The sequence below is a fragment of the Clostridium sp. UBA7791 genome, assembly GCF_002480755.1.
In the GTDB taxonomy this organism is placed as follows: Bacteria; Bacillota; Clostridia; order Clostridiales; family Clostridiaceae; genus Clostridium_J; species Clostridium_J sulfidigenes.
Map to the genome: position 1 here is coordinate 326855 of NZ_DLCT01000005.1, position 40403 is coordinate 367257.

The 40403-nt window shown below is 29.5% G+C and carries 42 protein-coding genes and 1 riboswitch; of the genes, 34 read left to right on the forward strand and 8 right to left on the reverse strand.

What is annotated here, in order from left to right; translation table 11 throughout:
- Positions 1–42: 42 nt before the first annotated feature.
- Positions 43–414, reverse strand: a complete 372-nt coding sequence (locus B3Z56_RS07010; RefSeq protein ID WP_035130245.1) for a hypothetical protein — start codon at positions 412–414, stop codon at positions 43–45.
- A 423-nt stretch (positions 415–837) separates the two neighbouring features.
- Here B3Z56_RS07010 and B3Z56_RS07015 point away from each other — a divergent pair, with 423 nt between their 5' ends.
- Genes B3Z56_RS07015 through B3Z56_RS07025 form a run of 3 tightly spaced genes read left to right on the forward strand, consistent with a single transcriptional unit; the run spans position 838 to position 1906 of the window.
- Complete coding sequence (locus B3Z56_RS07015) at positions 838–1200, forward strand: DUF2089 domain-containing protein (RefSeq protein ID WP_035130549.1); 363 nt, start codon at positions 838–840, stop codon at positions 1198–1200.
- A 16-nt stretch (positions 1201–1216) separates the two neighbouring features.
- Positions 1217–1609, forward strand: a complete 393-nt coding sequence (locus B3Z56_RS07020; protein ID WP_035130552.1) for an SHOCT-like domain-containing protein — start codon at positions 1217–1219, stop codon at positions 1607–1609.
- A 27-nt stretch (positions 1610–1636) separates the two neighbouring features.
- Positions 1637–1906 carry a hypothetical protein gene (locus tag B3Z56_RS07025; RefSeq protein WP_346847395.1) on the forward strand — a complete coding sequence of 90 codons (270 nt, stop codon included), beginning with the start codon at positions 1637–1639 and terminating at the stop codon, positions 1904–1906.
- A gap of 58 nt (positions 1907–1964) precedes the next feature.
- Here B3Z56_RS07025 and B3Z56_RS07030 read toward each other — a convergent pair whose 3' ends face one another.
- On the reverse strand, positions 1965–3083 hold the full coding sequence (locus tag B3Z56_RS07030; protein WP_346878517.1) for a hypothetical protein: 1119 nt from the start codon (positions 3081–3083) through the stop codon (positions 1965–1967).
- 491 nt (positions 3084–3574) lie between these two features.
- Here B3Z56_RS07030 and B3Z56_RS07035 point away from each other — a divergent pair, with 491 nt between their 5' ends.
- From B3Z56_RS07035 to B3Z56_RS07125, 19 genes are all read left to right on the forward strand, one after another.
- The gene (locus B3Z56_RS07035) at positions 3575–4708 is read left to right on the forward strand and encodes a 1-propanol dehydrogenase PduQ (RefSeq protein WP_346847397.1); all 1134 of its coding nucleotides are present in this window, start codon (positions 3575–3577) and stop codon (positions 4706–4708) included.
- Positions 4709–4953: 245 nt separating this feature from the next.
- Positions 4954–5301 (forward strand): ethanolamine utilization microcompartment protein EutS, encoded by a 348-nt coding sequence (gene eutS / locus B3Z56_RS07040; protein ID WP_035130564.1) that lies wholly within the window; start codon positions 4954–4956, stop codon positions 5299–5301.
- An 8-nt stretch (positions 5302–5309) separates the two neighbouring features.
- Positions 5310–5741: a EutP/PduV family microcompartment system protein gene (locus tag B3Z56_RS07045; RefSeq protein WP_035130567.1), complete on the forward strand. Its 432-nt coding sequence runs from the start codon at positions 5310–5312 to the stop codon at positions 5739–5741.
- Positions 5742–5762: 21 nt separating this feature from the next.
- Positions 5763–6335 (forward strand): ANTAR domain-containing response regulator, encoded by a 573-nt coding sequence (locus tag B3Z56_RS07050; protein WP_035130570.1) that lies wholly within the window; start codon positions 5763–5765, stop codon positions 6333–6335.
- Positions 6328–7752 carry a sensor histidine kinase gene (locus B3Z56_RS07055; protein ID WP_346878518.1) on the forward strand — a complete coding sequence of 475 codons (1425 nt, stop codon included), beginning with the start codon at positions 6328–6330 and terminating at the stop codon, positions 7750–7752. The genes B3Z56_RS07050 and B3Z56_RS07055 overlap by 8 nt, the downstream gene beginning before the upstream one ends.
- Before the next feature lie 131 nt (positions 7753–7883).
- Entirely contained in the window at positions 7884–9317 is a 1434-nt protein-coding gene (gene eutA / locus B3Z56_RS07060) for an ethanolamine ammonia-lyase reactivating factor EutA (RefSeq protein WP_346847398.1), read from the forward strand.
- Positions 9318–9334: 17 nt separating this feature from the next.
- Positions 9335–10699: an ethanolamine ammonia-lyase subunit EutB gene (locus tag B3Z56_RS07065; RefSeq protein WP_346847399.1), complete on the forward strand. Its 1365-nt coding sequence runs from the start codon at positions 9335–9337 to the stop codon at positions 10697–10699.
- Between the two features lie 13 nt (positions 10700–10712).
- Positions 10713–11603, forward strand: coding sequence for an ethanolamine ammonia-lyase subunit EutC (gene eutC / locus B3Z56_RS07070; RefSeq protein ID WP_346877288.1), 891 nt, complete (start codon positions 10713–10715; stop codon positions 11601–11603).
- Positions 11604–11620: 17 nt separating this feature from the next.
- Positions 11621–12274, forward strand: coding sequence for an ethanolamine utilization microcompartment protein EutL (gene eutL / locus B3Z56_RS07075; RefSeq protein ID WP_035130583.1), 654 nt, complete (start codon positions 11621–11623; stop codon positions 12272–12274).
- A 15-nt stretch (positions 12275–12289) separates the two neighbouring features.
- Positions 12290–12970, forward strand: coding sequence for a BMC domain-containing protein (locus B3Z56_RS07080; protein ID WP_346878519.1), 681 nt, complete (start codon positions 12290–12292; stop codon positions 12968–12970).
- Complete coding sequence (locus B3Z56_RS07085; protein WP_346847402.1) at positions 12970–14448, forward strand: acetaldehyde dehydrogenase (acetylating); 1479 nt, start codon at positions 12970–12972, stop codon at positions 14446–14448. The genes B3Z56_RS07080 and B3Z56_RS07085 overlap by 1 nt, the downstream gene beginning before the upstream one ends.
- A 49-nt stretch (positions 14449–14497) precedes the next feature.
- Positions 14498–14788 carry an ethanolamine utilization microcompartment protein EutM gene (gene eutM, locus B3Z56_RS07090; protein ID WP_035130585.1) on the forward strand — a complete coding sequence of 97 codons (291 nt, stop codon included), beginning with the start codon at positions 14498–14500 and terminating at the stop codon, positions 14786–14788.
- A gap of 72 nt (positions 14789–14860) precedes the next feature.
- Positions 14861–15640, forward strand: coding sequence for an ethanolamine utilization cobalamin adenosyltransferase (locus B3Z56_RS07095; RefSeq protein ID WP_035130586.1), 780 nt, complete (start codon positions 14861–14863; stop codon positions 15638–15640).
- A gap of 16 nt (positions 15641–15656) precedes the next feature.
- A complete protein-coding gene (eutD, locus tag B3Z56_RS07100) occupies positions 15657–16283 on the forward strand; it encodes an ethanolamine utilization phosphate acetyltransferase EutD (RefSeq protein WP_150846124.1) in 627 nt (208 codons plus the stop codon).
- 22 nt (positions 16284–16305) lie between these two features.
- Positions 16306–16992: a TIGR02536 family ethanolamine utilization protein gene (locus tag B3Z56_RS07105; protein WP_035130591.1), complete on the forward strand. Its 687-nt coding sequence runs from the start codon at positions 16306–16308 to the stop codon at positions 16990–16992.
- 11 nt (positions 16993–17003) lie between these two features.
- Positions 17004–17276: a EutN/CcmL family microcompartment protein gene (locus B3Z56_RS07110; protein WP_035130595.1), complete on the forward strand. Its 273-nt coding sequence runs from the start codon at positions 17004–17006 to the stop codon at positions 17274–17276.
- Positions 17269–17814, forward strand: coding sequence for a BMC domain-containing protein (locus B3Z56_RS07115; RefSeq protein ID WP_346847404.1), 546 nt, complete (start codon positions 17269–17271; stop codon positions 17812–17814). The genes B3Z56_RS07110 and B3Z56_RS07115 overlap by 8 nt, the downstream gene beginning before the upstream one ends.
- A gap of 81 nt (positions 17815–17895) precedes the next feature.
- Positions 17896–18990: an ethanolamine utilization protein EutH gene (gene eutH, locus B3Z56_RS07120; RefSeq protein WP_035130598.1), complete on the forward strand. Its 1095-nt coding sequence runs from the start codon at positions 17896–17898 to the stop codon at positions 18988–18990.
- Positions 18991–18992: 2 nt separating this feature from the next.
- A complete protein-coding gene (locus B3Z56_RS07125; protein ID WP_346847434.1) occupies positions 18993–19463 on the forward strand; it encodes a cupin domain-containing protein in 471 nt (156 codons plus the stop codon).
- A 129-nt stretch (positions 19464–19592) separates the two neighbouring features.
- On the opposite strand, the gene B3Z56_RS07130 is transcribed toward B3Z56_RS07125, so the two are convergent.
- From B3Z56_RS07130 to B3Z56_RS07145, 4 genes are all read right to left on the reverse strand, one after another.
- The gene (locus tag B3Z56_RS07130; RefSeq protein ID WP_346878520.1) at positions 19593–20657 is read right to left on the reverse strand and encodes a lysylphosphatidylglycerol synthase transmembrane domain-containing protein; all 1065 of its coding nucleotides are present in this window, start codon (positions 20655–20657) and stop codon (positions 19593–19595) included.
- Between the two features lie 2 nt (positions 20658–20659).
- A complete protein-coding gene (locus B3Z56_RS07135) occupies positions 20660–21364 on the reverse strand; it encodes a polysaccharide deacetylase family protein (protein ID WP_346847406.1) in 705 nt (234 codons plus the stop codon).
- On the reverse strand, positions 21364–22458 hold the full coding sequence (locus B3Z56_RS07140; RefSeq protein WP_346847407.1) for an MGDG synthase family glycosyltransferase: 1095 nt from the start codon (positions 22456–22458) through the stop codon (positions 21364–21366). Before B3Z56_RS07140 ends, B3Z56_RS07135 begins: the two co-directional genes overlap by 1 nt.
- A gap of 236 nt (positions 22459–22694) precedes the next feature.
- Positions 22695–23555, reverse strand: coding sequence for a DMT family transporter (locus tag B3Z56_RS07145; protein WP_346878521.1), 861 nt, complete (start codon positions 23553–23555; stop codon positions 22695–22697).
- Positions 23556–23828: 273 nt separating this feature from the next.
- Positions 23829–24001, forward strand: a riboswitch (cobalamin riboswitch).
- A 159-nt stretch (positions 24002–24160) separates the two neighbouring features.
- On the opposite strand from B3Z56_RS07145, the gene cobT reads away from it, so the two are divergent.
- The 9 genes from cobT (at position 24161) to B3Z56_RS07190 (ending at position 35875) form a co-directional block, all read left to right on the forward strand.
- Positions 24161–25234, forward strand: coding sequence for a nicotinate-nucleotide--dimethylbenzimidazole phosphoribosyltransferase (cobT, locus tag B3Z56_RS07150; protein WP_346847409.1), 1074 nt, complete (start codon positions 24161–24163; stop codon positions 25232–25234).
- A gap of 59 nt (positions 25235–25293) precedes the next feature.
- Positions 25294–25881 (forward strand): alpha-ribazole phosphatase, encoded by a 588-nt coding sequence (gene cobC, locus B3Z56_RS07155; RefSeq protein ID WP_346847410.1) that lies wholly within the window; start codon positions 25294–25296, stop codon positions 25879–25881.
- A 45-nt stretch (positions 25882–25926) separates the two neighbouring features.
- The gene (gene cobU / locus B3Z56_RS07160) at positions 25927–26478 is read left to right on the forward strand and encodes a bifunctional adenosylcobinamide kinase/adenosylcobinamide-phosphate guanylyltransferase (RefSeq protein WP_346847411.1); all 552 of its coding nucleotides are present in this window, start codon (positions 25927–25929) and stop codon (positions 26476–26478) included.
- A gap of 15 nt (positions 26479–26493) precedes the next feature.
- Positions 26494–27309: an adenosylcobinamide-GDP ribazoletransferase gene (cobS, locus tag B3Z56_RS07165; protein ID WP_051823907.1), complete on the forward strand. Its 816-nt coding sequence runs from the start codon at positions 26494–26496 to the stop codon at positions 27307–27309.
- A gap of 285 nt (positions 27310–27594) precedes the next feature.
- Positions 27595–28449: a DegV family protein gene (locus B3Z56_RS07170; protein WP_346878522.1), complete on the forward strand. Its 855-nt coding sequence runs from the start codon at positions 27595–27597 to the stop codon at positions 28447–28449.
- Between the two features lie 49 nt (positions 28450–28498).
- Positions 28499–30271 carry an aminopeptidase P family protein gene (locus B3Z56_RS07175; protein WP_346878523.1) on the forward strand — a complete coding sequence of 591 codons (1773 nt, stop codon included), beginning with the start codon at positions 28499–28501 and terminating at the stop codon, positions 30269–30271.
- 155 nt (positions 30272–30426) lie between these two features.
- Positions 30427–31944: a glutamate/gamma-aminobutyrate family transporter YjeM gene (yjeM, locus tag B3Z56_RS07180; protein WP_346847415.1), complete on the forward strand. Its 1518-nt coding sequence runs from the start codon at positions 30427–30429 to the stop codon at positions 31942–31944.
- Positions 31945–32350: 406 nt separating this feature from the next.
- Complete coding sequence (locus B3Z56_RS07185) at positions 32351–32932, forward strand: XRE family transcriptional regulator (RefSeq protein WP_346847416.1); 582 nt, start codon at positions 32351–32353, stop codon at positions 32930–32932.
- A gap of 51 nt (positions 32933–32983) precedes the next feature.
- On the forward strand, positions 32984–35875 hold the full coding sequence (locus tag B3Z56_RS07190) for a hypothetical protein (RefSeq protein ID WP_346878524.1): 2892 nt from the start codon (positions 32984–32986) through the stop codon (positions 35873–35875).
- A gap of 32 nt (positions 35876–35907) precedes the next feature.
- Here B3Z56_RS07190 and B3Z56_RS07195 read toward each other — a convergent pair whose 3' ends face one another.
- Together B3Z56_RS07195 and B3Z56_RS07200 are read right to left on the reverse strand one after the other, a co-directional pair.
- Positions 35908–36948, reverse strand: coding sequence for an FAD:protein FMN transferase (locus B3Z56_RS07195; RefSeq protein WP_346847418.1), 1041 nt, complete (start codon positions 36946–36948; stop codon positions 35908–35910).
- A 254-nt stretch (positions 36949–37202) separates the two neighbouring features.
- Complete coding sequence (locus B3Z56_RS07200; protein ID WP_198028602.1) at positions 37203–37598, reverse strand: FMN-binding protein; 396 nt, start codon at positions 37596–37598, stop codon at positions 37203–37205.
- A gap of 362 nt (positions 37599–37960) precedes the next feature.
- On the opposite strand from B3Z56_RS07200, the gene B3Z56_RS07205 reads away from it, so the two are divergent.
- The 3 genes from B3Z56_RS07205 (at position 37961) to B3Z56_RS07215 (ending at position 40374) form a co-directional block, all read left to right on the forward strand.
- Complete coding sequence (locus tag B3Z56_RS07205) at positions 37961–38353, forward strand: NusG domain II-containing protein (protein ID WP_346847419.1); 393 nt, start codon at positions 37961–37963, stop codon at positions 38351–38353.
- Positions 38354–38363: 10 nt separating this feature from the next.
- Positions 38364–38903 carry a Gx transporter family protein gene (locus B3Z56_RS07210; RefSeq protein ID WP_035135090.1) on the forward strand — a complete coding sequence of 180 codons (540 nt, stop codon included), beginning with the start codon at positions 38364–38366 and terminating at the stop codon, positions 38901–38903.
- A 112-nt stretch (positions 38904–39015) separates the two neighbouring features.
- Entirely contained in the window at positions 39016–40374 is a 1359-nt protein-coding gene (locus tag B3Z56_RS07215; RefSeq protein WP_346878525.1) for a sigma-54 interaction domain-containing protein, read from the forward strand.
- Positions 40375–40403: the final 29 nt, after the last annotated feature.

The window sequence follows — 40403 nt, forward strand, 5'->3', positions numbered from 1 at the left end:
AATTTAACTGGGGATTTTTCTTATTTTAGTATCATTTATAGACTAAAGTGGTATTCTTGCAAGAACCATATGTTTATTTTTCATATTATATAACTGTTCCTTAGTGATTTCTTGAATAGTTGTAATCTTAGTTACATTGTGGATCATACCAACTCTAATTTTTGCATCTTCTAAGTCTCTTGCTAATAATGTTCCACAGTATCTAGCATCTTCAGTATCCACATTAAATAAGAATACATTTAATTTCTCTATTGGTACAACATCTTTCTTTAAAAATTCATCATCAAATTCAACTTCACTATCAAGAGAGATTAAACCTTCTCTAACTATAAGTTTATCCCACCCTTTATATTCACAAAGTCTACCCCATAGTCCTAAATTCATAATGCTTCTTACAGTAAGTTTTACCATCATAAAAATTCACTCCCTCTCAATTTTAACTCTCATATATTTTAATTATTATTGTACCATTATTTTGAAGATTATTCAATCAATTTACTGAATATTTAAATTATTTATAGTTTGTATACAATATTTATTGATTATACATTAATAAATATATTAAATTTATCAATAATTATGATTACCAATTTAAAAAGATTTATGTTATTAGATCTTTGTATATTTATTCTAAGGTTTGTAATGAATATTTTATAATAAGATTTTTATATATTATCAATAAACGAGTAAAATTAATTATATTAATATTAAAATTAATTATATTAATATAATACTTATTCAAAATTAATTTTTTGAATAATAATATTAATTATTTTCAATGTATATATTTACAATTAAAAGAATATGCCGTATAATTTTATTTAGGAGGTGGCAAGAATGTATAAGGCATTAACAAGATGTCCTGTTTGTTCAGGAAAATTGAATATAAAAAGGCTACAGTGTGATGAATGTAATACTGTAATTGAAAATAATTTTACTTTTTCAAAGTTTGAGAAGTTAAATCATGATCAATTAAGGTTTGTAGAAACCTTTTTACAATATAGAGGAAATATAAAAGATGTAGAGAAGGCATTAGGAATTTCTTATCCAACAGTAAGGGGTAAGTTAGATGAAATAAATGAAGTATTAGGGCTATCTAGTAAAAAACAGCATGAAATTGATAGAAAACATGTAATTACAAAGTTAGAAAATGGTGAGATAACTTCAGATGAAGCTATCGAACTTTTAAATAAAATATAAATTAGGGGGAGTAATCATGGAAGATAAGTTAAGAATTTTAAAAATGGTAGAGGAAGGAAAGCTTACAGGGGAGCAAGCAAGTAAACTTCTAGAAACCTTAGAAAAGAACGATGGAGATAAAGTAAAAGGCGAAGATGATGATGAATTCTTTAAAATACCAAAATCAACTAACGGGACTAGAATGCTTTATATAAGGATTAAATCTCACGATGGAGAAAATGTTAAAGTTACAATACCACTAGAGGTTATAAAAATAATGGCTTCTGCTGGTAGTAATGTAATTGAAAGTATGGACAAATATGATATCAAAATTGATATGATATTAGAAGCTATTGATAAAGGTGTTGTAGGACCAATTGTACAAGTAGATACAGATGAGGGAGATAAAATATTGATAGAAATAGCTTAAAATAATATATTAAGGGGATTTGAGTAAATGATTATCAATATAAAAGAACCAGGGGAAAATAAGAGTAAAAATATATGTATACCAAGGGTTTGTATTTCGCTAGGAATATTTGTACTACCTTTAGCATTAAAATCTATGTATAGGAAAAAAAATAATAGTAAAACCAAGGTAGCAATTAACAATAAAGAAATGAAGAACTTAAAAAAAGCAATTAAGTATCTTAATAAAAAATATAAAGGCTTAGTTCTTGTAGATATAAAAACCAATGAAGGAGAAAGTGTAAAAATAGTTATATAGATAATATATGTATGTATTTTAAAGAGATGATCAGTTTGATTAAAGTCATTATGTAAAACTACATAATGACTTTAATACCTTTAGATTCAGCCTGTTTTATGAAATCCTCTAAATTTACAATATAACAATTTTTTAAACTAATAGTTTTCAGTGTAGGTATATCAAAAAGTTTAGAATAATCTGATATGTAAGCGTAGGATAGATTCAAGGTTTTTAGATTATTTATAACTTCTATTCCATCTACAATTAAAGGACCTTCTAAACATAGAGAGAATTCCTCTACATTAGGAAAGTTTTTCAAAGTTGAAAGCTGAAAATCACTGCTAAAGCTAATGGTTAAGTTTTTTACCTTTGGGAATAATGGCAGACTATTTATAGAATCAGTTTTAGGATATATAAGTTTAAAAGTATCTATTTTATCAAATAAGGCTACTTCACTTAAGACATTTAAGTTGCATCTGTGTATACTTAAAGTCTTTAAATTATACAACTTAGTAATAGGTAAATAATCTAAAATTAATCCATCATCATTAATATCCAAGGTGTTTAAATTTTCAATGTATTCTAAGCCTTTTAGATTAGATACATTTTTTATTTTAAGTATATTTACATTTGAAAGTTCAGTTTTATTCAAAGAATTTAAAGAATATGAATTCATACCTATGGCTTTTTTTACAGTAGTATTAAGGTTAGAATCTTTTATAATTCTCTTAGAATATATGTAATAATTAATTGAAAAGAAAGTACATATAGATAAAATCACCATAATAATTTTTAGATATTTTTTACTATGGAATTCTTTTGTAACTTTGTAGATTATAGATATACCTAAAGATAATATAAGAATTATATGACTAGGTATGTATATGTATAATTTAAACAATAAATAATTTAAAATCATTGGAATGGTTATAATATAACTGATAATAATAAAATTAGAAGAGTGAAATTCATTAAAATTAGTGATGGTTATAATTACAGTTATACATAATAATACAATCCATGGCAAAGGAAATTTACCATCTAGGACTAATAGATTTGAAAAGAATATATTAAATATCATAAAAACAATGAGAAAACTTATAGAAATAATATACCAAACATTACATTTAGATTCTTTAGGATATAAAGTAATAATATTATTTTTTACATTAGTTTTATAAAAAAAGTTTTTCATTCCGTCCTCCTAGTATTAAGGGTTATAATGTTATACAAATATTATATTTTAAAAATAGTCATATGTAAACGTATAATAGACTCGAGAAAATGTAATATTTAACGGCAAATTTAGAGGATTTTATCATAAAAAATATTTAAAACAGAAAAATTTTTTAATATTTATTAATATAAATAAAAATACTGTAGAAAATAGTAGTTTAAGAGATAAATATTATAGTATAAATATAATATTCAATTAATTAATAAGTTTACATTTTAATTAATTGAATATTTATTGACTTTTATTTTTTAAAATAGTATATTGAAAATATGTACAATGAAGTACTTAAAGAGCAGTGAAGCTCCATAGGATTATTCCTATGGAGCTTTTTGTGGTTGTTTTTAGGGTAAATTTAATAATGAATTTTCTTTTAATAAACTTACTGCATAAATAGTTAATTAATTTTAAAGACTATATTGTAAATAAGATAGTCTTGAAAGGAGTTTAAGATGAACAATTTTAAAATTAAAACTCAGATTTATTTTGGTCAAGGAGCTTTAGAACGGTTAGAGGAAGTAGGAAATAAAAAAGTTTTTGTAGTTACAGATCCTTTCATGGTGAAATCAGGAATGATTAATAACATAACAGAAAAATTAAAAAGTGCTAACATAACTATATTTAGTGATATAGTTCCAGATCCACCTATAGAGCTTATAGTTCAAGGTATAGAAGAGCTTCAGAAAGTTAAGCCAGAAGTGTTGATTGCTCTAGGAGGAGGTTCTTCAATAGATGCAGCTAAAGCAATAATGGATTTTGCGAAGAAAATTACATCTGTCACAGATATGGAATTTATAGCTATCCCAACTACAAGCGGTACAGGTTCAGAGGTTACATCTTTCTCAGTAATAACAGATAAAACTAAGGGAACAAAGTATCCATTAGTTTCAGATGATCTATTACCAGATGTGGCTATATTAGATCCAGAACTAGTGAAAAGTGTACCTGGATCAATTACTGCAGATACAGGTATGGATGTAATAACCCATGCTCTTGAAGCTTATGTATCTACAAATGCTTCTGATTTTTCAGATGCTTTAGCTGAAAAAGCACTTATACTATCATTTAAATATCTTTTAAGAGCATATAGTAATGGTGAAGATATAGAAGCTAGAGAAAAAATGCATAATGCATCATGTCTTGCTGGAATTGCATTTAATTCAGCTTCTCTTGGATTAAATCATGGGATAGCCCATGTCCTAGGCGGCAAATTCCATGTACCTCATGGAAGAACTAATGCTTTATTATTACCTTATATAGTTGATTTTAATGCTGACATAGTAGGATATGAGAATAATGAGTTTTCTAGAGCTGCTATTAAATATGCTAACATAGCAAAATTATTAGGATTACCTTGTAGTAATGCTAGAGCAGGAGTTAGAAGTATTGTAAATGAAATTAAAAAATTACAAAAGGAAATGAATATGCCTACCACTTTAAAAGCTTGTGGTGTATCTATGGAAGAATTAGAAAAGCTTAAAGAAGAAATTGCAAACAGTGCATTATTAGATGCATGTACTGCAACTAACCCTAAAATACCTACTCCTCTTAATGTTATTGAAATTATCGGAAAAATTAAAGAATAACATCAAAAAATGGGTTGACAGTATAAAATTTTGAATATATAATCGAAATATACACAAAGTAGTGTAATGGTTTTAAGCAAAGGGGCTTCTTGAAAATATTATGTTTTCGAGGAGCCTTTATTATTTTTATAAAATTATAGATTTATTTAAGAATAGTTGTTAAAACACAGGTAATACTAAGACTAATAATTTATATGAAAATATTATTTTAGTGTTGTCTCTAAATGCAAAGGTAAGGTGAGTATATGAGTGACGATAAGCAAAGGATCATACAGGAGTTTGTTCCAGGAAAACAAGTAACCCTTGCACATATAATAGCAAATCCTACAGAAGAGCTTTATAAAAAGCTAGGTCTTGTAGCAAGCACTAGAGATGCTATTGGAATTTTAACTATAACTCCAAGTGAAGGTTCTATAATTGCTGCTGATGTAGCTACAAAAGCTGCTGGAGTTAATCTTGGATTTGTAGACAGATTTAGTGGTTCACTTGTTATAACAGGAGATATTAGTTCTGTAGAATCAGCATTAAAGGAAGTTACTTCTGTACTTGAAGGATTATTACAATTTACCTCTACAAAAATTACTAGAACCTAGGAGGTAACATGAAAAAAGTAATATTTATAGGAAAGACTGGAAGTGGAAAGACTACTTTGTGTCAAAAGATTCACGATTTAGATTTAGAATATAAGAAGACTCAATCGGTAGAAATTTATGATGAGTCTATAGATACTCCAGGAGAATATCTAGAAAATAGATCTTACTACAAAGCTTTGATAGTAACATCAGCAGATGCAGATGTAATTGCACTAGTATATGATTGTACTTCAGAAGAATCGTACATAGCACCAGGTTTTTGTAGTATGTTTGCTAAAGAATGTATTGGGATAGTGACAAAGATAGACATTGCTCAAAACAAAGATAGAATAAAATATGCTAAGGAAATCTTAAATGAGGCTGGAGTATCTAGAATATTTGAAGTAAATACTTTAGATGGAACTGGCATAGAGGAATTAATTAAATATTTAAGTTCATAATATAGAGGAGAATAATTAAATATGAGTAAAAAAATCATAATAGTCGACGATGAGCCTATTATTAGAATGGATATCAGAGATATCTTAGAAGCGGAGGGTTACAATGTAGTAGCAGAGGCTTCAGATGGGTTTAGTGCTGTAGAACTTTGTAAAGAGCATAAACCTGATTTAGTAATTATGGATATACAGATGCCTATACTTGATGGCATAGGAGCCAGTAAAAGAATTAGACTTGAGCATCTTGCAGGTGGAATACTTTTATTGACAGCCTTTAATGATACTGAATTTATAGAAAAGGCTAAAAGTGTAGGAGCATATGGATATCTGGTGAAACCTTTAGATGAAAAATCATTTATTCCAACAGTGGAAATGTGCTTAGCTAAAGTAGAAGAGTTTGAAGAGTTAGAAAATAACCTGGAGAAAGTTACATCAAAGTTAAACGAAAGAAAATTAATAGAAAAAGCAAAAGGTATACTTATGAAAGAATTAAATTCCGATGAAGAAGAAGCTTACAGATACATTAGAAAATTAAGTATGGATAGAAGATGCTCTATGATAGATATTGCAAAAACTTTAATAGTGGCTTATGAATAAGATAAAAGAATTATGTAATATTTATACTAATCTTACTGATGAAGATGTTAATAAAATCATAGAGGTTTCTAGCTCTATTGAGTTAATAGCTAATTTAGAGGAATGTGATGCTTTTATAGATGTGCCATCAAAAAATCCAGAAGAAGCTATAGTGGTTTCAGAAGGAAGAAAAAAAGAATCTATTTATACTAATTCTGTAGTAGGGAAAAAAGCTTTAAGAATTAATGAGCCTGGTGTAATAAGAACTCTAAAAACCGGTGAGGTTTTTAAAGGAGTAAGAGCTTTAACACAAGAAAATAGATTTGTAAGGCAAAAGGTATACCCGATTTATAATAAGGAAAAAATAATAGGAGTAATTATTGTTGAGGATGATATAAGTAATGAAATAAAAGAAGATTTTACTATTCCTAATGATGGCTCCAAAAGCAAAAGACAAAAGACACATCAGCTTATGAACTTGATAAATTCCAATAGATTGATAAATGATAACTTAGAATCTGCCATTTTAGTTTATGATGAAAATGGAATATTAAGAATTAAAAATAGAAAAGCTGATATGATTTACATAGGTAGGGGATATAATGAGCTTGAAGGAATGCATTATGATGACTTGTCCTTAGATAATACCCTATTTACTAATATTAATAAAATCTTAGAGATTACAGAAGATAATAAAGTAATAACAAAGGAAATAAAAGTTGGTAATTTTTATTATGGAATAAAAAGAATACTGATTAAGGAAGAAGACTTGAGAGTTATTGAAATAGTTCAAGATATAACAGATATAAAGAATAAGGAAGCTGAAATAATCTCTAAATCTGTTGCTATAAGAGAAATTCATCATAGAGTAAAGAATAACTTACAAACTGTAGCTTCACTTTTACGTATTCAAGGGAGAAGATGTGATAGTGAGGAAGCAAAGGTAAGTCTTCAAGAAAGTGTGAATAGGATTCTAGCTATTGCAGCAACTCATGAACTTCTATCTAAGGATATAAGTGATGAGGTAAAGATTATGAAGGTTATAAATGCTATAGTAGATAATGCTAAAAGATGTTTTTTAAACATTCAAAAGGAAATTAACATAGAAGTATCAGGTGATGATTTTTATATTGATACAGATAGAATTACTGCAATATCTCTTATAATTAATGAATTAATACAAAATTGTTATGATCATGCTTTTAATCATAGGGAATGTGGCACTATAAAAATTATTGTTACTGAGCAGGAAGAGTTTAGAGAAATATCAGTAGCTGACGATGGAGTTGGTTTTGATACTTCCATAAATAAATCTTCTAGCTTAGGAATGTCTATAGTAAAAAACTACGTATCTGATAAATTAAAAGGTGATATAGATATATTTTCTAATGATGAGGGAACTAGAATTAAATTTAGATTTCCTATAAAACTTGAATAAAATAGAACTACATTGAAGTAGTTTGATTTAAGCAAAGAGGCTTAAAGTTAAAAAAATTAATTTTCATAGTTATTTGAAAGATTAATTTGATAGCTTTAAGCCTTTTTATATTTGTATTTGGAGGTGATTTAATGAGAGAAGAACTTTTAAGTGTTGGAATTGATATTGGAACTAGTACAACTCAACTTGTATTTTCGAAACTAATCATAGAAAACACTGCTTCAAGTTTTTCAGTACCTAGAATATCAATAGTTGATAAAGAAGTAGTTTATAGAAGTGATGTTTATTTTACGCCACTTAAATCTATGACAGAAATTGATGCCGAGAAAGTTAAGGATATAGTATCTTTAGAATATAAAAAATCTGGTATCAATAAGGATGAAATACAAACAGGAGCTGTAATTATAACAGGTGAAACTGCTAGAAAAGAAAATGCCAACGAAGTACTGCATACTTTAAGTGGATTTGCAGGAGACTTTGTAGTTGCTACAGCAGGTCCAGATCTTGAAAGTATTATAGCAGCTAAAGGTGCAGGAGCTCACATTTACTCCAGTGAACATTCTACAAGTGTAGTTAATCTAGATATTGGTGGAGGAACTACAAATTTAGCTGTGTTTACTAGAGGAGATTTGAAGGAAACTGGATGTCTAGATATAGGTGGAAGACTTATAAAACTTGATAAAGACACAAATAATATAGTATATATAGCACCTAAAATACAAAATATTATAAATCAAAATAATTTTGATATAAAAGTTGGCTATAAAGCAACTAAAGAAATGTTGATTCCAGTTATTGATGAAATGGTAAAGCTTTTAGAGGAAAGCGTAGGAATTAGGACTCAAACATCTATCTTTGAAATGATAGTTACTAATAAGTCTATTGCCTTAAATGAGGAGATTAAGTGTATATCTTTTTCAGGCGGAGTAGCTGACTATGTATATAATGAATCTCCTATAGAAGATTATTTTAAGTATGGAGATATAGGAATACTTCTTGGAGAAGCTATTAAAAACTCAGACTTATGTAAAAAATTAAAATTGGCGAGAGCAATAGAAACTATAAGAGCAACAGTAGTGGGAGCTGGCTCTCACACTATGGATATTAGTGGAAGTACAATTACATATACCCATGACAACTTCCCTATAAAAAATTTACCAATTTTAAAGCTCAGTTTAGAAGATGAGAATAGAGGTTCTGAAGTTTTAGAAAAAGCTATATCAGAAAAAATTAACTGGTTTAAATATGAAAATGAACTTCAGAGTATTGCCATAGCCCTACATGGAAAGAAGAATCCTTCTTTTGCAGAAATACAAGATATGGCAAAGGGACTAGTAGGTGGGATGAAAGAACTGATTGATAGAAAGCTTCCACTTATTATAATTGTTGAAAATGATATGGCAAAGGTATTAGGTCAGGCTATTTACTCCCTTTTACATCTTGATAAGGACATAGTTTGTATAGATGGTATCAAGGTGGAAAATGGAGATTATATAGATATAGGAAAACCCGTAGCGGAAGGTAAAGTATTACCTGTAGTTATAAAAACATTAGTATTTAATTAACCGAGAGGAGGATTATCATGATTTTAAAAACTAAATTATTCGGAAAAGTATACCAGTTTAATTCAGTAATGGAAGTTATGGCAAAAGCAAACGAAGAAAAATCAGGAGATAACTTAGCAGGAATAGCTGCACAGTCAGCAGAGGAAAGGGTTGCAGCAAAAGTTGTACTTTCTAACCTTACATTGTCTGATTTAAGAAATAATCCTGCAGTACCTTATGAATTAGATGAGGTTACTAGAATAATACAAGATGACGTAAATGAAAAAATATATGCAGAAGTTAAAAATTGGACTGTAGCAGAATTTAGAGAGTGGCTACTAGATGATAATACTACAGGAGCAGATATAAGAAGAGTTTCAAGAGGAATAACATCAGAAATAGTGGCTGCTGTTGCAAAAATAATGTCTAATATGGATTTAGTATACGCAGCTAAGAAAATAAAAGTTACAGCACATTGTAATACAACTATAGGAGAACCCGGTACATTATCTGTTAGATTACAACCAAATCATCCAACAGATGATCCAGATGGAATACTTGCATCTTTAATGGAAGGATTAAGCTATGGTATTGGAGACGCAGTGCTTGGATTAAACCCAGTTGATGACTCTGTAGAGAGCGTAACAAAAGTCTTAAAGAGATTTAATGAATTTAAAGAAAAATGGCAAATACCAACTCAAACTTGTGTACTTGCGCACGTAACTACACAAATGGAAGCAATTAGAAAAGGTGCGCCAGCGGATCTTATATTCCAATCAATTGCTGGTTCTGAAAAAGGAAATGAAGCATTTGGATTTACTGCTGCAACAATAGAAGAAGCAAGACAACTTGCACTTAAAGAAGGAACTGCTACAGGTCCAAACGTAATGTATTTTGAAACTGGTCAAGGTTCAGAACTTTCTTCAGATGCACACCATGGTGCTGACCAAGTAACAATGGAAGCTAGATGCTATGGATTTGCTAAGAGATTCCAACCATTCTTAGTAAATACAGTTGTTGGATTCATAGGACCTGAGTACCTATATGATGCAAAACAAGTTATAAGAGCTGGTCTTGAAGACCACTTTATGGGTAAACTTTCAGGACTCCCAATGGGATGTGACGCTTGTTACACAAACCATATGAAAGCTGATCAAAATGATATAGAAAACTTAGCGGTATTACTTGCTACAGCAGGATGTACATACTTCATGGGAATTCCTCATGGTGATGACGTAATGCTTAACTATCAAACAACTGGATATCAAGAGACAGCTACATTAAGAGAGTTATTAGGAGTAAAACCTATTAAACCTTTTGAAGAGTGGATGGAAAAAATGGGAATTATAGAAAATGGCAAGTTAACCAGAAGAGCTGGCGACGCTTCAATATTTTTAGGATAAGGGGGGACTACTGATGAACGAACAAGAATTAAAATTAATGGTTGAAAAGTTATTAGGAGAAATGGTAGAAAAATCAGGTAGTACTGACATAGTAAATCAAGTAGCAAATAAAATGAGTGCTGTAATAGGTTCAGTAGATGAAAATGGATGTATTCCAGATATCACAGAAATTGACCTTAAAAAACAACTTTTAGTTGAAAACCCTCATGATAGAGAAGGATACCTAAAAATGAAGGAAAGAACTCCAGCAAGAATAGGTATTGGAAGATCAGGTCCAAGATACAAAACTATAACTCAATTAAGAGTTAGAGCTGACCATGCTGCTGCACAAGACTCTGTATTCTCTTATGTATCTGAAGACTTTATAAAAGAGAATAATTTAATACCAGTAAATACAATGTGTGTTGATAAAGATCAATATATAACTCGTCCTGACCTAGGAAGAAGATTTGACGAAGAAACTACTAAGTTTATAAAAGATAAGTTCTCAGGTCAAAAAGTGTTAGTAGTAGTTGGAGATGGACTTTCTTCTGCAGCTATTGAAGCTAACCTAAAAGATTCAGTTCCTTCAATTAAGCAAGGTTTAAAAATGTATGGAATTGAAATTGGAGATATATTATTCATTAAACATTGTAGAGTTGGAGCTATGGATGCCATTGGTGATGCAACAGGAGCAGAGGTTGTTTGTATGCTAGTAGGTGAAAGACCAGGTCTTGTTACTGCTGAATCAATGAGTGCTTATATAGCTTATAGACCAACAGCTAATATGCCAGAGGCTAACAGAACAGTTATATCAAACATCCATAAAGGTGGTACTACAGCAGTTGAAGCTGGAGCACATATAGCTGAACTTATAAAGACAATGCTTGATAAAAAAGCATCAGGAATAAATTTAAAAATATAATTTAGGGGGAATTTATTGTGATTAATGAAGCATTACGTCCAACCGTATTAAGCGTTAAAATAATTTCAAATGTAAGCCCAGAACTAGTTAAAAAATTAGAATTACAACCTCATCATAAAAGTTTAGGTATCATTACTGCTGATAGTGATGACGTAACTTACACTGCCCTTGATGAAGCTACAAAAGCTGCTGAAGTTGATGTAGTATATGCAAGATCAATGTATGCAGGTGCTGCTAATGCATCTACAAAACTTGCTGGTGAAGTTATTGGAATAATAGCTGGACCAAGTCCAGCAGAAGTAAGAAGTGGTTTAAATGCTACTATAGACTTCATGGAAAATGGATCACACTTTGTAAGTGCTAATGATGATAACTCTATAGCTTACTATGCACACTGTGTTTCAAGAACTGGAACTTATCTTTCAAAAGTAGCAGGAGTTAAAGAAGGAGAAGCAATAGCTTATCTAGTAGCTCCACCACTTGAAGCTATCTATGGATTAGATGCAGCTCTTAAGGCAGCAGATGTTGAAATGAAAGAATTCTTTGGACCTCCAACTGAAACAAACTATGGTGGTGGATTACTTACAGGTAGTCAATCAGCATGTAAGGCAGCATGTGACGCTTTTGCAGAAGCTGTCAAATCAGTTGCTCAACAACCAGTAAACTTTTAGGCGAAGGTTTAGTAAGTGAGTAAAGCATTAGGTCTAGTAGAAGTAAGAGGATACGTTGCAGCAGTAGAAGCTGCAGATTCTGCTCTAAAGGCTGCAAATGTTACTTTGATTGGACTAGAGAAAATAAAAGGTGGAATAACTACTATTAAAATTATTGGAGATGTAGGAGCGGTAAAGGCTGCAGTTGATGCAGCCAAGGCTTCTGTAGAAAGTTTAGGTACTTTTAGAACTGCTCATGTGATACCAAGAGTAGATTCACAAGTTGAAGGTTTATTCTTTGAAGGACATAAAAAACCACAAGAGGTACCTATAGAATCATCCAGTGAAAAAAGTGATACAAAAGATAAGGAAAAAACAGAAACTCCAGTTAATAAAAAAGAAGAGGCTTTAGTCAAGGAAAAAGTGGAAACTTCTGAAGTGGAAATTGTAGAAAAAGTTACAGAAGAAAAATTAGAAGCTAAAAAAGAAACCAAAGAAAAAAGTAAGGAAATAGAGCCTCAAATAAACAAAATAGAAGAAATTATAAAAAATGATTTCAAAGATCATATAGATTATAACTCTATGAAAGTAGAAGAGTTAAGAAGATTAGTTAGAACTTTAAAAATTCCGAATATGACAAATAAACAAATTAAATTTGCCAAAAAGGATGTACTTATTAAAACTATACTAGAATATAACAAAGCAGGTGAAAAATAATGGAACTTACAGATAAAGATTTAGCGTCTATACAAGAGGTTAGAAATCTAATTAAAACAGCTAAAGCTGCTCAAGCAAAATTGGCTAAAAAATCTCAGGATGAGATTGATAGAATAGTTAAGGCTATGGCTGAGGCTGCTGCAGCAAATGCAGAGAAGCTAGCTAAAATGGCAGTTGAAGAAACTGGATTTGGAATATGGCAGGACAAAGTAATTAAAAATATTTTTGGGTCTACATATATCTATGATTATATCAAGGATCTAAAAACTATTGGTATAGTTGCAGAAGATGAAGAGAAAAAAGTTATGGATGTTGCAGTACCTATGGGAGTAATTGCAGGATTAATTCCTTCAACTAATCCAACATCAACAACTATGTATAAAGCTCTTATATCATTAAAATGTGGAAACGCAATAGTATTTTCACCACATCCAAATGCTAAAAAAAGTATATTAGAAACAGTTAGAATTATTAATGAAGCAGCTGTAAAGGCTGGATGCCCAGAAGGAGTTATTGGATGCATTACAATTCCAACCCTTCAAGCTACAGATGAATTAATGAAAAATAAAGATACAGCTATGATACTTGCAACTGGTGGTTCAGCAATGGTTAGAGCAGCGTACTCTTCAGGTACACCGGCCCTTGGAGTTGGTCCAGGAAATGGTCCAGCATTTATTGATAAGAGTGCTGATATTAAAGTTGCAGTTAAGAGAATAATGGATTCTAAAACTTTTGATAATGGAACAATCTGTGCTTCTGAGCAATCAGTGATTATAGAAGAAGCTATTAAAGATAGAGTGGTGACTGAATTCAAAAATCAAGGAGCATATTTCTTAAGCCCAGAAGAAGCAAAACAACTTGGTAAATTTATAATGAGAGCTAATGGAAGTATGAATCCACAAATAGTTGGTAAGAGTGTAGAAACTATTGCAAAACTTGCTAATTTAACTAACGTACCTTCTTCAGCAAGAGTACTTATTGCTGAAGAAACAGAAGTAGGACACAATGTTCCATATTCAAGAGAAAAACTAGCTCCAATTCTAGGATTCTATGTTGAAAAGAGTGTAGATGATATAGAAGCTAAGTGTAGAGAAATACTTATTAATGAAGGCGCTGGTCACACATTCTCAATGCACTGTGAAGACAAGGAACTAGTAAAAAGATTTGCTCTTAGTATGCCGGTATCAAGAATACCAGTAAACACTCCAAGTACTTTAGGAGGAATAGGTGCTTCTCTAAATATAGTACCTGCTTTAACTTTAGGTTGTGGAGCTATTGGTGGAAGTGCAACATCTGATAATGTAGGACCACTTCACCTTGTAAATATCAAAAAAGTAGCTTATGGAGTTAGAGAAATTGAACATTTTAGAGGTGGAAGTAGCAATTCAGTTAATGGAAATAATAGTTCACTTTCATCTGCAGACACAGAAGAGCTTGTTAATTTACTTGTTAAGAAAATAATAAGTGAATTAAGATAATAAAATAAAATTTCAAAGTATATTGGTTAAATTTAAGGAGGAATTTATAATGGCAAACGCAAATGCATTAGGAATGATTGAAACTAAAGGATTAGTAGCAGCAATAGAAGCTGCAGACGCAATGGTTAAAGCTGCTAACGTACAACTAGTAGGAAAAGAACAAGTTGGTGGCGGTCTTGTAACTGTACTTGTAAGAGGAGATGTTGGAGCTGTTAAAGCTGCTACAGATGCTGGAGCAGCTGCTGCTGAAAGAGTTGGAGAATTAATATCAGTTCACGTAATCCCAAGACCACACTTTGAAGTAGATGCTGTTTTACCAAAAACACAGGAAACAGTTTAATTTAGGTTTGTGTAGAGATGTATTGCTAAAATAAGCAATACGTCTCTTACATCTAATGAGGGATGTGAAGATATGTCAGTATTAACTGAAAGTGAAGTTAGAAGACAGTTAAAGGGAACAGACTTTAAGGAATATACCGAATTTAGAGTTCTAAAAGGGCAAATAGTAACCCCATCTGCAAAATCATTTTTGTCAGAAAATAATATTAAATTGAAGTATGTAGATTCTTTAGAGGAAGTAGTGCATGAAGTAAAAAAGGTAAAAGAAGAAGTACCTGTAAAGTTACAAACGAGAGAAGAAAAAAGTAAATATATAACTGTATTTGGTGCTGAATTAATGGAAAAACCTGAGCATATGACACATTTAAATGGAAACTTATTAGTGTTTAAAGATCATAAGATAATAGCGCTGAGAGGAAAGTTAGATTCTCTTGAGTCTAAGATATTGGAAACTCAAGTTATTACTCATAAATTAGGAGCTTCAAAGCTAACAGAAGACCTTGAAGAGATATTAAAGTTTGTAAGAGGTCTCCTTAGATGTGAAGTAGTTAATGAACCAGTAGGAGAATTTAAACTTCTTGGTATGACTCCAGAAGAATTGAGAGAAAAATCTCATTATCCAAAGAAATATTATGGGATTGGTCATGAGCCAGTAGCGTTTTCTATGGGTGAGGCTGTTGTGGCATTAAATTCTTGTAGAACAACTATAAGAGAAACTGAACTTTTAGCTTATACCGCATTTAAAGGGGAGTATGGTGATGTTCAAAGGCCGGATATAATAAAGGCATTAAATAGATTATCATCCTTGTTTTGGATAATGATATTTAAATATAGAACTGGAGAATACAGTTAAAGCAGGAGGATGAAATATGAATAATCTTTTAGTAGAAGATATCATAGATGAAGTAATAAAGAGAGTAAAAAAAGAAGCTTTTATAGAAGTTGAAGCCTCAGGAAAACACGTTCACCTATGTGAAGAACATATAAACATATTATTTGGACGTGATTATCAGTTAAATAAGGTTAAAGACTTATCACAACCAGGTCAATATGCATGTAAAGAAAGAGTTACTATAACAGGACCTAAGGGTTCACTAAAGAATGTTGTTGTTCTTGGACCTGCAAGGAAATCTACACAAGTAGAAATTTCATTAACTGATGCAACAGTTCTTGGAATTAAGGCTCCTGTTAAAGAGAGTGGTAAAATAGAAGGTACTCCTGGAATTACAATTTCTACAGAACGAGCTACTCTTACAATAGATAAAGGAGTAATTGTTGCTAAAAGGCACATACACATAACTCCAGAAGATGCAGAGAAGTTTGGTGTGAAAGATAAAGAAATCATTCAAGCAAAGGTTTATGGTAATAGACCCCTAATATTTGATGATGTTGTCATAAGAGTAAGCCCAGACTTTAGAACATATATGCATATAGACTATGATGAGGCTAATGCTTGTGGATTTACGAAGGGAACTCTTTGTAGAATAGTTAAGTAGGCCTCAAAAAGGAGGTATATAAATGAACTATGATAAACTTGTGGACTTAATAGTAAAAGAAGTTTATAAAAAGTTAGAAGAAACAAATAAAAATATTGTAAAACATAAGATAGCTGTAATAATTGGAGATGTAGAGTTGGATCCTATTACTAAATCTAATTTAGATGAAGAATATACTGTGACTTCATATAATGAAGAACAAATAGAAGCTGACATAGCCATAGTTTCTACACTATCTATAAAGTCCATGGCAAATATAGCTACACTAACTGGTATTAATGAAGAAGAAAACTTTATCATTAATATGCTATTAGCAGGTAAGAAGGTATATGTCCTTGAAAATGGTCTAGAGTATAGAAAGTATAAAAATACTGCTCCAAGAGCACTATATAATAAGTATTTAAGCTTTGAAAGAGAGCTTAAAGTTTATGGAATTGATATAGTTGAGTTTATTGAAAAAGTTGAAGATAAAACCACAAGAAAAGAAGAGTATAAAAAAGTTGAAGATATTAGTATATTAGAAACTTCAAATTTTATATCAGAAGAGATGAGCTTCGAAATTAGAAATAAGAAACTTATTAGTGAGATGGATCTTAGGAAGCCATTTATGAATGGAATGAAATCTGTGGTAATAGATAAAAAAAGCATAATCACTCCATTGGCTAACGACTTTATAAGAATTCATAATCTGAAAGTTAAAAGAGTTTAGCGGAGGATAATATGGTTATAGGTAGAGTTGTTGGTAGATTATGGGCAACTAGAAAAGATGAAAAGCTAAATGGTCAAAAGTTTTTAATAGTGAGGCTACTTAAAGATATAGATGTAGAAGAAACAGGCTTTTTTGTAGCAGCGGATAGTGTAGGTGCAGGTACTGGAGACAATGTACTTATAACTAGAGGTGGTGCAGCTAGAGTATCACTAGGAGAAAGAGATGTACCTGTGGATGCAACTATAATAGGAATAATTGATTCAATAGAGGTGGAAAATGAGTAAAAGTATTGGAGCAATTGATTTTAAAAGTATAGCTAAAGGCATTGAAGTTGCAGATGAAATGGTGAAAAAAGCTGATGTTGATGTACTATATATTAAAACTATATGTCCTGGAAGGTTTTTAGTGATATTAACAGGAGATGAAGGTGCTATAAGAACAACCCTTGACCACGGGATTTTCTCTGGTCAGGGGCATATAATAGATAGTTGTATTATAAATAGTGTCCATAATAATATTATACAAGCTTTGAAAAGTAGGTTTGTAACTAAGGCTAATGGGGCCATAGGAGTAATGGAGACCAATAGCGTAAGTAGTGGTCTTAAAGCGTTAGATATTGCTCTTAAGGGAGCCAATTTAAATTTAGTAAAACTACAAGTAGCATCTGGAATAAGTGGTAAACTTGTTTATATTATTTCTGGTGGGCTTAGTGATGTAGAGCATGGAATAAATATAGCTAAAGAAGCTATAGAAGAAAAACGAATTGTTCATGCATCAGTAATACCTTCGCCAGATGAACTTATCATTAAGTATTTAACATAAAAGCTTAAACTTTAGTTTACACAGTTAACAGTATAAATAAATTGAATAAATAAAGAATTAACTTATTAAGGAGATGAAACAATGGGAATTAACGAGATAATCGTATATATCATGGTTGTATTTATGGCCCTTGGAGCCATAGATAAGTGTTTAGGAAATAAGTTTGGACTGGGAGAAAAGTTCGAAGAAGGTTTCATGGCTATGGGTTCTCTTGCAATTGCAATGATAGGAGTTATCTGTCTTGCACCAGTACTTGCAAATATATTAGAACCAGTAATAGTACCAGTATTTAATTTCTTAGGAGCAGACCCCGGTATGTTTGGAGGTACATTACTTGCAAACGATATGGGAGGAGCTTCGCTTTCTAAAGCTCTTGCAGTAGATTCTCAAGCAGGAATGTTTGGCGGATTAATAGTTGGTTCAATGATGGGTGTTACTATAGTATTTACAATTCCAGTTGCCCTTGGAATAATAGAAAAAGAAGATCATAAATTCTTAGCTATGGGAGTATTAGCAGGGGTTATTACAATTCCATTAGGAGCTTTTGTTGGTGGTCTTGTAGCTGGATTCCCAATAATTATGGTACTAAAAAACTTAATTCCAATAGTAATAATTGCAGCACTTATAGCTTTAGGACTTTGGAAATTTGAAAATGCAATAATTAAAGGATTTACAGTTTTCGGGAAGTTTGTAGTAATAGTTATAACTTTAGGATTAGCAGCGGCTGTAATTGAAGCATTAACAGGAATTGTTGTAATTCCAGGAATGGCACCAATTTCTGATGGTATTGAAACTGTTGGAGCAATAGCAATAGTTCTTGCTGGAGCATTCCCACTAGTATATGTAATTACGAAAGTATTCCAAAAACCATTAATGGGATTAGGTAAAGTTTTAAAAATGAATGATATAGCAGCTGCTGGTATGGTTGCAACGCTTGCTAATAGTATTCCAATGTTCGGAATGATGAAGGATATGGATAACAGAGGTAAAATAATTAACGTTGCTTTTGCAGTATCTGCAGCCTTTGTATTTGGAGATCACTTAGGATTTACAGCAGGATTTAATTCAGAAATGATATTACCAATGATAGTTGGTAAATTAGTTGCAGGAATTACAGCAGTATTTGTAGCTATATTTATTGCAAACAATGCAGCTAAAAAGGAGGAGGCTAAATAATGATGGAAAATATCGATAAAAGCTTATTAGAAAAATTAGTTAGACAAATAATAGAAGAAAAACTTACAGGAGCTTCTAATGATTCTGTAGATTTTGTAAGAAATAAAGATGTAAGTGGAATTATCTCTGTTAAACTACCAACAGTTAGAGTAGATGAGTCAAATAGACTTGATACTGGAAATAGCAGTGATATAGTATATACAAAAGATTTATTCACTCTTGAGGAAAGTAAAAGATTAGGTTGTGGAATAATGGAGATGAAAGAAACAACCTTCGATTGGACTTTAAACTATGATGAAATAGATTATGTTATAGAAGGACATCTAGACATAGTAATAGATGGAAGACTTGTATCTGCAGATGCTGGAGAATTAATTTTAATACCAAAAGGAAGCACAATTAAATTCTCAGTTCCAAACTATGCTAGATTCATATATGTAACATATCCAGCAGATTGGGCAACTCAAAACTAATAAATTAATTAACATACCAATACAGACTATATCCAAATTTTATTTAGATATAGTCTGTATTTTTAGTTTAAATATAAACTAATAGAATATTAAATATTCTATTACTGTAATTTCTATCTGAGCTTATTATTAATATAGATGACTATGTTGAATTTTATGTCTACCATTAACTTTAATATGAATAATTATTGTTATTATGCTACTTAATAATAGAAAGGCATAAAAACTAATTACACGGCTTAATAGCATTGCAGAGAGCAATAATTCTTTTGAAAAGAATATTTTAAATAATATCATAAAGCTACTTTCACTGGCACCTACTGCACCAGGCAAAGGCAAAGAAGAGACTGCTATAGTTAATAAGGCTTGTATAGAAAGTACATCTATAATGCCATAAGTACTTAATCCAAAAGATTTATATATGAAATATGGAACTAAATACATGGCTGTGATTTGTAAAACTGTAACTATTAAAACCTTAACAATTAGTAAAGGATTATTTTTGATATAATTAGCACCATGAGTATATTCATCAAGGTGAACATCAATTTTAGATAGAGTATACTCTGTATTTTTTATAACTTTAAATTTTGATAAGAGTTCAACAATAAATTTAATAAATTTACCAACTAAATTTTTAGAAAATATAGCTGCAAATATAAAACCTATTATAAATACATTTATCATAACTCCGTAAATTAACAACCATTTAATGCCATGTATATTATTTATTATAAAAGTATATTTAAAAAGATACATAAGTAGTCCATATAAAAGCATTACTGATTGATAGACTATGGCAACTATTAACAAAGTTAAAGAAGAATAGGATATATTTATATTATCCTTTTTCATATAGTATACTTGTGCTGGCTGACCACCAGATGATGAAGGAGTAATAGCACTAAAGTAAAATCCAATAAAGGAATAACCAATACATTTTTTAAAAGGTACTTTTATATTTAAATTTTTAAGTATAATATAAATAACATAAGCTTCAAAAATTATAAATAGACACATCATAGAAAATGCTATGAATAAGTAAATAGGATTAATTGTGTTTATTACAGGGATTAGTGAAGTTATCGAAGTATCTTTAAAAAGTAAGTAAAAAGTAATAGCAATGAGTAAGAACATAAAAATTAAACTTCCATAGTAGTTTTTAAACTTGTCTTTTTTTATAGATTTTTGCACAATTAATGTCCTAACCTTTCTGGTGTTATAAATTTATAACCTACTAATTTTAACTTAGGTAAAACTGTAGATAATGCTTCAATGGTTTTAAGAGGAGCATTGGAGGCACCCCCTGAATTCTCTCCTGCATCATGTAGACATATAATAGAATTTCTATCAGTGCGTAGTATTAACTTTGAAGATATAGAATCTACTGTAGCATATTTACTCCAATCTTCTGCCATAACATCCCATAAAATCATTTTTAAATTATACTGTTTAACAAAAAAGTTTGTAAAGATATTACTATGTCCCCAAGGAGGTCTATAATAGTTGATTTGATAATTGAAGTTTTTCATGATTTCTATACTATTTTTAAAATCTTTTTTCGTATATTTATAGCTATAAAAGAGAGCATTTTTATGGGCTAAAGAATGTAGTGCTATAGTGTGCCCTTCTTTATGCATACGATAGATTATTTCAGGATTATTCTTAGCATTCTCTGCAACAACAAAGAAAGTAGCTTTAATTTTATTTTCTTTAAGCACATCTAAAAGATTATTAGTATATCTTTCATCAGGGCCATCATCAAAAGTTAGCATTATTTCATTATCTTTATTAGTGAGTTTAATAATATTTGAATTTATATATTTGTTGTATAAAGTTGGTATAATTGAATGAATTAGAAAAATAATTATAATAATAGCTGTTAAAGTAGTAAAGTACATTAAGCACACGCTCCATCCATATTAGCTTCTAAAGTAAGTAATACTTTTTCAATTGATGTACAATCAAATTGTTTTTTTAAAATTTTTATATTATTAGAAAGATTATCTAGTATTGCATCATCAAAAATAATTTTTTTTATTTTATCAAAACATTTATCAGGACTTGTCTCAAGAACCTTTCCAATACCATTATTTAATATAAAGTTAGTATTATTAATTTCTTGTTGAAGAAAAGGCTTAAAGGCAATTAAAGGTGTTTCTGAGAAAATACTTTCAAATAAAGTTATTCCACCAGGTTTAGAAAGTATTAAATCTGCTTTTTGCATATATTTATAAACCTCATCAGTATATCCAAGTACATTAATATTTTCATATTTTCCATAAAGCATATTATAGATTTCAGTATTTTTTCCTGTAATAACTGTAGTCTTTACATTTTCTAAAGAATTAAGCTGGTTATAAAATTCCATAGACTTGGGTAATAGCCCTAATCCACCGCCCATAATAAGGAGCTGTTTTTCATTAGAAGAACTATTAGTTATAGATTTTTTAAATTCCTCTTTTACTGGTATTCCATTAATAAATATTTTGTTTTCAGGAACACCTTTTAAAATTAAATCCTTTTTTAAAGAGTTACTTCCAACTAAATAACAATTAGTATTATCATTAAGCCACTCTGAATGACTACTAATATCCGTTATGCAAGTTATAAGCGGAAGAGATGGATTATATTTCATCTTATATCTTGATATTAGTTGAGAGCAAAAGGGTAGAGTAGAAATAATAATATTAGGTTCTACATCTTTAATTAGGTTATCAAGCTTAGGAAGAAAGTATTTTAAAAACATAGGATTCATATTATATTTTCTATTTTCCGTAATTTTATAAACTTGATTATAAAACACACTACCTTTGTTCACCATAACATTAAAAGCCTTATAAAGTGCATTGGAATAATTTGGTAACGAATATTCAAAAACATCCTTTATAACTACTGATGCATTAGGATGATTAGACTGAATTTGTTCACATAAAGATTTAGATACTGAATAATGGCCCATACCAAATTTTCCTGTAAGAATTAATATTTTCATATTTTAAACCCCCCATTAATTCTACATAATTTTTACTATGGTTTTATTTTACATGGTAAATCTTAAGAAATACCTTTAATAAATCTTAAGATTTATTAAAGATTTGGAGGAAATTATTAAGCTAAACATAAATTAATAATAAATTACTATATTAAATAGAGAAATAAAGACCTTAGATATATAATAAAAAGGATTGTCTCAAAAGAATTAACTTTGAGACAACACTTTTAAAAATATTATTTAAGGTTATCTAGTTTTTTATTGTACATAAACATGTAAAGTGAAGCAGAAAATATAACTATGTATCCTAAAATACTTATGATATCAGGGGATTGGTTAAATATTACCATGCTTATAATAGCTGAAAAAATTATATTAGAGTAATCAAAAATTGATATTTCTTTTGCAGGTGCATACTTATAGGCTAGAGTAATTCCAAATTGTCCTATAGTTGCAAAGATACCGGCTAATATTAAGTAGGTAAATTGAATCAAAGTCATAGGTGTATAAGAAAATATCATAAATGGGAAAATTGTTATTACAGAAAAGCAAGAAAAATAAAACACCACAGTATAATGCTTTTCACGGTTTCCAATGGCTCGAACGCAGGTATAGGCAGAGCCAGCAAATATGGCAGATGAAAGCCCTATGAGGTAAGGAATTATGTCTACACTAAAAGCAGGCTTTATAATAAGTAGTGATCCAAGGAAACCAATAGCAATGATAGTAATATGCCTTATCTGTAATCTTTCTTTTAAAAAGATAGCAGAGAAAAGTATTACAAAGAAAGGACTTAGCTTATTAAGCATATTAGCATCTGAAAGAATAAGATGGTCTATAGCATAAAAGTTTAATATTACTCCTAATGTGCCTAAAGTGGATCTCATAATAAGAAGCTTTTGGTTTTCTTTTTTGCCAAAGAAACTTTCTTTGTGATATATAATCATACCAAGGGCTATGACAAAAGAAACTATGTTTCTAAAAAAAGCCTTTTGCATAGAGGGTAAATCTCCAGATAGCTTTACAAAGGCAGACATCATTGCAAAGCCAAAGGCAGATAAAATAATTAATATTATTCCTTTAATTCTATTACTCATAGTACGTCTCCAATCTTAAGTTAATTTTTATAAACTATTTTAAAATACAGTTTATGTATCATAGTAAAGTTATAAATGCAATTCAAATGATATTACTTATCAATTATAATTATCCACTATTTCATAAATTTTTCAAGGGAATAGGGATATTTACGAATGTTATGTAAATTTAATTTATATTTATAGTTAATAACCTAAAGTTATATGTATTATTTAATATGGAGTCCATAAAGATTGTTGAATAAGTTATGCTAGTAGTATATAATTTAAGTTAAATGAATAATAGTTTAAGGTACATTAAGTTTAATAGGGAAAGTGGTTAAAAGCCACTGCAGCCCCCGCTACTGTGTACGGATACAAGTCATGATACCACTGGTAATTTACTGGGAAGGAAATGATGAGGATAAGCCGTGAGCCAGGAGACCTGCCTAAAACTTTGTTAGTTGAGACCTTCGGAGGGAAGAGTATATCAAACTATTTTTTAGTTTAATAAATTTAGTTATGTGTATTAACACCCTTATCTTAGAGGATAAGGGTGTTTTTAGTTATAATAAAACTATTTAAAGAATAAATTTTACAGAATAAATTTAGATGGAGTGATAAGAGTGGATGAATTAAAAAAGTTATTAAGTGGCATTGAAGAAGTAAATAGAGAAGTAATGAATAATTCTAAGAATTACATAGATCATTTAAGCAAGCCTATAGGAAGTTTAGGAGTATTAGAAGAGATTGTTGTAAAACTTAGTGGTATTAAGGGTGAGCATATAAAAGAAATAAAAAAGAAAAATATAGTTATAATGTGTGCTGATAATGGAATTCAAGAATCAGGGGTTTCTTCATGCCCAAGAGAGGTAACAGCTACAGTTACAGAAAATTTTGTAAAGGGTACTACTGGAGTGTGTATATTAAGTAGATACTACAATAATGATACTACTGTGGTTGATATAGGAGTGGATAAGGAATTTACTGATCCTAGAATAATTAACAGAAAGATTAGATATGGTACAAGTAATATGACTAAAGGTCCTGCAATGACTAGGGAAGAAGCTATCAAAGCTATAAAGATAGGAATTGATATTGTTAAGGAGTTAAAAAATCAAGGATATGATTTAATAGGAACTGGTGAGATGGGAGTAGGTAATACAGCTACTTCTGCAGCTATAATAAGTGTATTCTCTGGAATTGATAGTGATTTAATAGTTGGTAAAGGCTCAGGTCTAACAGATGATGGATTGTCCCATAAAAAGGCTATGGTAAAAAAATCTATTGAAATAAATAAGCCTAACAAAAATGATGCAATAGATGTGCTTAGTAAGGTAGGTGGATTTGATATAGCTGGCCTTTGTGGAGTATTTTTAGGAGGTGCTATATATAAAGTGCCAGTGGTAATTGATGGGCTTATATCATCAGCTGCAGCTATTTGTGCAAAGGAATTAAGTTCAAAGACTTCAGGGTATATGTTTGCATCTCACCTATCAGCAGAACCAGGATCACAATATGCAATGAAAACTTTAGGACTTGAACCTATGTTTAGTTTAGGAATGAGATTAGGTGAAGGTAGTGGATGTCCAATAGCCTTTGGAATAATAGAGAGTGCTGTTTTTACTATGAATAATATGGATTCCTTTAATGAAGCTGGCATAGATAAAAAGGATTATATAGATATAAGAAAACAATAGAATATGAACCGGTGCAGATAGGTTATTGATATACGGCTTTTTATAAAGGAGTGTAGTAATTGAAAATATATATAGTTAGACACGGGGAAACAGAAGAAAATATAAAAAAGACTTACTATGGAGATATAGACTGTGAACTAACAGAAAAGGGAATTAAGCAAGCAGAATTAGTAGGAGAAAAATTGAAGCATATAAACTTTGATAAAGTGTTTTGTAGTGAAAAAAAAAGAGCAAAGGAAACCCTTAAAAAAATATATGAAGGAGAAGGAGTTAAAGTAGATTCTAGATTGAATGAAAGAAACTTTGGAATCTTTGAAGGAAAAAACTATAAGCAGTTACAAGATTCATTTAAGTTAGAATATGATACTTGGACAAATGATTGGAAGGAGTATTCCATAGAGAATGGAGAGAGCTTTATAGAGGTTTATAATAGAGTGAAAAGCTTTATGGAAGAACTAAAAAAAGAATCAGTTGAAAATATACTTATTTGTACCCATGGAGGAATTATAAGAACAATATATACTTATATATTGGAAGGTAGTTTAGATAATTATTGGAGGTTTAATTCTAAAAATGCAGATTTGTCCATAATTAAATTAGAATACGGGTACTTTTATATTGATAGTATAATTCCAGTAGAATTTTAATATTAATTAATTTGTTTATGAGGATAAAAGAAGAGGAGAAAGAAAATGAGTAAATTAACTTTAGTTACTGGTGGATGTAGAAGTGGGAAAAGTAAATATGGAGAAAATCTACTTAAACATACTGATGATGTATTATATATAGCAACAGCTATAGTAACAGACGATGAAATGAAGCACAGAATAGAAAAGCATAAGGAAAGCAGAAATAAAAAGTGGCAAACCTTAGAAAGTTATAAAGACTTACATAAAAAAATAGAGAGATTTACTGAAAGATATATTTTTTTAGATTGCGTTACTATAATGACTACCAATTTAATGTTTGAAATCACTACAAATTACGATAATATAAGTGATGATGAAATAGATAAAATATGTGATAGCATAAAGAATGAATTTACATTATTCTTAGAAAAGTGTAAAGAGTTAGATAAAGAAGTTGTATTAATTACCAACGAAGTTGGATGGGGATTAGTGCCTGAAAACAAATTATCTAGAATTTTTAGAGATATTCAAGGTTTTATAAATCAACATGTAGCAAATATTTGTGATGAGGTATATTTAGTTTGTTGTGGACAAGGACTAAAAATAAAGGGATAGACGAGGAGCAGTGTTATGATTAAAAATTTGATAATTTTAGCTATAATAGCTATTATGGTATTAGGAGCCATAGGAAAAGAAAAGATTTTCTTTAATAATTTTCTTTTACTATTCCAATTTATAACTAGAATACCGGTAAATATATCTTTGGCTTGTGAGAAAGAAAACTTTAAAAAAGCTACTTTATATTTTCCCGTAGTAGGAGCCATTCTTGGGGCTATTGAATATTTAATTTTTTATATTACATCTATATGGTTGCCATTACCTATGGTTGCTATAATTACAGTTATAGTTGGAATATTTATTACAGGTGGACTTCACATGGACGGACTAGGAGATACCTGTGATGGATTCTTTTCTTTTAGAAGTAGAGAGCGAATAATTGAGATAATGAAAGATAGTAGAGTAGGTTCTTTTGGAGTATTAGCCATGATTATAGATATAGCAGTTAAGGCTTTAGGAATATATTATATAGGAACAAAATCTATAGGTTATATGATAATAGTAGTACCAATGATAAGTAGATTATTTACTGTATTTATTGCTTTAATAGGAAAGTCAGCTAAGAAAGAAGGTACTGGGAATTTTTACATTGGAAATACTAATGGTGTATATTTTACAGGAGCATTAACTCTTACTTTACTTATTGGAAGTTTATTCTTTAATATTAAATATATTATTATACTTTTACTTGGTGGACTTATAGTTACTATAATATTTAATTTGTTTTGTAATAGCAAAATAGGAGGGCATTCTGGAGATACCCTAGGTGCCAATAATGAAATTGTTGAGCTAGCTTTATTTATACTAATTAGTAGTATGATTTTTTAAGAAAATAATGGTTATCTATATATTTTTAAATCTGGTATTGATATAATTATAATATTGTTTAGAAAATTGTATATAATTAATATTGTAGTTTGCATCTTGAATTTTAAATTTGAGATGCAAACTTAATTTAAATATTATATTACTTAAATGTTAGCTCCGTAGAGAGTTTTATATTTTTGAAAATTAGAATATTATATTAGAATTAAATATAATATAAAAATAAATATTAATTATGATTATAATTAATAATAAGCATATAATTATTGTTATTTGGAGGCAAGATTTATGAGTATAAAAATAATAACAGATAGTACTAGTTATATACCAAAGGAGCTCATAGAAAAATATGATATTACTGTAGTTTCTTTAGGTGTTGTTATAAATAATATAGCGAATAAAGAAATAGAAATTGAAAATGATAAGTTTTATAAAACCTTGGAGAAGCTAGATAGTATACCTACTTCATCTCAACCAAGTATAGATGATTTATTTAATAGCTTTGACCAGGTTATAGGTGAAGGACATGAAGCATTAGGAGTTTTTATATCCTCAGAAATGAGTGGTACATATGCTACTTGTAATCAACTAATAAAAACAATGATAATGGACAAATATCCTAAGGCTAGGATGGAAGTTATAGATTCAGCATCTAACTGTATGCAAATGGGATATGCAGTTTTGGAAGCAGCAAAACTGGCTGAGGAAGGTAAATCTATGGAGGAAGTTATAGCTGGAGTAGAGGCTATAAAGAGTAAGAGTAGGTTTTTATTTGTACCAGATACTTTAGAATATTTGAAAAAGGGTGGTCGTATAGGAGGAGCAGCCGCTTTATTTGGAGCACTTCTTCAAATTAGACCTATACTTACTGTAGAAGCTGGAAAGACTTCAGTTTTTGATAAAGTTAGAACAAAACAGAAGGCAATACTTAAAATTATAGAAAAATTGCAAAAGGATATAAAAAATAGAGGACTTGGACAGGTAATAGTTCATCACATAAACTGTGAAGAAGAAGGAAGGGCTCTAGCTAATAAAATCAAAGAAATATTAGGTATAGATGTAGATATACAATGCATTGGGCCTGTGATAGGCTGTCATGTAGGACCTAAAACTGTAGGAGTTGTTTATTATACTGAAAAATAAGATTGATATTTAAACATTAATAAAATTTATTTTATAAGGAGATGTTAAAGTGGATATTAAATCAAGAATTGAAAGTTTAAGAAGTTTAATGAAAGAAAGAAGTATAGACGCTTTTATTATTCCAAGTTCAGATAATCATGGAAGTGAGTATGTAAGTGACTATTTTAGAGTGAGACAATGGATTTCAGGATTTACTGGATCTGCTGGAACTGTTGTTATAACGGAGAAAGAAGCTCATTTATGGGTAGATGGAAGATATTTTCTTCAAGGAGAACAACAAATTCAAGGTACAGAATACATACTAGAACGTATGGGTGAACCAGGTGTTAAAACCTATACACAATGGATCTGTGATAATGTGAAATCAGGAGATACTGTCAGCTTTAATGGAAAGGTGTTTACAGTTTCTCAGCTTCATGATTTAGAAGAAGCTTTTGAAGAAAAGGGGATTAAAACAAAACCTGAAGAAGATATTTTTGATATTATCTGGAAAGATAGGCCAACTATGCCTAATAATAAAATATTTATTCATGAAGATTCTTATGCAGGAAAAACTGTAGAAGAAAAGTTAACTTTAGTAAAAGAAGAAATGAAAAATATTAATGTAAATAACTTATTATTAGCATCTTTAGATGATATAGCATGGCTTCTAAATTTAAGAGGCGGAGATGTGGAATGTAATCCTGTATTCTTAAGTTATTTCTTAATTAGTGATGACAAGTATATTCTATATGTAGATAAGGAAAAATTAAATGAAAAAATTATAAATCTATTAAGTAGTAAATCAATATCTATAAAAGATTATAATGACATAGTATCAGATCTTAAGTTAATTAAAGGAAATATAACCTTTGATCCAAGCAAAACTAATGTATGGCTTAAGGAATCTATAAATAAAGAAGTTAACACAATAGAAAAAAGGAATATAACTACGGATTTAAAAGCTAGAAAAAATTCTGTAGAGCTTAAAAATATAGAAAATGCCCATATAAAAGATGGAATAGCTATGGTAAAGTTCATAAAGTGGGTAAAAGAAAATGTAAATAATGAAGAGATAACAGAAATATCAGCGGCTGAAAAACTAAAAAAACTTAGAGCAGAAGGTGAGGATTTTATAGACATAAGCTTTGATACCATTGCGGGATATGGTCCTCATGGAGCTATAATTCACTACAAAGCATCTGAAGAGTCTAGTCTGAAACTACAACCAAAAGGATTGTTCCTAGTAGATTCTGGAGCTCAATATTTAGATGGAACTACGGATATTACAAGAACTATAGCCCTAGGTGAACTTACAGAAGAAGAAAAGGAAGATTATACTTTAGTTTTAAAAGGACATCTAAATCTATCTACAGCAATATTCTTGGAAGGAACTCCGGGATGTAGTCTTGATGTTTTAGCAAGAAGAGCTCTTTGGAGCAAAGGATTAGACTTTAAACATGGAACAGGACATGGAGTTGGCTATTTACTTAATGTACATGAGGGTCCACAGGGGATAAGAAGAGAATTAAATCCAATTGCTTTAGAAGAAGGCATGATAGTATCTAATGAACCTGGAGTTTATAAAGCTGATAAACATGGGGTAAGAATTGAAAACTTAATAGCTGTTCAAGAAAAAGAAAAAAATGATTTTGGAAAATTTATGTGCTTTAAAGATTTAACTTTATGTCCTTATGAACTAGATGCAATAAATATATCTTTGCTTAATGAAGATGAAAAATCTTGGTTAAATGATTATCATAAAAAAGTATTAGAAAAGTTAAGTCCCTATTTATTAGAGGATGAGGTTTTATGGTTAAGAAATGCAACCAAAGAGATTTAAAAAAAGTAAGAAACCACAATGGATATTTGTGGTTTCTTATTTTTCTTACATATTTATTTTATTATGGTGAAAAATAAAATAAGATTACTTATTTAATAAGTAATTAGATAAAATTAAGTTTTTAAACTTAATTTAGCTACAAAGGAGGAAAAATAATGTCATCAAAGAAAGGTAGTACAGAAAAGTTATCTATCACAGCACTGATATTAATGATTTTTACATCTGTATATGGCTTTAATAATATGCCCAGGTCATACTATTTAATGGGGTATGGTTCAATACCCTTCTTCATTATAGCTGCAATATTATTCTTTATTCCATTTGCATTTATGATGGCTGAATATGGAGCCGCATTTAAAAATGAAACCGGAGGAATATATTCATGGATGGAGAAGTCGGTAAATGCTAAGTATGCATTTATAGGGACATTTATGTGGTATACGTCAACGGTAATATGGATGGTTAATGTATCTTCTGGAATATGGGTAACTTTATCTAATGCAATTTATGGTACAGATACAACTAGTACATGGAGTATATTTGGTTTTGGAGGGCGTCAAACTCTTGCCATACTTGCTGTTCTTTGGATTATATTTGTTACCTTCGTGTCAACTAAGGGGATAGAAAAAATTAAAAAGATTACTTCAGTAGGAGGTACAGCTGTAGCAGCACTTAATATATTGTTAATACTAGGTTCCATAGTTATATTAATAGGAAATGGTGGAGAATTAGCACAACCTATAGTTAATTCTACAACTTTCATATCATCGCCTAACCCAGCTTATCAAAGTTCAATATCAATATTATCATTTATGGTATTTGCTTTATTTGCCTTTGGTGGTATTGAGGTAGTTGGAGGATTGGTTGATCAAACAGATGAACCAGAAAAAAACTTTCCTAAAGGTCTTGCTATATCTGCTATAATCATAGCTGTTGGATATGCAGTAGGATTATTCTGTGTTGGAATATTTACAAATTGGGATGCTATACTTGGAACAAATGGTAAGTATGGAGATATAGTTCACATGGGAAATGTAGGTTATCTTATAATGAATAATTTAGGTTATCAATTTGGAGTAACCTTTGGAGCAACTGAAGCTATTTCAGTACAAATTGGTAACTGGATAGCTAGATTTGTTGGATTATCAATGCTACTTGCTCTTACAGGAGCGTTCTTTACTTTAACATATGCACCACTTAAGCAATTAATAGCAGGAACTCCTAAGGGGTTATTCCCCGATTCAGTTGCAAAAATGAAAAAAGGTATGCCTGTAAATGCAATGCTTATTCAGGCTATAGTAGTAATAATTATGATTTTATTAGTAGGATTTGGTGGAGAAGCTATGGAAGAATTCTTTAGTATTCTTGTAGCCATGACTAATGTAGCTATGACAATTCCATATATGTTCTTGTCTGGAGCATTTATATCATTTAAAAGAAGAGCAGGAATACAGAAACCTTTCCAAGTTTTCAAAGGTAAAGGATTTATAATACTCGTAACTATTGTAGTAACAGCTACAGTTGGATTTGCTAACTTTTTCTCAATAATTGAGCCAGCTATGAATGGAGATATGGCTAAAACTATATGGAGTATTGCAGGACCAATATTCTTTTCAATAGTTGCCTTAGTACTTTTTGCTAGATATGAAAAGAACTTAAAGAAAAATAATTAAGAAAAATTTGCATTGAAGAATATGTTCTAAAGATTATAAAGTTCAGATAAATAATATCTGGACTTTATTTTATAAAAACATTTAAATATAAAATTTATTATTATAGAAGTTTTAATATGTCTTTTATTTTGGTGAAAATTTTATAAACATTCATTTATATTTATCAAATTTATTTATAAATTATAAACTTAGCTAGACAATACTTAGGTATTGAGTAATAATATTAATATCAAGTGAAACTTAGCTTAGAGGGAGTTTTATCTCCATTGAAGTTTAGTTGAACATATACTCAAATAGTCAGTAGCTCTAGTTGATGACATTATTATTCCTTACATAGTAGCTAACCACAGTGTTAAAGCAGCTAGGCTCTATATAAAAAGTTAAATTAAACAAAGAGGTGGAACGGTTGAATAAAATCATAGGAAGCAAAATTAAAGAACTTAGAACTAATAAAAAGATGACATTAAAGGAACTAAGCGAAAAAACATCTTTATCTACTGGGTTTTTATCTCAATTAGAAAGAGGTCTTACCAGTATAGCTACAGATTCTTTACTTAATATAGCAGAAGCTTTAGATGTTGAATTATCTTACTTTTTACTATCAACTAGTAAGAGGAGAGAAAGATTTATACAAAAGAGTTACGAAAGAGATATATATAAAATAGATAATGCCCTTCATATTAATTATGTATTATCAAATAATCCTGAAGATAAAACTATATTGCCTAGATTAATTGAAATATTGCCTACCAATACAGAGGAAAATTTAAATACTTATCAGCATGAAGGTGAAGAATTTATATATGTATTAGAAGGAATTATAACTTTATTCATAAATGATGAAAAGCAGTATCTTTACCCCGGTGATTCAGCACATTTTAAATCTTCTATTAATCATAACTATGCAAACTATACTAATAAAATATGCAAAATTTTAGTTGCAAGTGTTCCTAATCCTGCAGCAACTAGCAAAAGTAACATCATATAAAATATAGACAAATGTCATGTATGACTAAATAAAATAAGGAGAGTGAATGAATTGTCTTTAAAAAAACAGATGAAATTCCTTCAGCAGTGTGAAAACAATTTAGGTAAATTGAATTTTTATCTAGATATTACAGACAGTAAGATTACCTGTGAACCCTGCTTAATGGTAAAGCATTATTATAACTGGTGTGTTAAAAATATATTTAGAATAGATGTAAATGAAGTAAACCTTACTGAGTTTTTTAAAAAAATTATAGAAAAGTTAGATTATAAAGTAATTGGGAATATGGAGTATGAGGATTTTAGAAATCTTATAGTATCATACTACTCACTAGGAGAAATATATTTTGAGAGAAAAGAATTTGAATTGTCAAAGGATTACTTTTCTAAAGTAATAGAGGTTATGGAGGAATTCTTAAAAAGTGGAAATAAATTTCAAACTGAAGAAATTCAATGTAAAAGTGGAGTAGTATTTTTTGAACTATTAATGTGGGCAAGAAAAAATCTTGGTGATATGGTTGAAGTTGAAGAAGCTTTATACTTATATGAAAGTATAATTGGAGAAGAAGAAATATTATACATACAAAAAAACTATTGCGTATATAGAGCAAGTAAAGAATTAAACATTATAGATAAAGCAAATGAGGCAGCTAGAAATGTAATAAAAATATTATCTTCATTTAAAGGAATAAATATAGATGTTGTAGAGTATTTTACAACAGAAAAATCTTACTCTAATGCCATAGATATCTCAATAGAGGAATATTGTAAGGATAGTAGCCCTCATTGGATAAATGCAATGAATACTATATGCACAAAAGCACAATCCCTAGATATAGAATGTGTAGATAAGATTATAAAGTTCTGTAATATATTAATGGAAGAGCTTAAAATTGTAGAATGGAGTACTTTAATTTTAAGCTTATACAAAGGTATCAGACAAGAGGAAGAACAACTTATTAAAGTATTAAGTTATCTAAGACAAAGTTTTAAAATTATAGATTATAAACACGGAGATTTTATAAATTGTTCTCAAGCAGTATGTGTGTTAAATGAAATTTATGAAGATATAAGAATAAGAAAGTATAAAGAAGTATTTTTAAGAGAGTATGAATTTGACTTTGCGTTTTATTTAATGAATGCTGCAGTTCAAAACAATAATTATGAAAAAGCAATTGAAACTTCAACTAAGTTATCTTCCATAATCAATATATTTAATATAAATAAGGAGCTACTTAATTATATAGAAGAATGTAAAGAAATATCTATAGATGGAACTAAAAGGGAAAACTATAATTTAAGAGAATATCCTTGGCTATACTTATATAATAATGTAAAAGATATATGTACAAGCTATGGTATAGAATCTAAATTTGATACTAGTGACTTTATTAGAAGTAGTAGTAAAAAAACAATAATAGGTATTAATGCAATTCAAGATAGAGAGGTAGAAGAAACTTTAAACAATATTGTTGGAGAAAAGATCTTTTTACAAGATAAGGATATTGTGTTTATTAGCAATAAACAACTTGAGTTAAAATCATATATTAAAGATTATTATAGTTGTGAAGTTATTACAAAGAATAATTTATTAAGAGATCCTAATAAATGTATTATAACTTATGATAAGTCTATTCATGGTAAAATGGCAGATAAAAATATTATTGTAATAGATGGTCATAAAGAGTTAAGGGATATTGATGTAACTTATATTAAACATATATTGGAAGATTGTAACAATTCTATATTGGCTATTCTTATTAATACAAAAAGTAGTGATTATAAGGCTGAAGCATTAAGTTATAATAAAGCTTTATTGGAAAATATGCTAGATTATAAAAGAGAAATTATATTATTTGACCAAAAAGACTTTTTTGATTCTAGAGAGTTATTAGAAACACTTATAGGACAAACTTCAGAAAATATAATAAATATGAAATTTAATGACTTTAAGACCAATATAAATAAAACTTTAGATGGAATTAGAGAAGACATAAAATTTAAAAATGCAGTTTATAAGGAAAGAAGATATACCCTTAAGGAATGTGTATCAGAATATATAAACCTAGCAGATGAAGTTAAATCAAACTATAATGAATTTCTTACAAAAATTCAGGGTGATATAGAGTTTTTAGGAAAATATGCTGAAGAAAAGATATCAATAATTATCCCTGATCTCATAGAAAAAAAACTAGATGCTATAGATGACTTAGAAGAAACTTCAACACTAAAGGATAAGGCTGAAAAGATATTTAGTGAAACTATTGTAAATTGGTGTAATAAAAATATATATGATTTAATGTTAGAGCAATTTGAGGTTTATATAACTAAGTATTCAAAGCTCTATGGATACCATCAAGAGACTATAGAAAAGATAAAGGATAATAGAGATACTGTAATATCTGCCTATGGTGATTTTACAAGTAAAATTAAACCCATAGATATAAAACCACTTGAAGAGCTACTGAAGGAATTTTTAGTATTACATGATGAATTCTTAAATAGTATTAATTATGAAGTTACTGTAATACCAAATGAGAAATTCTTAAGTACAGTAGCTGGTGGAATTAAGGTAATGTTTATGAAGTCAGAAGAAAAGGCAGAAAGTACTAGAATAAAAATTAAAAATCAAGTCATAGAAAATAAGGATAATATTGCTGCTATATTAAGCAATAATATAATGGAAAACTTAAGAGGACTTTCAGACAAGTTAAAGGAAGAAATAAAAGATATATTTGAAGGAACTCTAAATGATATTACAATAGATAAAAATATAGTTGAGCAAGCAGAGATGGATATGACAAAATCTCATGAAGAGATTACTAAAAAGAATGAGGAATTAGAAGTTCTTATGAAATTTGTAGATGTAGAGGTATTAAAATATATCAAACAACTTGATCATAATATGGTATATAATAATAGTAAATGCTATAAATTAGTTTAAAAAAATGGCTATGGGACTACCATAGCCATTTATTATTCTTTTATTTCATAATTATTATTTGTAAGGGTAAATGCTTTTTTAAAGCCATTAGTTAGGTATAGTTCATGGTTCTTAGTTATAAAAATTGCCTCAACATCATCTAATGAGTTAATAAGTTTTAAACCTTCATCTACCCCAAGGGCAAATAAAGTAGTTGATAGAGAATCACCATCTATAGAGTTATTAGATAATATAGACACACCTAAGATGTTGTTGTCATATGGATAACCTGTATCTGGACTTAGAATATGGTGATAGTTTTTACCATCTTGCTCAAAGTATCTTTCATACACTCCAGAGGTTACAATAGATTTATTACTAACACTTACAAATCCAATAGTATCACTACCGGATTTTTCAGGGTTTTGAACTCCTACCTTCCAAGGGGTACCATCTATCTTGTCACCGAGTACATAAATATTACCACCTAAATCAATAATTGCACTGGATACTTCAGCATTTTTTAGGATTTTAACTATTTCATCAGCAGCATACCCCTTTGCAATTGCACCTAAATCTATAATCATATTGGAATCTTTTAAAAATATACTTTTTTTTGATTCATCTATTTGAATTTTATTATAATCAATTAAAGCCTTTTTTTCATTAATTTCTTTTTCTGAGGGAAGCTTAGCATTATCTGTACCAATTCCCCATAACTTTACCAAAGGTCCAATAGTGATATCTAGTGAACCACCAGACAGTTTAGAATATTCTAGTCCTTTTTTTACCACATTAAAAGTATCATTACTAACCTCAACAGGTTCTATTCCTGCCATATTATTTACTTCATCCAATTCGGTATTAGACTTACTTATACTTAATATATTTTCTAGTTCTCTTAAACGAGCAAAAGATTCATCTATTATAGTTGTATCACTTTTATCATATATGGTTATGGTACACACTGTACCAATGACTAGCTCTGTTTTACTAATTGGCTTAATAGGTAATCTTTGATTTGCACATCCTGCAACAATAATAATAGTTATAAATAGAACTAAAATGCAAGAAAGTTTTTTAAAAAGTTTCATAGGGACCTCCTTAGTTATATGCATAGTAATATAAAGTTTTAATATTTAAATAAAAAAATTTATATATTGTTAAAACATTATTAAAGTGAATTATATCTTTATATTAATAATAACATTATAATTTATTAGGTGAAACTTTTAAATATAAAATACATAGAATTTTTTAAACTAGTAATAACTATATAAATATGGAGAAATAAATATAAGACTTCAGGATATCCTAAAGTCTTATTACTATACTATTTATGAAAATACTATTTTTTAGCTTTAACTACAGCAGTTTCAGTTTTACCATCATTTGCATGTTGGATAGCTGCATCGGCTAAAAGTTTAAAATCATCTCCAGAAGTAGTTGCTCCAGTTATTGCATCAACTGTTGCAGGGTCTTGTTTCTCTACAAGAGCTTCTGCATATTGAGTTGAGAACTCAACAGGGCCAATTCCAGATACTTTTGTCATTTTTTCTTGATATTCGGCATCTTTACTCTTTAGATCTCCAGATTCATTTACATAGTCGAATTTAGCATCAGTGATTTTTCCATCAGCAACTGTAATTTCAACTTGTCCTTTCCAACCGTGATCATCAAAAGTGTCAAATTCAGATTTATAGCTTCCATCTTTCATTCCTTTTGAACCACAACCAACTAACATTCCAGCAGTTAAAACTACTGAGGATAATAAAGCTAGAACTTTTTTATTCATTAATGTTACCTCCTAAAAATATTTCTAGTTTAAGAAACATACTATTTTTATGATTTAATTATAAACTAAACTAAAATAATAGTAAATATATTTCCAGGAAAATTGTTAAAAAATTATTTACAATTTATGATTAAAGTTAACATTAATAACATAAAAATACATCAGAGTATGTATATTGTTATTATAGGTTAAAGATTATTTTTCTGAAATTTTTTAATCACTAAGGAATTTAGGTGAACATATTGATATAATAACAATAAAAGATTAAAATTACTTTGTTTAAACTATTGTTGGATAGGAGAAGAATGAATATGAAATTAATGAAGAGAATGGATATAGTAATAATTGTAGTGTTACTAATAGTGTCATTTATACCTTACATTATGCTAAAAAATTATCAGAGTAATTATAAAGGAATAAATTATGCTGTTATTTCTATAGATGGCAAAGAGACAAAGAGAGTGGAACTAACCACAGGGTTAGATGAAGAATTTACTATTAAATCTTCCTATGGATTTAATCGAGTTGTAATTCATGAAATGAAAATAGGAATTGTAGATGCAGATTGTAAGGATGAAATATGTGTAAATGAAGGATTTATAGGAGCGGTTGGAGAAAGAATAGTATGTCTGCCTAATAGGTTAATCATTGAAATAGTAGGGGAACAAAAGAGTAGTGAAGGGGAAGATGTGATTTCTCGTTGAGGTGAAGAAAATGAATAGTAAAGAAGCTAGTAAAAATATTAGAAAAATGATATATATATCCCTATTAGTAGCAATGTCCATGGTGCTACACATATTTGAAAATATGATACCAGTACCATTTATAACTCCGGGCACAAGACTAGGTCTTGCTAATATTATTACGGTAATAGCATTATACACCTTAAGTTATAAAGAGACTTTTTTAGTCATGTTTTTAAGAATTTTGCTTTCCGTAATGTTTGGAGGAAGTATATCTAGATTAATGTATAGTTTATCTGGTGGGATTTTAAGTTATATATTTATGGTATTTGCAAAACACCTTGGAAAAGAAAAGATAAGTATTGTAGGAGTAAGTTGTGCGGGGGCAGTATTTCATAATGTAGGACAATTACTTGCAGCATCACTAATAGTAAAAACCATGAGTGTTATGCTCTATTTACCTGTTATGAGCGTGGCAGGGATAGGGACTGGCATATTTGTTGGAATTACAGGCAATTTTGCAGTAGAACATTTAAAAAAAGTTTTTGGTGTAAATAACAATTGGTTTTAAAATAAGTTTAATTAAAATAGCTAAAATGGATATAAATATATTAAATAAGGATATAGTTACACTTAATAGATAGAAACATAAAATAATGTATTTTATTTAGGAGGAAAAATATATGAGAGTTGATGAAGAAATACTCAATTTTGCATTTAATAGTTTAAATGAATACATTGTAGTAGTTAATGAAGATGGAATTATAACAATGATGACAGATGGATACAAGAAGTTTTTAGGGTGTAAACAACCAGAGGGTAAACATGTAACTAAGGTTATTCCAAACACAAAATTACATCTTATAGCTAAAAATGGATTTAAAGAAGTTGGAGATATTCAAGAGGTTAATGAACATAAAATGATATCTATGAGAGTTCCTATAATAATTAATGGAAAAATTAGAGGCGCCATAGGTAGAGTTATGTTTAAAGATATAGATAATTTTAAAATATTAAGTAGTAAGATATCCCATTTAGAAAAAGAGGTTCAATTTTATAAAAATGAACTCACTGTAGAGAATAAAGCAACCTATACTTTTGATAAAATTATCGGAAATAGCTCAAGCTTCTTAACTGCTATAAAATTTGCTGAGAAGATTGCAAGAGGAGATTCATCTGTATTAATTACAGGGGAGAGTGGTACAGGAAAAGAATTAGTTGCACAGTCCATACACAATAGTAGTAAAAGAGCCAGAAAACCCTTTGTTAAAATAAATTGTGGAGCTATACCAACAGAACTATTTGAATCAGAAATGTTTGGCTATGAAGAAGGAGCATTTACAGGAGCGAAAAAAACAGGAATGAAGGGTAAATTTGAGCTTGCAGATGGAGGAACTATTCTTTTAGATGAAATAGGAGATATGCCTCTTTTTATGCAGGTGAAGTTATTAAGAGTTCTTCAAGATAGAGAAATTGTAAGAGTTGGTAGTAATGATGTAAAAAAGATAGATGTTAGGATTATAGCATCTACCAATAAAAACTTATTACAGTTAACTCAAGAGGGTAAGTTTAGACAAGATTTATACTATAGATTAAATGTTATGCATGTTAAGCTTCCAGCACTAAGAGAAAGAATTGAAGATGTGGGACCACTTGCAGAGGCATTAAGAGTTAAGCTATGTAATAAGTATGGAATATATAGTGAAGGTATATCAGAAGAAACCTTGGATTATCTTAAATGTTATAACTGGCCAGGTAATGTTAGAGAACTAGAAAATGTTATTGAAAGAGCAATAAATTTACTTAATACAGAGCTTAAAATATTACCAGAGCATTTACCCGCAAAGATATTAGATTGTAACAAAAGAAAGGTTGATTATGAAAATAAACAACTTAAAGATATAGTAGAAGAAATAGAAAAGCAGGTAATTACAGAAACTCTAGAGAAACTTAATGGTAATAAAAATGAAACTGCTAAGGTTTTGGGTATTAGTAGGCAAGGTCTTTATAAAAAAATGAAGAGGTTTAATATGGAACTTTAAAAAAAGTGTAAACTAAAGCACACATGTAA

Excerpts from the sequence above, each read along its gene's own strand:
- B3Z56_RS07025 (WP_346847395.1), top strand. The coding sequence starts at position 1,637 with ATGATTATCAATATAAAAGAACCAGGGGAAAATAAGAGTAAAAATATA.
- eutM (WP_035130585.1), top strand. The coding sequence starts at position 14,498 with ATGGCAAACGCAAATGCATTAGGAATGATTGAAACTAAAGGATTAGTA.
- eutD (WP_150846124.1), top strand. The coding sequence starts at position 15,657 with ATGAATAATCTTTTAGTAGAAGATATCATAGATGAAGTAATAAAGAGA.
- cobU (WP_346847411.1), top strand. The coding sequence starts at position 25,927 with ATGAGTAAATTAACTTTAGTTACTGGTGGATGTAGAAGTGGGAAAAGT.
- B3Z56_RS07105 (WP_035130591.1), top strand. The coding sequence starts at position 16,306 with ATGAACTATGATAAACTTGTGGACTTAATAGTAAAAGAAGTTTATAAA.
- B3Z56_RS07110 (WP_035130595.1), top strand. The coding sequence starts at position 17,004 with ATGGTTATAGGTAGAGTTGTTGGTAGATTATGGGCAACTAGAAAAGAT.
- cobS (WP_051823907.1), top strand. The coding sequence starts at position 26,494 with ATGATTAAAAATTTGATAATTTTAGCTATAATAGCTATTATGGTATTA.
- B3Z56_RS07215 (WP_346878525.1), top strand. The coding sequence starts at position 39,016 with ATGAGAGTTGATGAAGAAATACTCAATTTTGCATTTAATAGTTTAAAT.
- eutA (WP_346847398.1), top strand. The coding sequence starts at position 7,884 with ATGAGAGAAGAACTTTTAAGTGTTGGAATTGATATTGGAACTAGTACA.
- B3Z56_RS07095 (WP_035130586.1), top strand. The coding sequence starts at position 14,861 with ATGTCAGTATTAACTGAAAGTGAAGTTAGAAGACAGTTAAAGGGAACA.
- eutC (WP_346877288.1), top strand. The coding sequence starts at position 10,713 with ATGAACGAACAAGAATTAAAATTAATGGTTGAAAAGTTATTAGGAGAA.
- B3Z56_RS07145 (WP_346878521.1), bottom strand. The coding sequence starts at position 23,555 with ATGAGTAATAGAATTAAAGGAATAATATTAATTATTTTATCTGCCTTT.
- B3Z56_RS07135 (WP_346847406.1), bottom strand. The coding sequence starts at position 21,364 with ATGTACTTTACTACTTTAACAGCTATTATTATAATTATTTTTCTAATT.
- B3Z56_RS07195 (WP_346847418.1), bottom strand. The coding sequence starts at position 36,948 with ATGAAACTTTTTAAAAAACTTTCTTGCATTTTAGTTCTATTTATAACT.
- B3Z56_RS07065 (WP_346847399.1), top strand. The coding sequence starts at position 9,335 with ATGATTTTAAAAACTAAATTATTCGGAAAAGTATACCAGTTTAATTCA.
- B3Z56_RS07020 (WP_035130552.1), top strand. The coding sequence starts at position 1,217 with ATGGAAGATAAGTTAAGAATTTTAAAAATGGTAGAGGAAGGAAAGCTT.
- yjeM (WP_346847415.1), top strand. The coding sequence starts at position 30,427 with ATGTCATCAAAGAAAGGTAGTACAGAAAAGTTATCTATCACAGCACTG.
- B3Z56_RS07030 (WP_346878517.1), bottom strand. The coding sequence starts at position 3,083 with ATGAAAAACTTTTTTTATAAAACTAATGTAAAAAATAATATTATTACT.
- B3Z56_RS07015 (WP_035130549.1), top strand. The coding sequence starts at position 838 with ATGTATAAGGCATTAACAAGATGTCCTGTTTGTTCAGGAAAATTGAAT.
- B3Z56_RS07200 (WP_198028602.1), bottom strand. The coding sequence starts at position 37,598 with ATGTTAGTTGGTTGTGGTTCAAAAGGAATGAAAGATGGAAGCTATAAA.
- B3Z56_RS07035 (WP_346847397.1), top strand. The coding sequence starts at position 3,575 with ATGAACAATTTTAAAATTAAAACTCAGATTTATTTTGGTCAAGGAGCT.
- eutS (WP_035130564.1), top strand. The coding sequence starts at position 4,954 with ATGAGTGACGATAAGCAAAGGATCATACAGGAGTTTGTTCCAGGAAAA.
- B3Z56_RS07010 (WP_035130245.1), bottom strand. The coding sequence starts at position 414 with ATGATGGTAAAACTTACTGTAAGAAGCATTATGAATTTAGGACTATGG.
- B3Z56_RS07205 (WP_346847419.1), top strand. The coding sequence starts at position 37,961 with ATGAAATTAATGAAGAGAATGGATATAGTAATAATTGTAGTGTTACTA.
- B3Z56_RS07125 (WP_346847434.1), top strand. The coding sequence starts at position 18,993 with ATGGAAAATATCGATAAAAGCTTATTAGAAAAATTAGTTAGACAAATA.
- B3Z56_RS07140 (WP_346847407.1), bottom strand. The coding sequence starts at position 22,458 with ATGAAAATATTAATTCTTACAGGAAAATTTGGTATGGGCCATTATTCA.
- B3Z56_RS07115 (WP_346847404.1), top strand. The coding sequence starts at position 17,269 with ATGAGTAAAAGTATTGGAGCAATTGATTTTAAAAGTATAGCTAAAGGC.
- B3Z56_RS07055 (WP_346878518.1), top strand. The coding sequence starts at position 6,328 with ATGAATAAGATAAAAGAATTATGTAATATTTATACTAATCTTACTGAT.
- B3Z56_RS07085 (WP_346847402.1), top strand. The coding sequence starts at position 12,970 with ATGGAACTTACAGATAAAGATTTAGCGTCTATACAAGAGGTTAGAAAT.
- B3Z56_RS07045 (WP_035130567.1), top strand. The coding sequence starts at position 5,310 with ATGAAAAAAGTAATATTTATAGGAAAGACTGGAAGTGGAAAGACTACT.
- B3Z56_RS07170 (WP_346878522.1), top strand. The coding sequence starts at position 27,595 with ATGAGTATAAAAATAATAACAGATAGTACTAGTTATATACCAAAGGAG.
- B3Z56_RS07210 (WP_035135090.1), top strand. The coding sequence starts at position 38,364 with ATGAATAGTAAAGAAGCTAGTAAAAATATTAGAAAAATGATATATATA.
- eutH (WP_035130598.1), top strand. The coding sequence starts at position 17,896 with ATGGGAATTAACGAGATAATCGTATATATCATGGTTGTATTTATGGCC.
- B3Z56_RS07050 (WP_035130570.1), top strand. The coding sequence starts at position 5,763 with ATGAGTAAAAAAATCATAATAGTCGACGATGAGCCTATTATTAGAATG.